The organism is Rubripirellula tenax (assembly GCF_007860125.1).
Classification (GTDB): Bacteria; Planctomycetota; Planctomycetia; order Pirellulales; family Pirellulaceae; genus Rubripirellula; species Rubripirellula tenax.
Map to the genome: position 1 here is coordinate 1 of NZ_SJPW01000013.1, position 47,061 is coordinate 47,061.

At 55.0% G+C, this 47,061-nt stretch carries 39 protein-coding genes and 23 tRNA genes; 55 read left to right on the top strand and 7 right to left on the bottom strand.

Annotated elements, in window-relative coordinates; all coding sequences use genetic code 11:
* The first annotated feature begins 604 nt into the window (after positions 1-604).
* The 3 genes from Poly51_RS29130 to Poly51_RS29140 all read left to right on the top strand — a co-directional run bounded on the left by Poly51_RS29130 (position 605) and on the right by Poly51_RS29140 (position 3,766).
* On the top strand, positions 605-1,009 hold the full coding sequence (locus Poly51_RS29130; RefSeq protein WP_146462488.1) for a hypothetical protein: 405 nt from the start codon (positions 605-607) through the stop codon (positions 1,007-1,009).
* Positions 1,010-1,797: 788 nt separating this feature from the next.
* Entirely contained in the window at positions 1,798-1,935 is a 138-nt protein-coding gene (locus Poly51_RS31520; RefSeq protein ID WP_246114854.1) for a hypothetical protein, read from the top strand.
* Positions 1,936-3,244: 1,309 nt separating this feature from the next.
* A complete protein-coding gene (locus tag Poly51_RS29140; protein WP_146462490.1) occupies positions 3,245-3,766 on the top strand; it encodes a hypothetical protein in 522 nt (173 codons plus the stop codon).
* A 915-nt stretch (positions 3,767-4,681) separates the two neighbouring features.
* Here Poly51_RS29140 and Poly51_RS30840 read toward each other — a convergent pair.
* Positions 4,682-4,819 carry a hypothetical protein gene (locus Poly51_RS30840; RefSeq protein WP_186775900.1) on the bottom strand — a complete coding sequence of 46 codons (138 nt, stop codon included), beginning with the start codon at positions 4,817-4,819 and terminating at the stop codon, positions 4,682-4,684.
* A 174-nt stretch (positions 4,820-4,993) separates the two neighbouring features.
* Here Poly51_RS30840 and Poly51_RS29150 point away from each other — a divergent pair, with 174 nt between their 5' ends.
* From Poly51_RS29150 to Poly51_RS31525, 12 genes are all read left to right on the top strand, one after another.
* Positions 4,994-5,377, top strand: a complete 384-nt coding sequence (locus Poly51_RS29150; RefSeq protein WP_146462492.1) for a hypothetical protein — start codon at positions 4,994-4,996, stop codon at positions 5,375-5,377.
* Between the two features lie 2,050 nt (positions 5,378-7,427).
* Positions 7,428-7,796: a hypothetical protein gene (locus tag Poly51_RS29155; protein WP_146462493.1), complete on the top strand. Its 369-nt coding sequence runs from the start codon at positions 7,428-7,430 to the stop codon at positions 7,794-7,796.
* Positions 7,793-7,987, top strand: a complete 195-nt coding sequence (locus tag Poly51_RS29160; RefSeq protein ID WP_146462494.1) for a DUF2997 domain-containing protein — start codon at positions 7,793-7,795, stop codon at positions 7,985-7,987. The genes Poly51_RS29155 and Poly51_RS29160 overlap by 4 nt, the downstream gene beginning before the upstream one ends.
* 59 nt (positions 7,988-8,046) lie before the next feature.
* The gene (locus tag Poly51_RS29165) at positions 8,047-9,531 is read left to right on the top strand and encodes an AAA family ATPase (protein ID WP_146462495.1); all 1,485 of its coding nucleotides are present in this window, start codon (positions 8,047-8,049) and stop codon (positions 9,529-9,531) included.
* 277 nt (positions 9,532-9,808) lie between these two features.
* Positions 9,809-10,219 carry a membrane or secreted protein gene (locus Poly51_RS29170; RefSeq protein WP_146462496.1) on the top strand — a complete coding sequence of 137 codons (411 nt, stop codon included), beginning with the start codon at positions 9,809-9,811 and terminating at the stop codon, positions 10,217-10,219.
* Between the two features lie 159 nt (positions 10,220-10,378).
* Complete coding sequence (locus tag Poly51_RS29175; RefSeq protein ID WP_246114859.1) at positions 10,379-11,326, top strand: hypothetical protein; 948 nt, start codon at positions 10,379-10,381, stop codon at positions 11,324-11,326.
* Positions 11,323-11,574 carry a hypothetical protein gene (locus Poly51_RS29180; RefSeq protein WP_390621815.1) on the top strand — a complete coding sequence of 84 codons (252 nt, stop codon included), beginning with the start codon at positions 11,323-11,325 and terminating at the stop codon, positions 11,572-11,574. Before Poly51_RS29175 ends, Poly51_RS29180 begins: the two co-directional genes overlap by 4 nt.
* Positions 11,575-11,647: 73 nt before the next feature.
* Positions 11,648-12,094 (top strand): hypothetical protein, encoded by a 447-nt coding sequence (locus Poly51_RS29185; protein WP_146462497.1) that lies wholly within the window; start codon positions 11,648-11,650, stop codon positions 12,092-12,094.
* Positions 12,095-12,699: 605 nt separating this feature from the next.
* Entirely contained in the window at positions 12,700-12,957 is a 258-nt protein-coding gene (locus Poly51_RS29190; RefSeq protein ID WP_146462498.1) for a hypothetical protein, read from the top strand.
* A gap of 4 nt (positions 12,958-12,961) precedes the next feature.
* Positions 12,962-13,192, top strand: coding sequence for a hypothetical protein (locus tag Poly51_RS29195; protein ID WP_146462499.1), 231 nt, complete (start codon positions 12,962-12,964; stop codon positions 13,190-13,192).
* Positions 13,193-13,228: 36 nt separating this feature from the next.
* The gene (locus Poly51_RS29200; protein ID WP_146462500.1) at positions 13,229-13,750 is read left to right on the top strand and encodes a DUF2924 domain-containing protein; all 522 of its coding nucleotides are present in this window, start codon (positions 13,229-13,231) and stop codon (positions 13,748-13,750) included.
* The gene (locus Poly51_RS31525) at positions 13,747-14,931 is read left to right on the top strand and encodes a recombinase family protein (RefSeq protein WP_246114855.1); all 1,185 of its coding nucleotides are present in this window, start codon (positions 13,747-13,749) and stop codon (positions 14,929-14,931) included. The genes Poly51_RS29200 and Poly51_RS31525 overlap by 4 nt, the downstream gene beginning before the upstream one ends.
* A gap of 69 nt (positions 14,932-15,000) precedes the next feature.
* Here Poly51_RS31525 and Poly51_RS29210 read toward each other — a convergent pair whose 3' ends face one another.
* Positions 15,001-15,618 (bottom strand): hypothetical protein, encoded by a 618-nt coding sequence (locus Poly51_RS29210; protein ID WP_146462501.1) that lies wholly within the window; start codon positions 15,616-15,618, stop codon positions 15,001-15,003.
* A 508-nt stretch (positions 15,619-16,126) separates the two neighbouring features.
* Between Poly51_RS29210 and Poly51_RS29215 the strand changes: the two genes are divergently transcribed.
* The 25 genes from Poly51_RS29215 (at position 16,127) to Poly51_RS30870 (ending at position 20,139) form a co-directional block, all read left to right on the top strand.
* Positions 16,127-16,198: transfer RNA gene (locus Poly51_RS29215), tRNA-Phe, on the top strand.
* A 58-nt stretch (positions 16,199-16,256) separates the two neighbouring features.
* Positions 16,257-16,329, top strand: a tRNA-Pro gene (locus Poly51_RS29220).
* A gap of 180 nt (positions 16,330-16,509) precedes the next feature.
* Positions 16,510-16,606 (top strand) — tRNA-Arg (locus tag Poly51_RS30845).
* A gap of 11 nt (positions 16,607-16,617) precedes the next feature.
* Positions 16,618-16,690 (top strand) — tRNA-Ile (locus Poly51_RS29225).
* Between the two features lie 25 nt (positions 16,691-16,715).
* A tRNA-Lys gene (locus Poly51_RS29230) sits at positions 16,716-16,788 on the top strand.
* 146 nt (positions 16,789-16,934) lie between these two features.
* Positions 16,935-17,005, top strand: a tRNA-Gly gene (locus Poly51_RS29235).
* A gap of 8 nt (positions 17,006-17,013) precedes the next feature.
* Positions 17,014-17,085, top strand: a tRNA-Asn gene (locus Poly51_RS29240).
* Positions 17,086-17,107: 22 nt separating this feature from the next.
* Positions 17,108-17,179: transfer RNA gene (locus Poly51_RS29245), tRNA-Gly, on the top strand.
* A 25-nt stretch (positions 17,180-17,204) separates the two neighbouring features.
* A tRNA-Gln gene (locus Poly51_RS29250) sits at positions 17,205-17,275 on the top strand.
* Positions 17,276-17,295: 20 nt separating this feature from the next.
* Positions 17,296-17,370: transfer RNA gene (locus tag Poly51_RS29255), tRNA-Gln, on the top strand.
* Positions 17,371-17,463: 93 nt separating this feature from the next.
* A tRNA-Asp gene (locus tag Poly51_RS30850) sits at positions 17,464-17,536 on the top strand.
* A gap of 104 nt (positions 17,537-17,640) precedes the next feature.
* Positions 17,641-17,715: transfer RNA gene (locus Poly51_RS29260), tRNA-Glu, on the top strand.
* Positions 17,716-17,736: 21 nt separating this feature from the next.
* Positions 17,737-17,820, top strand: a tRNA-Ser gene (locus Poly51_RS30855).
* Positions 17,821-17,943: 123 nt separating this feature from the next.
* Positions 17,944-18,014, top strand: a tRNA-Trp gene (locus Poly51_RS29265).
* Positions 18,015-18,033: 19 nt separating this feature from the next.
* A tRNA-Val gene (locus Poly51_RS29270) sits at positions 18,034-18,105 on the top strand.
* A 50-nt stretch (positions 18,106-18,155) separates the two neighbouring features.
* The gene (locus Poly51_RS29275) at positions 18,156-18,425 is read left to right on the top strand and encodes a hypothetical protein (protein ID WP_246114856.1); all 270 of its coding nucleotides are present in this window, start codon (positions 18,156-18,158) and stop codon (positions 18,423-18,425) included.
* A 224-nt stretch (positions 18,426-18,649) separates the two neighbouring features.
* Positions 18,650-18,720: transfer RNA gene (locus Poly51_RS29280), tRNA-Ala, on the top strand.
* A gap of 12 nt (positions 18,721-18,732) precedes the next feature.
* Positions 18,733-18,804 (top strand) — tRNA-Leu (locus tag Poly51_RS29285).
* A gap of 12 nt (positions 18,805-18,816) precedes the next feature.
* A tRNA-Leu gene (locus Poly51_RS29290) sits at positions 18,817-18,890 on the top strand.
* Positions 18,891-19,114: 224 nt separating this feature from the next.
* Positions 19,115-19,187 (top strand) — tRNA-Val (locus Poly51_RS29295).
* A 202-nt stretch (positions 19,188-19,389) separates the two neighbouring features.
* Positions 19,390-19,461 (top strand) — tRNA-Arg (locus Poly51_RS29300).
* 18 nt (positions 19,462-19,479) lie between these two features.
* A tRNA-Thr gene (locus tag Poly51_RS30860) sits at positions 19,480-19,553 on the top strand.
* A gap of 25 nt (positions 19,554-19,578) precedes the next feature.
* Positions 19,579-19,650, top strand: a tRNA-Arg gene (locus tag Poly51_RS30865).
* 150 nt (positions 19,651-19,800) lie between these two features.
* Positions 19,801-19,992, top strand: coding sequence for an SEC-C metal-binding domain-containing protein (locus Poly51_RS29305; RefSeq protein ID WP_246114857.1), 192 nt, complete (start codon positions 19,801-19,803; stop codon positions 19,990-19,992).
* Between the two features lie 76 nt (positions 19,993-20,068).
* Positions 20,069-20,139 (top strand) — tRNA-Cys (locus tag Poly51_RS30870).
* Between the two features lie 411 nt (positions 20,140-20,550).
* Here the strand turns inward: Poly51_RS30870 and Poly51_RS29310 are convergent.
* The gene (locus Poly51_RS29310; protein ID WP_146462502.1) at positions 20,551-20,799 is read right to left on the bottom strand and encodes a hypothetical protein; all 249 of its coding nucleotides are present in this window, start codon (positions 20,797-20,799) and stop codon (positions 20,551-20,553) included.
* 385 nt (positions 20,800-21,184) lie between these two features.
* Between Poly51_RS29310 and Poly51_RS29315 the strand changes: the two genes are divergently transcribed.
* From Poly51_RS29315 to Poly51_RS29350, 8 genes are all read left to right on the top strand, one after another.
* Positions 21,185-22,384: a DUF1559 domain-containing protein gene (locus Poly51_RS29315; protein WP_146462503.1), complete on the top strand. Its 1,200-nt coding sequence runs from the start codon at positions 21,185-21,187 to the stop codon at positions 22,382-22,384.
* Between the two features lie 150 nt (positions 22,385-22,534).
* Positions 22,535-23,038 (top strand): sigma-70 family RNA polymerase sigma factor, encoded by a 504-nt coding sequence (locus Poly51_RS29320; RefSeq protein WP_246114860.1) that lies wholly within the window; start codon positions 22,535-22,537, stop codon positions 23,036-23,038.
* 1 nt (position 23,039) lies between these two features.
* Complete coding sequence (locus Poly51_RS29325) at positions 23,040-24,368, top strand: FecR domain-containing protein (RefSeq protein WP_146462505.1); 1,329 nt, start codon at positions 23,040-23,042, stop codon at positions 24,366-24,368.
* Positions 24,365-26,506, top strand: a complete 2,142-nt coding sequence (locus Poly51_RS29330) for a sulfatase-like hydrolase/transferase (protein ID WP_246114858.1) — start codon at positions 24,365-24,367, stop codon at positions 26,504-26,506. Before Poly51_RS29325 ends, Poly51_RS29330 begins: the two co-directional genes overlap by 4 nt.
* Complete coding sequence (locus Poly51_RS29335) at positions 26,503-28,986, top strand: virginiamycin B lyase family protein (RefSeq protein WP_146462506.1); 2,484 nt, start codon at positions 26,503-26,505, stop codon at positions 28,984-28,986. The genes Poly51_RS29330 and Poly51_RS29335 overlap by 4 nt, the downstream gene beginning before the upstream one ends.
* Positions 28,987-29,002: 16 nt before the next feature.
* Positions 29,003-31,600, top strand: coding sequence for a DUF1592 domain-containing protein (locus Poly51_RS29340; RefSeq protein WP_146462507.1), 2,598 nt, complete (start codon positions 29,003-29,005; stop codon positions 31,598-31,600).
* A complete protein-coding gene (locus Poly51_RS29345; protein ID WP_146462508.1) occupies positions 31,600-32,862 on the top strand; it encodes a DUF1552 domain-containing protein in 1,263 nt (420 codons plus the stop codon). Before Poly51_RS29340 ends, Poly51_RS29345 begins: the two co-directional genes overlap by 1 nt.
* An 85-nt stretch (positions 32,863-32,947) precedes the next feature.
* Positions 32,948-34,276, top strand: coding sequence for a PQQ-binding-like beta-propeller repeat protein (locus Poly51_RS29350; RefSeq protein ID WP_146462509.1), 1,329 nt, complete (start codon positions 32,948-32,950; stop codon positions 34,274-34,276).
* A 292-nt stretch (positions 34,277-34,568) separates the two neighbouring features.
* On the opposite strand, the gene Poly51_RS31120 is transcribed toward Poly51_RS29350, so the two are convergent.
* The 3 genes from Poly51_RS31120 to Poly51_RS29365 all read right to left on the bottom strand — a co-directional run bounded on the left by Poly51_RS31120 (position 34,569) and on the right by Poly51_RS29365 (position 36,046).
* Positions 34,569-34,907 carry a hypothetical protein gene (locus Poly51_RS31120; RefSeq protein WP_222435952.1) on the bottom strand — a complete coding sequence of 113 codons (339 nt, stop codon included), beginning with the start codon at positions 34,905-34,907 and terminating at the stop codon, positions 34,569-34,571.
* Between the two features lie 15 nt (positions 34,908-34,922).
* Positions 34,923-35,150 carry a hypothetical protein gene (locus Poly51_RS29360; RefSeq protein ID WP_146462511.1) on the bottom strand — a complete coding sequence of 76 codons (228 nt, stop codon included), beginning with the start codon at positions 35,148-35,150 and terminating at the stop codon, positions 34,923-34,925.
* A 335-nt stretch (positions 35,151-35,485) separates the two neighbouring features.
* Positions 35,486-36,046 (bottom strand): AAA family ATPase, encoded by a 561-nt coding sequence (locus tag Poly51_RS29365; RefSeq protein ID WP_186775901.1) that lies wholly within the window; start codon positions 36,044-36,046, stop codon positions 35,486-35,488.
* Positions 36,047-36,217: 171 nt separating this feature from the next.
* Between Poly51_RS29365 and Poly51_RS29370 the strand changes: the two genes are divergently transcribed.
* Complete coding sequence (locus Poly51_RS29370; protein WP_186775902.1) at positions 36,218-37,981, top strand: WD40 repeat domain-containing protein; 1,764 nt, start codon at positions 36,218-36,220, stop codon at positions 37,979-37,981.
* A 403-nt stretch (positions 37,982-38,384) separates the two neighbouring features.
* Positions 38,385-39,104 carry an ankyrin repeat domain-containing protein gene (locus Poly51_RS29375; protein WP_246114861.1) on the top strand — a complete coding sequence of 240 codons (720 nt, stop codon included), beginning with the start codon at positions 38,385-38,387 and terminating at the stop codon, positions 39,102-39,104.
* 130 nt (positions 39,105-39,234) lie between these two features.
* Here Poly51_RS29375 and Poly51_RS29380 read toward each other — a convergent pair whose 3' ends face one another.
* Positions 39,235-39,513, bottom strand: coding sequence for a hypothetical protein (locus tag Poly51_RS29380; protein ID WP_146462514.1), 279 nt, complete (start codon positions 39,511-39,513; stop codon positions 39,235-39,237).
* Between the two features lie 6 nt (positions 39,514-39,519).
* Between Poly51_RS29380 and Poly51_RS29385 the strand changes: the two genes are divergently transcribed.
* From Poly51_RS29385 to Poly51_RS29405, 5 genes are all read left to right on the top strand, one after another.
* Positions 39,520-41,007: a hypothetical protein gene (locus Poly51_RS29385; RefSeq protein ID WP_146462515.1), complete on the top strand. Its 1,488-nt coding sequence runs from the start codon at positions 39,520-39,522 to the stop codon at positions 41,005-41,007.
* A gap of 108 nt (positions 41,008-41,115) precedes the next feature.
* Positions 41,116-44,304, top strand: coding sequence for a S41 family peptidase (locus Poly51_RS29390; protein WP_146462516.1), 3,189 nt, complete (start codon positions 41,116-41,118; stop codon positions 44,302-44,304).
* 48 nt (positions 44,305-44,352) lie between these two features.
* Positions 44,353-45,072 carry a hypothetical protein gene (locus Poly51_RS29395; RefSeq protein WP_146462517.1) on the top strand — a complete coding sequence of 240 codons (720 nt, stop codon included), beginning with the start codon at positions 44,353-44,355 and terminating at the stop codon, positions 45,070-45,072.
* Between the two features lie 153 nt (positions 45,073-45,225).
* Positions 45,226-45,825, top strand: a complete 600-nt coding sequence (locus Poly51_RS29400) for an RNA polymerase sigma factor (RefSeq protein WP_186775903.1) — start codon at positions 45,226-45,228, stop codon at positions 45,823-45,825.
* Positions 45,822-47,061 (top strand): serine/threonine-protein kinase (locus Poly51_RS29405; protein ID WP_146462519.1); only part of this gene is annotated, 1,240 nt, incomplete at its 3' end. The genes Poly51_RS29400 and Poly51_RS29405, both read left to right, overlap by 4 nt.

Consider the following 47,061-nt stretch of genomic DNA (forward strand, 5'->3'; position numbering starts at 1 on the left):
ATCGTTACGTTTCACTCACTCTTCAATAAATGAAGACACGACGAACCATCGATTGCACGGGAGATCGCGGGCTGCCGGTTTGGCAATGGTCAATCTTTCGCGCGATCCCCGTGAATCGTGCCGTTACCCGACTAATGAAATCCGCAATCGAACGAACTTGATGCCGCATCTCCAACCATGACGCCCAAAGCTATCAACTCCTGTCGCGACGGCATTGCCCGCATACTTTCGTCTCTGGAGACGCAAGCTGGGTATCCGTATGACACAGCACGCGAATTACTCTCGGTTGGAGAACTCAAGGTCTGCTGCGAATTTGCTTGCGAGCACATCGCGGATGATAATCTGTTCGTGCCAAGCGACGTATCGAAGCTACTTGTAGAAATCTGCATTCGTCTCGGTGTTGACCCGAACTACTATTTCTATCTTACTGACCACCTTACGACGTTCCCTGACCACACTCCAAAGGGCGGGTAACCATCCCGTGCACCGAAGGACGGCTTGCGCGGTTTCACAAATGGAAAATCAATCGTCCGTCCTCGGTGACGGGTGCCGTTCTGCCATATGGATTCTGAGGACAATGCTCGCTCGTGCTTGCAGACTTTGCTTGACACTTTTGCTGACGGCCTTCACTGGTTGCAGTGGCGACGTCGCGTCCAACGTTCCCTCTAAGGACTTTGCGATTCGCGAGCTGCCTGACGACGCATCCGACATTCACTTTGCCCTCAATCCAGGCATTCGAAACCCAAACTCGTACTTTGAATTTACAACGTCGGAAACGGCGTTCCTTGCATGGGCTGCCCATCAACCAAACGTCGAGCGAGTGGACAAGCCACAATTCATCATCTACCGCTACTCAGACTATCCAGGTGAAACTGATGACCGTGGTTCAATCGTCGTGGACGACGGCTACCTGTTTGAATGGTATAATCCAAATGATGGCGACCATGGTGAACACATCGCGTATGACAGATCAACGGGACGTGCCTACTACTGGTCTCACATCTTCTGACACCCGAAAATTGCAGAACCATGGGATGCAACGGAGCGGCGGTGGCATGGTTTCTGGCGAGATCAATGTTCACTCCCGCCGCCCGCTGATCCCGGTCGTTCCCCGACTGACGTGAGCGTAGCCCCTCGTAGATGACCGTAGCCGAATACACAGCGGAATGTGCTCGATGCCAACGCCGACTGGGGTGGCGCATGGCAGCTGCAATCTCTGCGATGTTCGTTGCGATTGGGGCTGCAAACCTGGTCCGACTTTTCGATCCTGCCCTAGCGGACATCGTTGCACCGATCGTGATGTTCGTCGTCGGATTCCCGGTCATGCTCCTTGGCTTCCACCACGCGGATCGAACCTATCTCAGATTCCCGGATTTGATTTGCCCCCACTGTCAAGGCAACCTCTCCCGCGCAAAACACGTTATCATTGCCACTGGAAACTGTCCGTCGTGTGGTCGTCGCGTGCTATCAGACGATGCGATCGGCAATTGAACGGCCATTTACATCAACTGCAAGAAAGCGGGGAACCATCGGTTGCAACGGAGTGGCGGTGGTGACCGTCTTGGCAATGGTTGAATCATTCGCCGCCACCCGCTGAACCGTAACGTTCGCCGACAAAAGGATAGAACATCCATCGACGATTCTAGCAACGTCCGCCCCGAAGATCTTCTCGACACAGTTTGTGATCGCGAGTCCTTCATCGCCTTTGTTGAAGCGTTGGCAAGTGAGCGAGAGCGAGCACAACAGATTGAGCGGGAACACCCAAATCGCTACATCGTGGATGGGGCATTGGGCTGGATGAATGGCGACATTCAATCCTACTTGTACGCATCGCTCGACTACTTCGCCGAAGGACCGCTGAAAGATCCCCCTGCGACTGAGCCGAGCTGGAAAATGCTTGCCGAATTTCTCTGGTGCGGCAAAATCATCGAGTGAACTGTGGATCAACCTCAACGGGAAACGAAGACTGTCGTCGAATTCTTGATGGAGGTCGTTGCGCCAATCGTTGGTTCCATTACGTTTGCTCTTTTTCTGAAATCGTGGTCGCCGCTCCCCACGTGGGCGTGCTTGCTCATTGCACTTCCAGTCGGCACAATACTTGGGTGGGGACTGATGCTTGCCGTCTTCTGGTCAATTGCATCAATCCTTGGGTCACGACAGCGTGACTGCGGCGAACCAAGCGATGAACCGAAGTCGCGGAGTCGTCGTTTTTGACAATGGAAAATCAATCGCCGCGACTCGGTTATCGCGGCCGTTCCGCCATGAAACCAATGCCCGTCATTGGCAATGCTGGAAGTCCAACGCCTGAGTTGACGCTTGCCTGATGGCGCTGACATTGGTCGTTCGTTGGGCAACACGAGACTTGGACTGACGTGATGCTCGCTCGCTGGGCAAACTGATGATTGGATCACTCCGCCACTGCAAACCGAATTGGCGGCTGATGCCGGACGACGTCAACCGATGCCAGCATTGGCGGCGACCGACAACCAACGCCTGACAAATGGCAAAGTACCAAGTGCCGACTGAAAATCGCAGGACGGATTGACCCACGCCATGCGGAGCTTGGTAACATGAGTCCAACGGCGTCCGTTATTCAACGCGTCGCCAATCGTAAGAGGCGGAACAATACGATGCACCACAGTTTACTCGTTGTTGCGTCATGCCAACCGCAACTCAATACCAAGATCACTCCCACTGCCAACTCAAACGAGATCGTCCGTAAACGGGGTGATCGTCAACGTTCCGCCATGAAACCAATGCCCGTCATTGGCAATGCTGGAAGTCCAACGCCTGAGTTGACGCTTGCCTGATGGCGCTGACATTGGTCGTTCGTTGGGCAACACGAGACTTCGACTAACGTGATGCTCGCTCGCTGGGCAAACTGATGATTGGATCACTCCGCCACTGCAAACCGAATTGGCGGCTGATGCCGGACGACGTCAACCGATGCCAGCATTGGCGGCGACCGACAACCAACGCCTGACAAATGGCAACGTACCAAGTGCCGACTGAAAATCGCAGGACGGATTGACCCACGCCATGCGGAGCTTGGTAACATGAGTCCAACGGCGTCCGTTATTCAACGCGTCGCCAATCGTAAGAGGCGGAACAATACGATGCACCACAGTTTACTCGTTGTTGCGTCATGCCAACCGCAACTCGATACCAAGATCACTCCCACTGCCAACTCAAACGAGATGGTCCGTAAACGCGGTGATCGTCAACGTTCTCCGACTGAACACAAATGCAACTCAATCTGCAAACTGACCGCAAGAAGATTCGACTCTACATCGAGCAACGGATTCGAGACTACCCCGACTATGTCAACGAAGGCCCCGGCGACGACGAGGCACCTATCTCGCTGATTACGGCTGCGTACTATGCGGCGCAATCGGGCTACTTCATTCTGGTTTTCGATACGCGCCCAAACGCGGACCCTGACGGTGAATGGACGATCCATCACGCGGAAACTACGATGCTGAATTTCCCGAAATGGGCAACCGTCTACGATGCGGTAGTTGACGGAAAAACGGCGACGATCCGAACCGAAGACGGTGCGTCGATTGTCGCGAAAAACAATGATATTGATCTTGACTTGATTATCGGGCAAACAATTACACGCGTGGTAGAAGAATTGCGCGCGGAGGGCGCTTTCGATTCGTTGCCACTCGCACCTAGGGCATTCATCGTGGTAGAGGAATTTGATGGAAACTACTTCTGGCCCGATTACAAGAAGCGTAAAACGCTGGGTCGTATCAAGCGATGAAAGCGGAGAACCATGGGTTGCAACGAAGCCGGGCTTGCGCGATTCTACGAAGTGGTGAGTCCATCGTCCCGGCTCGCTGAACCCCGCCGTTATGCCACATGAAGCCTGAAAATACATTTCCATTCGGCATCGACTACGGTTGGATCGCGACTGACGCCAGTGGGCATCTTGCTGTATTTACAAATGCGGGTGAGGGGCCGATTCCCCGCTCCGCAATCATGGGTGACTATGCCTCAACATCTAACGTGGAACGACTCGTCAGAGAGCTTCCAGAGCACTGCGACGCGAAAATGCTCGTTGAAATGCCGATAACCGATTCGTTCGTGGGATTTGGCAAACGAGGGTTATATGCTTATGATTGGGGCGCAGCTTGGGATCGGGAACAGGAGTCTGGGTACGGACTTGTGTGCGTACCTTCAAGTCCGCTGTCAGTAGAAGACCTTAGGTCACCACTTGCGGCATGCGCCTTGGCGACTCTGATGCCAGATACAAAGTTTGGAGGCGACATTTTGGTCAACCCTGTGCGGCACCTTGATTGTGTTGAGCCGTGAGTTAGGCTTTCGCGAGAAGTGGCATAACCAAGCCATGCACCGGAGTGGCGGTGGCCAGCGGACTTGAAATGGAAACTTTAATCCCGCCACCCGGTGATGGCGGTCGTTATCGCACTGAACTAGAACACGCGGTTGTTTTGAACGAACGTTAGCTTCGGTCGCGCGGATTTGAGTTTTTGCTTCTAACCGTAACTTAACTGCTCGACTCAGCTTGATTGATTGACTGGAATGCAATTCCTCCGACACAATTGATTCACTTTGGTCACGTTGATCGTCGCGAAAACAACACTTGGTCCTCGGGGCAATCCGTCACCGACATGGCCGAAGGCTGCACGAACAAATGATCTGGCCGCACAAACAACCGTCACTGCAACCCAATCCGTCGCCAACACAACACATACATTTGCGCCGCGATCGTGTTGATTGCACGCGGCAAGACGGCACGCCATGGGTTCGGCGATTCGCTTGATGCGCGGTCAGCAGCGCGGTAAGATGCGCTCATCGGTGACCGCACGTTGGAGGTCACGTTTTCGCCGCTGCAAATTTGGCGATAACCACGCCATGCACACGGAGCACGGCTTGCGAGGTTTTACAAATGGATGCCAAACTCTCCGTGCCCGGTGATGGCAACCGTTCTGCCACTGAACCATCGTGTCGATTACTTGGCATCTCCCTCATGTTCATCAATCCAATGTGGGATCACGAATCCCAGCGAATCGGCAAACAGAGGTGCACGCCGAACGGATACACGCTTCATGGCATTTCAGATTTGATTGGCTTCATCGCGATCATCTGTCTGTTTGGCATTCCATTCTATCTCGTGTACGCAGGCATTCGCGGTCACTTCACATGGGGCATGCTCTGGCTGCTTGCAGTACCATTCGTAATCGCAATCGTTGGCAACATCATGCACAGCTACTCGTGGCATTTGGCTAAGAAACGACAATTCAAATACGACTACGAAAAATGCGTTTCTACGTGGGTCGACGAATCGGGCAATCAACAGTCCTACAAATACGGTGTCGATGCGGGCAAATCCGATCACTCTGACGTGAAATGAATGTCGGTCAAACGTCACGCGTAATCGTGGCAGAACAATCCAATGCACCCGAGCGGCGAAGTCGGGCGTTTTCAAATGGACAATCTCTCGTCGCCGCCGGGTGATTGGTGACGTTATCGGACTGACTCCTCAGCTGCTCCGCGTGTTTGCTTGCACAAACGAGTGCTGCAACGCTTGGTTTTTGGTGCGTCTTTCGGCTCTTGCGTTAGTTGCTCGCCGATTCAAACGCCTTAATCCTCCGTTGGCGATTGCCACACCCCACGCCGCTCGCAACCCTCGATGTTGCTCGCTGTTGTCGTTTGCTGATCCAACGACGACGTTTTCCATTCTTCGTTTAACGTCTGCAAGCACCGTCGGATGACAATGCACGTTTACTTGCCGACCCGGTTAACGCCCGATTGCTTGCCGCGTGAACCAGCGCCCGCTAAACTGTGGCGGCGTGGCAACCGCTGCCCGATGCTCGAGCAATGCCCGTTCGTAAATGCCGATAACCAACACATGCACCGGAGTGGCGGTGGTCACGTTTCTTTGGAATCACGTCAATCGCCGCCACCCGGTGATGTGAACCGTTCTCTGACCATTGCGATGGCTTCCAGGACGGACCGGGGCTAAACGATGCGCTTGCATTGGCGGCTTCAACACACGAACTTTGTTGAAGCAGAAGGAACTAAACGACGCGCTCGACAGCACGGATTCTCCGATGAAACTTGATTGATGATGCTTTTAATGAACCGCTTCCAGTACGACGGGAGCTAAACGATGCGCTCGGCAAAACAGATTCTCCGATGAAACTTGCTTGATGATGCCTTTTGTAAACCGCTTCCAGTGCAACGGTAGCTAAACGATGCGCTAGCAGATGGACTCGTAAAATCCCAATGTTATCGACTCTAGGTATTTAACCCCGGAAATAGAAGCAGAAATCGGTTATACTCCAAACTTGGGTACACTGGGTTCGTCAGAGAACCATGCGTTCAACCAAAGCCGCCGAGCTTGTCCAACTTACTAAACTGCGTTACCCGGCGGCTTGGTTAACGCTCACGTTATCGGACTGACTCCGCAGATGTTCCGCGTGTTTGCTTGCACAAACGATTGCTGCAACGCTTGGTTTTAGGTGCGTCTTTTGGCTCTTGCGTTAGTTGCTCGCCGATTCAAACGCCTTAATCCTTCGTTGGCGATTTGCAGAGCCCACGCCGCTCGCATTCCTTGATAGTGTTCACTGTTGTCGTTTGCTGAACCAGCGTGAACGTTTTCGATCCTTCGTTTACCGTCTGCTGGGCCCGTTGGATGCAATGCCCGTTTACTTGCCGACCCGATCAACGCCCAATTGCTTGCCGCCCGAACCAATGCCCGTTAAGCTGTGGCGACGTGGTCGTGACTGCCCGGCACTCGATCAACGCCCGTCCATAATACCGATAACCATGCCATCGCTTTACGCTTGCTTGTCAAGCGGCAGTGACGATTGGCGGCAAGCGAGCCGATGTTCAAGGACTCGGTTCAAGAAGCCCGGTGGATGGCTTTGGGATTTGCTTCAGGGGCGCAGCAACGATCGCCGGCACGCCGCGTCCGTTTGACCTCGATGAGGTGCCAGTAATTGCACCGGAGAGAGTGAATCGTTGGGTTTCACTGGATCATTCGAGGCTTTAGATTGGCTTTGGCGTTGTTGGGGCGGTGGTCACGCGTTCTTGAAGTCACGTCAATCGCCTCCACCCGGGTGAACGCCGTGGGGTGATGGCGGGCTGACCGTTTCTAATGGCGACCTAGCTTGACTCTCAGTCGGTCGAGACCTATCTACTGCTATTCGGGTGTAATTCATTGGTGCGTCGCAAGCTGACCGCTCCTTCGCAGCGGCTTCCATTCGCATTTTTTGCGTCCAAACACGTAGCTCAGGAGCCACGGCTGTTTCCAATTGTGTCGCTTGCTCAAGAACACCCTGATGCTTCAGACGGCGTCGCTGGACGGCCTAAATTTCGCACCATCTCGCGCTACATCTACGTGACGGTGGCACTGTAGCCACCGTTGTTACCTTTCTTCCAACTCTTTGGAGACGTTTATGTCGCATGTGGTGCAAATTAAGACTCAGGTTCGGGACGCTGCGGCGGTTCGGGCTGGTTGCTCTCGACTGGGGCTCGATGCGCCGGTTGAGGGCGAAGTGAAGTTGTTCAGTGAGACCGTGAACGGGCTCGCTGTTCGATTGAAAGACTGGCGGTACCCGGTTGTGTTTGATCTCACGACGGGTGAGTCCAAATTCGACAACTACCAGGGCCGATGGGGCCGGCAGGGTCGCTTGGACGAGTTCCTACAGGCCTATGCGGTTGAGAAAACAAAGATCGAAGCTCGCCGCAAAGGCTATTCGGTGGCCGAACATCGTCTTGCCGATGGTTCCATCAAAGTATCGTTGACCGTCGGAGGTGCGTCTTGAAGACCATCGACGTGGTCGTCTCGCCCGTGGGTGCTACTCGCGTCGAGACGAATGGATTCACCGGCGATCAATGCCGGCAAGCCAGTGCGTTCCTGGAACAGGCCCTCGGGCTGGCTCAGAACGAACGACTTAAGGCGGACTTCTACAAAACCGAAGTCCGCGATCAACAACAAGCCCGGCAGTCGTCTTAGCACGCTGACCGGGCTTTTCTTTTGGGTTCACCACACTTTGTCCGAGGAGGACACACACAATGAAACTAATACAACGAATGAACGAACTGATCCGAGCCTGTTTTGCCGGTATCTGGATCCAGTCGCACGAACACCTCGACGCCATCGCCGAACTGTCATCGATGTGCCGTGACGAAGATTGGCGGTTGGCGGTTTGGGACGTCGACCAAGGACTGCGGCACCCCAACGGATCGGCGATCGATGTTGAGGTCGCCGATCCGTTGGCGGCGGTCCGTGCGGTGTCGTCGATGGCAGCGGACGATACGCCGTCGTTGCTGGTGCTGCCCAACTTCCACCGCTTCATCGGTTCGGCCGAGATCGTGCAAGCGATCAGTCGAGCAGTGAACGAAGGCAAACAGCATCGCACGTTTGTCGTGATCCTGAGTCCGGTGATTCAGGTACCGGTGGAACTTGAAAAGCTGTTCATCGTGATCGAGCACCCGATGCCCGACCGCGAACAGCTCTCTCGAATCGCTGCCGGGATCGCAACGGAAACGAACGAGATGCCGACGGGCCGCGAACTGGATGACGTCCTCGATGCAGCAGCGGGACTGTCCCGTTATGAAGCCGAAGGTGCGTTTAGTTTGTCGCTGGTTCGTGATGGTCGTCTGACGCCTGATTCGATCTGGGAACTGAAGACCCAAGCGGTGAAAAAGTCGGGACTGCTGAGCCTGCACCGTGGTGGTCAAAACTTCGGTGCCATCGGCGGCCTTGATACACTCAAAGCGTTCACGCGGCGAGCACTCGTTCATCGCGGCCGATCTGGTATTCAGCCTCGCCCCCGCGGAGTGATGTTGCTGTCACCGCCCGGTTGTGGCAAGAGCGAGTTTTGCAAATGCGTGGGCGTTGAAGTCGGCCGTCCGGTATTGATTCTGGACGTCGGCAGCTTGATGGGTTCGCTCGTCGGTCAGTCCGAAGAGCGGACTCGTCAGGCACTCGCTATCGTTGACGCCATGGCACCCTGTGTGCTTATGATCGATGAAGTCGAGAAGGCGTTTGCGGGTGCCAGCGGCGGCGGCAACGACAGCGGCGTGTCGTCACGGATGTTCGGCACGTTCTTGTCGTGGCTCAATGATCACGACTCGGACGTGTTCGTGGTTTGCACGGCCAACGACGTGGCGAAGTTACCGCCTGAGTTCAGTCGAGCCGAACGATTCGACGGTGTGTTCTTTGTCGATCTGCCGGGCCGGACGCAGAAGGACGAGATCTGGCGTCTGTATGTCGATCGGTTTGGATTGGATGCAAGTGATCCCAAGCCGAGTGACGACCAGTGGACCGGTGCCGAGATCAAGTCGTGTTGCCGATTGGCCTCACTGCTGGATGTCTCGTTGGTTCAGGCTGCTGAGAACGTCGTGCCAGTCGCGGTGACTTCATCCGAGTCGGTCGAACGCTTGCGGCGTTGGGCAGATGGTCGATGTCTGTCAGCTGAACAGCCCGGCGTCTATCGGTCGGCTACCAAAGCGACACGCCGACGCGGTGTGTCGACGAAGCCGTCGATCAACTGACAGCTCTTAAGCGTTGCGAAAGCCACTTGCTTAGGCCTGTGCCTGAGCTTTGGCACGACATGCAATTGCTTCATCGTTATCACCCGCAAGCCCGGTCGCTGTCAAAGCTACCGGGCTCACTTCGTAATAGGAGCAACCTCTTTGACACCTTTACTTTTCGTTTGCTTGACGCTTTCGTTTTCGCTGGCTGTTTCCTCACTGATGGTGTGGCAGTTGCGGCGGCAGCGACGTGGACTGCAAACGCTGATTCAAAAACTTGTACGGAAGGAGTTTCATCGTGACGGCGAAGACGCCCACGCTACTGATCGCGATCGGTAGCCTGATCGTGATCGGTTGTGGCCCAAGCGGCCGAGACCTGAGCGACCAACAGTGGCTCGAAATGCAGAGCGACATGCAGCAAGAACGAGCCGAGGTTGGTCAACAGCGGGACCAACTCGAAACGGATCGTCGCGAGTGGGACCAGCGTGAACGGAGCGATTCCATCTTGGCGGCCGTGATCGCATCAGGCGGTCTGTTGCTGGCGTGCGGACTGCCACTGTTGGTGGTCGCGATTCTGCTCTGGCCGCGTCCATCCGAGTCAAGTAGCGAAGCCGTCTGCGACGTGTTGCTCGAAGAAGTCGTGCTGCATGCGTCGAACTCAGACGCTCCAAGGCTGGAAAGCACCGGCGAGCCACCCGAGATCGCTTGACGTGAATGGCGACGGGTTACATGTGACTCCGGGCAACCGCGAGTCTTTGACAGAACGTTTTGACATTTCCAACGCCCCGCCGGATGTATGCCGGCGGGGCGTTGTTCTTTTACTACACTCACATCGGAAGATTGAACCATGACTCTCGATACATTGACGATGCCAACGCTCTCCGAAGGAACGACGGCGACGACGGAAAACACTTCGGTAGGCCAGCGACTGCAAGATGAAACCACGGCCGTACGACTGAAGATCCATTGGCCTGGCGTTCGCAAGACGCTTAGCCAAGACCAAACCCGACAAGCAGCCGGCACGTTCGATGCTGACATCAAGTCGGTATCAGCCTCGAAGAAGTTACTGGACACGGGACACCCTGCTTTTCGGGCCGCGTCCACGGTTCGCAAACAGGCAGCGGACTACTGGAAGAACCACACGCTGCCGTATGTCGAACCCGGCATGAGGCTGATTCGGCGTCGCGACGTGGCCGCTTTCGATGTGCACATGACAACGGTGCGTGCCGAGTTGGCCGAAGCGGTCGAGCAACTCGAACGCCACTACGACGAGATGATCGACCAGGCACGCGAGCGTCTGGGCGACCTGTTCGATGCGGGCGATTACTCGTCGAACCTTCGCGAACAGTTCGGCATCGAGTGGGACTATCCCAGTTGTGATCCGCCGGAGTACTTGCTGCGGGTCAGTCCGCAGTTGTATTACAGCGAGTGTGCCCGGGTGCAAACTCGGTTCGACGAAGCGGTTCAGTTGGCCGAGCAAGCGTTCGCCGACGAGCTCGGACAATTGGTCAGCCATTTGGCCGAACGATTGAACGGCCAGAACGATGGATCGCCGAAGGTGTTTCGTGATTCGGCGGTGACCAACTTGCTCGAGTTCTTTGAGCGATTTCAGCGACTGAACATCCGCAGCGATGAGGGATTGGATCGATTGGTAGCGGATGCTCGCGGCATCGTTGCCGGCATACAGCCTCAAGACCTGCGAGAACGACCGGGGATCCGCGAGCACATCGCTGGCGAGTTGACGCGGGTAGAAGCCTCGCTGGACGGTTGGATGACGGATCGTCCGCGTCGCAGCATCCTGCGTCGGTCACGGTGACAGCTCTGGACGTCGTCATCAATGCAAGCGGCGACGTGCGGATGATCTATCAGGAGGAGATCGATCCCCATTCGCTAGGCCAACCCACCATTCGCCGCGGTTCCCATGTGGAACCAACGGCGAATGGCAGCTGGACGGCCGATCTGTCGCCCGTCAGCGGACCCGTTCTGGGGCCGTTCAAGACACGATCGTTGGCACTAGCTGCCGAGATCGACTGGCTCCATCAACACTGGCTCTTGCCCAACTGATGAGCTTCCCATACCAATGTGCCGGTGACGTTCACCGGCACGCCCTTACGCCTGAATCCCAAAAGAAAATTCCATGAATATCCCCAAGATCACGGTCGGTCTGCAGCAAAAGATCGGCCAACCGAATTTCGGTAGCATCGGTGCCAGCTGCGTCGTCGAGGTCCAGCTCGACCCGTTCGAATCCGAAGACGGCGAAGCGATCGAGCAGCGGGTGCGTCAAGCATTCGCCCGCTGCCGCCGCAGCATCGACGACGAGCTCCGAATGCTATCGCCGGCGACGGCCAAAGGTCCCGGCTGTGAGGCCGGAAACAAGTCACCGTCACCAGTCAGCCGCCCTCGAGGCCACCGTCCGGCAACCGACAAGCAGATCCGAGCGATACAAACGATCGCTGGAAAGCAGGGCATCATGTTGGCCAGTGAATTACAGGCCCGCTTCCACGTCACGTCACCGGATCAACTGTCGATCAGCCAGGCCAGTGCCCTGATTGATGCCATGAAAGAAACCGAAGCGGCCGTCTAACCGACCCGCCACTCAATCGATCGCAGTGCCCTCACCGGCACTGCGACCTTTTTTAGCCCCCAGCTCTTCAAGTAGGCTTCGAAGTTCTGCCGAATTGAGGTGCTCGCGAACGCAGTCAGCAAACATCGAGGCTGAGGTGGTGGATTTCGTGGTGCTTTTATATTCGGCACCAAAAACCCCCGCAATTCCCGCGTCGGGGAAGTCCTGCCGGGGGAGCTCGTCGTCAAGGTACTAACCTGATGACACCCTAGTTAACGCCCGTATGTCAGAGATGACACGCGGGCGTTTTTTCGTTTCTGGCCGCGTTTTTTGCGGGCATCGCGGATGTCTCTGGCCGCACGGCGATCTCTCCAGTTTGCACCCGTCTCGTGTCAGAGACGTTTGTGAACCGCCGGTTCTCATGCGAGACCCAGCTTTTCGCCGCGGATTCTCTCTGTCTCTCTGATTAACAGAGACAAATGGTTAACAGCCCGTTTTGCTTCGTCATCTCGGACGTGAACCGGGTAGGTATATCTCGGTGAAGCACTTTTTCTTCCGGGGTCTTGGGCTGGGCGATTGATCGCAGGCGGGGACACGGGCACACGTTCTCTTACGGAGGCGGGCCTTTGTCTGCGACGAATTCCATTGTTGAACTGACGGCGGCCGAGCGACGCGCTCGGGTGGCCGCGATTCTGGCCGGCGGGTTGGTCCGGCTCAAACGCCGCGGCGCATTGGCAGTCGGCGAAGCGACCGACGCAAGCGGAGGCGAGACTTCTCTTTCGATCTCGGATGATCCGCTCGCATCGCGGCTTGAGTCTCTTGGCGACATCAGGCTGACTGATCTCGATGGTCAACAAGTCCGAGATCCCCGAGAAGTGAGATGAAATGATGAGTGCTGCGAAAAATTTGGATGAGCGTGTGCTGGAAGAGCAACGAATGAATCGCGTGTCGGAAATTTTGGCCGGCGGTTTGGTTCGGCTGAACCATCGCGGGACGTTGGCGATCCGCGATGGCGATGATGCAAACGCGGGCGAAACTTCTTTGCCAATATCGACCGACTCGCCGGCATCTCGGCTTGAGGCGTCGGCGGAATCAGGGCTGACTGTCCACGACGGTTAACAAGTCCGAGATTCCCGAGAAGGAGGGTTCCAAACGATGTCCTTGAACATCAACAAAGAAGTCCGTGCGATGGAAAAACGATCCGTTCGCGAACTTCGCAAACAGTACGCCGACGTGTTCGGCGAAGGCACGAATGCATCGAACAAGCCTTGGCTGATCAAGCGGATCGCTTGGCGGATGCAGTCGAACATCGAGGGCGACATTTCGCAGCGCGCTCGAGATCGAGCAGGCGAGATTGCCAACGATGCCGACGTTCGGATGACGCCGCCGCCGGAAGGTTCGTCGGCTGGCGCGGCAACCGCGACGTTGAGGCCGGCTCGAAGCGGCGAGCGAACCAAGACGGTGAAGGTCTGCATGCCGGTCGACGATCGTTTGCCACCGCCGGGCACAACGCTGACTCGAAAATACAAGGGTCAGATGTATCAAGTGACGGTCTTGCCGGTCGGGTTTGACTTCGATGGCGAGGTCTACAAATCGCTGACGGCGGTCGCGAAAGCGATCACGGGCCAGCACTGCAATGGATTCACCTTCTTCAAACTCGGGAAGCCACAACAATGAAGCGAAACGAAAACAAGACGATCCGTTGTGCGATCTACACTCGGAAGTCGACCGAAGAAGGGCTTGAGCAAGAATTCAATTCGCTCGACGCCCAACGCGAATCCGGTGAAGCCTACATCGCCAGCCAGATGCACGAAGGTTGGACGTGCGTGCCGACGCGGTACGACGACGGCGGGTACACCGGCGGCAACATGGACCGGCCGGCGTTGAAGCAACTGATGGCGGACATCGAGGCCGGCAAGATCGACTGCGTTGTTGTCTACAAGGTGGACCGGCTCAGTCGATCCTTGCTGGACTTTTCTCGGATGATGGAAAAGTTCGATAACGCCGGCGTGTCGTTCGTGTCGGTGACGCAGCAGTTCAACACGACTTGCAGCATGGGACGGTTGACGCTGAACATCCTGCTTTCGTTCGCACAATTTGAACGCGAGATCATTTCCGAACGGACTCGGGACAAGATCGCGGCTTCACGTCGGAAGGGAAAATGGTCCGGCGGCATGCCGCTGCTTGGCTACGGCGTCGATGCCGACACTTCAAAGTTGGTCGTCGATCCGGACGAGGCGAAACGTGTTCGGGCAATCTTTGACCTCAGTAATTTTCTCGCAAAGCCGAGGGTGGTTGAGGACGACGAGCCTGCCCCGGAGCCGCCTCCCGTCGTCGTTGATCCGGGCGTCCTTCCTGATCGTTTGCTTCGCGTGCCCGGCTTCGTCAACGAGGTCATGGACCATTGCCTCGACACAGCACCGTACCCGAACCCGGTGATGGCGTTCTGCGGAGCGTTGTCGCTGCTGGCCATGCTCGCCGGCCGCCGCGTGCGTGACCCCGGCGACAACCGCACGAACCTCTATCTGCTGCCCGAACCCGTACCTCCAGTGTGGCCCGACGACTATCCGCCCGGCACGCCCGACCCCGGCCCGCGACCGCCCTGGTGGCCCGACGATGCGATCTGGCCGCCGCAACCGGAAACACCGGGCGTCATTGAGGTTCCGCCGTCACCACACATTTGGCCGCGACTGCCGCCCGACCATCCCTACCACGTCCCACCCGGCTACTCCGCGCCCGACAACCTGCCACCCGGTCACCCCGGCGAGTCTTATCCAGGCATGCCCGACTACCCCGTCGTTCACCCCGGCGACTGGGGCGATGACTGGCCGAGCTATCCCGGCTTGTACGACGATTGAAATTCGTAGTCACGCCAACGCTTCAACAAACAAGCCAGCATTAAGCTGGCTTGTTTCGTTTGACATCGCCTATATTCGATGGGCAATTGCACTCGCACCGACATGGTTCTTCACGCGGGTTCCAAAATCCCTGAGATATTCTCTTGAGACTCGGGAGAAATGAACCTTCGCGGCAATGATATCCAGCGTGAAATCGTTCAGCTTGTGGGAAACAAACTCATCCTTCTTGATGCAAACTTTAAGGATTCGCTCTAGGTGCCGAATCGGCAGGTTTCCATGCACGATCAGTACTTTAGGACGGATCGCGTTGAGCAAGTAATCAAACACAACTGTGTCCGCGCGTTGACTTGGTGTCAGATCTCTCTGATCCTTGGAGTAGTGATGAGACATGTTCATCTCCATGCACCTGAGTGGTTGCAGTAATTCACAGAGCTCTTCAATACGATTCCGCGTTGGTGTTCTCTTTCCTTTGTTGAGCCGACGATGCTCGGCAAGCCACCCAACCTTATCACAACCAAGCTTCTTCGCGTCCCAATAGGGCCAGAATGGGGTAAGCGTGCCTGGATTGATCCCAGCCTGCACAACTTCGCAACCTATCGGTGAACCATCGCACATGAACGGGCGACAGGTTGCATCTTCACCTGTAAGTCTTCGGACTTGCCGGTCAATTTCGCGGATTGACGTCATTGGATCTGCTGTCCCTTTCGTTCTCGCTGCAACATGATTCAAAAGACACCGTTCGCCTTTTCAAGTGAGATGAAAGTATAGTCTGCGCCCCACACCGCGGTTTCCCCACACGACGCGGTTAATAAGTACTTCTTGGATTTCTTGACGTTTGGTGAAATAGAGTCACGGTCTCGCGCATCTCCATTTTTGTGAAAGCGAGATTTTACGTGAACCATCGTGACGCGAAAGCGTCTATCTACCTGAACTACAAGTCACATTCACAGACGAGCGAGTAACGAGCTTTCTGATGTTATCAAGAACCGAATCCAGTCGACTCGAACAGATACACGAAGGCAATGCGTTCGGCGGGCAACCGTTGAATACAGATAATGCCCCGGCGTATCCGCGTCTGATGTGACACTCGCTTTCAAAAGCGAACGACTTCTTCATGAAGGCTCGGTGTCACCAAGACATCGAGCCTTTTTTCGTGCCTGCATCGAACGGGCAACTCCAACAACGAACTCAATTTGGGCTGGTAGCTGAGACGGTCTAGCGGCGGTCTGAAGAACCGCAGACGAGGATTCGAGCGCCTCCCGGCCCACTGACAAGGAAGATATGCGCCGACAGCAACGGCTGCGGCGATCGAAGCAAAACAACATCGGATACAGGCGCAGATGGAAGCACGCCTGCTTTGGGAGCAGGAGGGTCTCGGTTCGACTCCGAGGTGTCCGACTTTTTGAAACGACAACATGGTAGTCGAGGGCTGGTCGCCCAAATCCGCCTGATACGCGGGTCGCGCTGAGTTCGATCCTCGGGGCTACCACTTGAAGTAGGTCACAGGTTTCAGGTCACAGGGATCAGGTAAACGAATCATGCAGACACTTTTGAAACGCATAGCCGCGATTGAACATCGGGGCTGTGGTGTAACTGGCAGCATGTCGGGCTTCGGGCACCGACGCAGGACGCGTTGGTCGTCGTGTAGGTGAGAGTTCGATCCTCTCCGGCCCCATCGCTACACATCGGCGTGTAGCTCAGGGGTAAGAGCGGCGTCCTTATAAGGCGACGGTCGCGGGTTCAATTCCCGCCACGCCGACTGAAACGAAACAACGACGACAGATGGGATTGTGGCAGACAAGGTAATGCATCGGACTCTTAATCCGAGCGATGTGAGTTCGATTCTCACCGATCCCACTTGAGAACTTTTGAAACAAGCACTGATGGTCTAACGGCAAGACTCCTCCGTCGCGAGCGGGGTGATGCGGGTTCGATTCCGGCTCGGTGCTCTTGAGACGCTTCGGCGTTATTGATCTTTGACAATTTGGTAGTGATGCATTTTTGCGCCCATGGTGTAGTGGTAACCCATCTGCTTGCCATGCAGGAAATGCGAGTTCGATTCTCGCTGGGCGCTTTGCAAAATCCGGTGTGGCCCAATGGTAAGGCGGCTCCCTGTTAAGGAGACGAGTGATGGTACGAGTCCATCCGCCGGAGCTCTTGTTTTTTCAGTAAACACGTGTCCTTGGCCGATCGGCTAAGGCGTCGGACTTCCAATCCGAGCAGGCGGGTTCGATTCCCGCAGGACACTCTTCCGAGATGCTCACGATGTCACTCGGGTGTCGGCTAACGGTAAGCCAGCTGCCTTTGAAGCAGTGGTATGTAGGTTCGATTCCTTCCGCCCGTGCTGTTGATGAAAGACCAAACGCCGGAGTAGCAGTTGTTGGTCGCTGCACCTCGCTCTGAACGAGGAGTTCATTGGTTCGATTCCAGTCTCCGGTGCTGTGGCCGTCCTGTATTGGTTTCAGGAACTTCGCTGTGAACGAAGTCCATGTCGGTTCAATTCCGATCGGTCACCCTCGCGTGAACATTTTCGGTGGCAATTTCCTCTGGGAAGGAAGCTTGATTGTCTATCAAGTCGTTGCGGGTTCGACTCCCGTTGCCATCGCTTTCAAGCCGCATTCGACTACTGGCTAGGTCGGCTGCTTCTCAGGCAGCAGGAAGGAGATCGAAACTCCTATGCGGTACTCGCTTCGATCGAAGCAACAAAACGGCGTGGTAGATTCTGTTGGCAGAATCGTCTGGTTTTCATCCAGGAGTCCGCGGGTTCGATTCCTGCTCACGTCACTGCGTTCAATAACGCAGTACGGAAGTCACCCGGCCGGATGAGGACACTGTTTTGAAAACAGCTGCGGTAAAAAACCGTTGTGGGTTCGAGTCCCACGGCTTCCGCTTGTTTGATGAAATCTTGGGAGCGTTTCCACACGGGAGACTGTAAATCTTCTGCCTTTAATTGTGTGGTAGTCGGCGAGAGGTGCGATTCCTTGCGTTCCCACTTGTTTTGAAAACTTTCACACGTCTCTGGTGTAACGGTAGCACTGCTGATTCCAAACCAGTTAGTCAGGGTTCAAATCCTTGGGGACGTGCTCTTCGGATCGACAACATGGTCCTGTGGTCCAACGGCGACGACACCTGTTTTACACGCAGGACACGATGGTTCGATTCCATCCGGGACTACTGCTGGCGTCACGGTGACGCTGGCCCGCACCTAACGAAGGAGAACGACGATGTCCAGAAATGTGAAGTACGTGCAATGTGCGATGAGACGCAACATCGTCGGCGGATCCGTGCGAACGACATCGTACATCCCTCAAGAGTTTGCGAAAGTCGGCCGCGTGCTGAGGCTAAAAGACGACAACGTCGGCTGGGTCGATGGCTGGGTGGTCGAGTGCGTCGGTGACGCGATCGTCGAAGGCGACCAAATTCCTGACTCGCACAAGGCGATTAAGAACCATCGCAAGTCGACCGGCGACAGTACTCCGCGACTGCATGCATAACACGTTGGCAGCCAAGGGAAGGACGCGGTCGGTCGCGTCCTTCCCAACGGCACCAGCGATCAACGCCTAGATACGCCAACCGGCCGAGCGGCTCGCCTTTAATCCGAGTGTTTGCAGGTTCGACTCCTGCTCTGGGCACTAGCAGAAGTTTGAAGAGTGAAGTTTGAAACATCCGACGCGAACCATTTTCACCATTAACCCTTCACTCCTCTAACTTCATTCATGGGGCGCTCGTCCAACGGGAAGACGTCTGTTTTGCACGCAGAAAATCGGGGTTCGATTCCCCGGTGCTCCACTTTTCACAATCGCTGAGGTAGGCCAACGGCGAGCCGCTTGTCTTAGGAACAAGTGCTTGCGGGTTCGACTCCCGCCCTCAGTACTGATTCAACATGCTGTGGTACGCAAACCGGCAAAGCGGCGAATTTCAAACGTTCGTGTTTGAGGGTTCGACTCCCTCCCGCAGTATTTGACGAGTCTTGAGTCGCGAGGACAAGCTCAGGACTCATCGCTCAAGACTCACATCTCCAACGATGCGGGTGAGCCAGGCTCAGCCGGGCCTCATAAGCCTGGACCGTCGGGTGCGACCCCCGAACCCGCTACTGAAATAGCTGTTAGCAAATGGCGTTTAGCTGTTAGCCCAGACTGAAGAAGCTAATCGCTAAACGCCAATAGCTAATCGCTTCTTCAACGATCGCGTGGTCCAGCGGCGAAGACGGCTGCGTGACAAGCAGGAGGCCGATGGTTCGATTCCATCCGTGATGTGCTTTTCAATGATGGTCTGTAAGTGTTGCGGCAGCACGCGTCTGTGGTATGGACGAAGACCGGGTTCAATTCCCGGACGGACCTCTCGCAATTCTCGTTTACGGAAGGCAGCCGGATACGGTTTGCCGGGCCGCACCGCTAACGCGTGCCACCTTCGGGTGATGTGGGTTCGACTCCCTCGCCTTCCGCTTGTTAACGAAACGGCTCGATGGTGAAACGGACATCATCTCTGGCTTCTAACCAGAAGTTCCGGGTTCGATTCCTGGTCGGGCTACTGATGCGAACAAAGCCAGCCGACGTGGCTCGATGTAGAAAGGCAACGCTCTTGTAAAGCGACCCATGCTGGTGCGAACCCAGTCGTCGGCTCTTGTGACTAGGTAGTCAACCAAATGACTCGCGGGTGTGCTGGACAGCATGGCAGTCTTCGAAACTGTCGGACCAGGTTCGATTCCTGGGCGGGTTACTCAAAATGTTCTCGGAGTGTGCCGGACTAGCACGCGACTTTGCGAAGGTCGTAGACCAGGTTCGATTCCTGGCGAGAGCACTTGTTGTTGAAGATCGAAACCTCAAACACGGAGCAGACCGATGCGATACGAACACGACGACGAGCGATATGACGAAGCCCACTGCTTTCGAGCCGATGAGTAAACGCCGCCGCGGCTACCCGTCCGAAACGAAAGTCAAACACGGAGTCCGAATCATCCAAGGCAAGCTGCTCGAGGAAAAGCTCGGTCGCAACGACCTATGCCCATGCGGCAGCGGTCAGCGGTTCAAACGTTGTTGCCTGCGATCGGGCCGTCTGTGATGGCGTCAATCGCGACGACTACTTTTAGAGACGATGACTGAACGACACACGCTCGCGGCAATCCCGCGAGCAACAAAACGCTGGAGCCAGATGGCTAGGCGGCCGGCTGCAACCCGGTTCAAGTGGGTTCGACTCCCACCAGCGTTTCTGACAGATCGACTGCAGACTCGGATTACATCTTGAAAATGTGAAACATCTGAGTTGTCCCTTCGTCGATCCGTCTTCAACCAAATCACGGCGACTGCCGGTTCGGACTACATGGTGAGAGCGCGTCGCGATGCGACGAGGTCGCGGGTTCAAGTCCCGCCAGCGGACAAATGTTCGCGAGTAGCTCAGTAAACAACGTCTGACCAAATCTTCGTCGCCAACCGTTCACGATTGACTGCCTGATTGGACTACATCACCTCGACTGTCGTGGGTTCGAGTCCCACCGAAGCGAACCTCGCGTTCGCTTCGTAGCTCAGTTGGTAGAGCATCGAATTTGTCTGATCGACCCACTTCGTCAATCGCGTTTTCCCTCGCGGACTCGCCAACGCAGTTCGGTGGACACGTACGCCGTCACGGCGCGCCTGTATCCGACTGTTGGCGAAGCGTGTATTCGGCGCGCGCCTTAAGCAGATTCAGCTCGTCGACCTGTTCCAGCAGAGCATCGAGTTCGGCAACTTCATCTTGGGAGAGTTCACCCTCAGAGTTGCGTCGAAGCAGTTCGTCGAGTCTTGATTGGGACCGTGGGGCAAGCATTGAACTTGCAAGCGCTTCCAAGCCGGACGTGCTGACGGTTGGCAATATCTTCGACTCGTTTGACATCACTCGCTCCGAATAAGACGCATATCCAACGTAGAAACAGGATAGCAGTTTGTGCTAACTCGGCTCTACCGCGAAAATCGGGTGTCCCAAACCGTGCAAAAAGCGGTGTTTTCGTCCATCTTCGCTAACCGTTTTGCCCGCCGTCCTGCAGGCAAATTTTGAGGCTTGGTCCAAATACTCCGGCATCAACCTCCAGGTAAAGTGATTGCTCTGTGGACTTACCACCGACCGGGCTCAGTTTACCGAAATCCGTGAACGCTATTTGCAACCAGAAACATGCTGATTGTCCGACATCAAGAAATTTCGTCGATTTTTGGTAATCGCGGGATCAACGGTAGTTACTAGGCAAACGGTTTGTTTCCCGCTCGCACAGCGACTTTCAAATATGTCTGCTCCGAATCCTCGACGCGCTCTCACATTGATTGAGTTGCTGGTTGTGATTGCGATTATCGGCGTTTTGGTTGGCATCCTTCTGCCAGCAGTGCAAGCGGCACGGGAAGCCGCTCGGCGGATGAGCTGCAGCAATAATTTTAAGCAGATTGGAGTTGCGATCCACAATTATCACGCAGCCTACAATAAACTTCCAATGCAGATTGGCGGTACTTTTCATCCACGAGACAACGCGACCTATGCCGGAGCCAATCGGAATCGTGCTACCAATCAGTTCAATCTTGGTTTCCTGGTTGGACTGACTCCCTATCTCGAGCAGCAATCGCTTTGGGAGCAGATCAGCAACCCCTATGCGTTTGATGTCGATGGCGAAACCGTGATTTCACCGGCGTGGCCTGCGATGGGGCCGGAGCCTTCCGAACCAACCTATGGGCCATGGAGCAGAGAGATTCCAACGCTTCGGTGCCCAAGTGATCCGGGGACCGGTTTGCCTTCGCTTGGACGCACGAACTACGCCGCTTGCTATGGCGACAGTACTGATTGGGTCGAAACGGGATACTGGCGGTGGGATGGTGGCTCCAGTGGTTGGATCTCAGACGTGTTACAGGCAACGAGAGCCAACGGGTCCTGTCGTGGTGTTTTTGTCCCGCGAAAATTCACGGCCTTTAAAGATGTCCAAGATGGCCTTTCCAACACGATTGCCTGCGGAGAAATCGCTACCGATCTGGGGGATCGCGATGTGCGAACGACACCGCACTTGTTCACAGGCTGGGGACCGGTCGGCGTCCATAGCAACCCACGGGTCTGCCAGCCCGATCGCGATCCCAATCGCCCTCGGTTTTGGAGTGTGGGTTTTACGAACATTGGAGCTCCCGAGAATCGGCGAGGTTATAGTTGGGCCAATGGCGGTCCGCTTTATTCAGGATTCAACACGACTTTGCCGCCTAACAACGAGATTTGCTTGGGGGCAGATCATTCTTCAGGCGGTCACGCACCGGCGAGTAGTCGGCACGCGGGTGGCGTTCATGTTCTGATGACCGATGGCGCTGTCAAGTTTGTTAGCGAATCGATCGAAGCCGGCGATGACACTGCACCCGTAGTTACTTCCGCTAATGCGGGACGGCCAAGCCCGTATGGACTTTGGGGATCGCTTGGAACACGCGCATCGCACGAAGTGATCAAGGAGGAGTTTTAGCCGCAACCCGCTGCGTCAAACTCACGTGCGTAGCGAAACTCGTCAAGAGTTTCGACCGCCAGGGGAATCGCCGAAAGCCTTGACAACTTTCTTTACGGGTCAGCTATCTGACGTTCCATGGAAAACAAGGATCAACAATACGATCGTTTTATGTCGCTCTTTGTGGGCACTGAGCGAGCGATTAGAGGGTACGTACGTTCGTTGCTTCCGTCGAGTCAGGACGTCGATGATCTGATGCAGAATATTGGTCTGGCGTGCTGGCACAAGTTCAATGAATTTGACCTGGAGGGATCGAGCCAAGATTTTGTCCGGTGGTGTTGTGTAATCTCTCGGTTCGAAGTGTTGCGGTTTCGACGCTCACGGGCCAGAGATCGATTGGTTTTGAGTGAAGAGGTGATCACATTGCTTGCTGTCGAGGCAGAAGATCGGTTGCAGCGGAGTGAGACGGAACGACAAGCACTGAAGCATTGTCTACAAAAGTTAAACGAGCCTGAACGACGCCTGCTGCTGAGCATTCACACGCGAGGCGATTCGATCTCGCGAATCGCTGCGGAATCGAACGTAAAAGCCCGTCAACTCTACAGCAAATTGAACGCACTCAGAGACTTAGTTGCCGATTGCGTACGCGCGTCGATGGCTCAAGGGGAAGCATAAAATGAATCGCTCGATTGAATCGCTGGCTCGTGCCTATCAAGACCAGACTCTCAGTGAGGACGACGTAAGAGAGTTGGATCAACTTCTCAAGACGAACGCTGGGGCTCGTGAAATCTTCCTGCGCGAAACTAATCTGATTGCCACGCTCGAAGATATTGCATGTGATGAAGTAGCCGAGTTGCCAACGGTTACCATGCTTTCACTGCCGAGGCAGCTACATGATGAAACGTCTCAGGCGAGCCCTCTACGATGGACGATGGCCGCCGGTTGGTTCGTGGCGACTGCGGCCGTAGTACTGTTGATGGCGAGCCTTTACTCGATTTCGAATCCAGTAGACAAAGCGATCGCGACGATCGTCGGTCTCAGCGGACCTTCGCAATGGACAGGTGATGGCGGGCAAGTCCGAAGCGATCTCACGATCGGAATGCAGTTGCCGGGCGGAACGATTGATGGCCTGTCACCAGAGTCTTGGTTTGCCCTGGAGTTCACCGACGGCTCGACAGTCAGAACGTCTGGGAATTCAATGCTTGCCTACTCAGAGGTTAGACAGAAGGTGCTTCATCTGAAGTCGGGCAACCTGTCGGCAGATGTCGCGCCGCAACCGGATGGCCGTCCGATGCTGATCCATACTCGATCTGCCGTTCTCGAAGTCATTGGAACAAGCTTTGACGTCGATGCCGATCTCGCTTCGACGGCGCTGAATGTCACCGAGGGAATGGTGCGCGTCAAGCGACTCAGTGACGGCCGTCAGGTCGAGGTGCCCGCGCAGCACCAGGTTGTCGCCGCAGCGGACCACGATTTGAGCGTCAATCAAATATCGCGCGTTGCCTACCAATGGCGCAGTCGACTCGAAGAGGGAGCGAGTCGTACGTTTGGTCGCTGGCTTCCTGCCATGGGTGATGCGGGGCCGCTGCTGCATTGCATTCCCTACATGACCAAGGATGGGCGAACGATCTACACGTCCTCGTTTCAAGTCACGGCAGCCGAAGGCGCACCCATCATGACCAGCGATCGGTCGATCGTCTCAGTGAGGGGCCGTCTTGATCGCGCCACTGACCTTTACGTTGGCATGTCACTGAAAACGGAAGACGGCACCTTTGCCGGCAGATTCCAGGTTGTATTGCCGAGTGAACAATTCCAAGGGCAAGAAGTGTTTGAGATCAGTTTGCCCCTCGAGGATTTCACGCTCGACCCGTCACTGGCCTCGATGAAACGGGAGTTTGCCAAGTCAGCGAGTGATTTGGTTGTCGATACCGTTTGGTGTCATACGCTCTATGTACCGGTCGGGTTAGCGGTCGCCACCATTGAACTGGCGGAGCGGGCTGAATGATCGGAAAAACCTACTCTCGTAGCGAAACTCGTCAAGACTTTCGGCAATCAAACTTGCGTCCGACCGCGCCGAAACTCTTGACGAGTTTCGCTACGCTGTGTGTGTTGCTCGCTTCAAATATCTCGCTCGCCGAATCGCGTCTTCCAAACGTTGTTGTGCTGCTCTCGGACGACCTTGGGTGGAAAGATATCAGTTGCTTTGGCGGGCCCGTCCGGACGCCAACGTTGGATCGACTGGCCAGCGAAGGAATGCGATTTACCGACTTTTACTCGGGAGCAGCTGTCTGTTCGCCTTCACGAGCCGTCTTGCTCACGGGGCGAACAAATCTTCGCTGTGGTATCTATAGCTGGATCAACGACAACGACCAACGGATCCATCTTCCCAAAAGCGAGGTGACGATAGCGGAGTTGCTGAAGGCTGAAGGTTATGCGACGGCTCATTTCGGTAAGTGGCATTTAGGGATGCCGACGGCGAAGTATCCGGATAAGCCGACTCCATCGGATCACGGCTTTGATTATTGGTTTGCGACGGCCAACAATGCGGGACCAAGCCATCGGAACCCAAAGAACTTCATTCGCGACGGTAAGAAGGTGGGAGAGCTCGAGGGCTACTCTTGTGATCTGGTTGTCACCGAAGCCGCGGGTTGGCTCGACCGCCGTTCTAACAAGGAAGTGCCGTTCTTTCTGAATGTGTGGTTTCATGAACCTCACGCGCCGCTCGCCGCACCAGACGACCTCGTCCAGCAATACGGAGAAGAATCCGACCCGGCGGCAGTTTACTCGGCGACGGTTGCGAATACCGATCGGGCGATCAAACGGTTGCTCGAAAAGCTTCACGACGTCGAGGAGCCCGATAATACCATTATTATTTATGCCTCCGATAATGGCAGCTACCGAAGTGACCGTGTCGGAGATCTTCGAGGGATCAAGGGTTCCAACTACGAAGGCGGAATTCGAGTTCCTGGGGTTTTTCATTGGCCGGGTCACATCGCGGCCGGGGCCGTGACGAGTGAACCGGCAGGACTGGTTGATCTCGTCCCAACTGTCTGTGGATTGATTGGTATCCAGCCGCCACAGGTACATCTCGACGGAACCGATCTGTCTGATCTGTTGACCGGAAAATCCGAAAAAGTTGCGAGAGATCAGCCGTTGTTCTGGGGTGAGCCACTTGGCGGTCCGCCGTTTGCAATTCGTGACGGACGCTACTCGATGGTTGCCTATCGCGAGGGTGAAGTTCCCAAAGATCAGCAGGCGATTGCTTCCATCAAAGCGAGGATTGAAGCGACGCTGCGGACCAAGGGGATTTTCGAGACGGAAACACGGGGAAGCTCATTCGAAGCAAAGCTTTTCGAAGGGTTTTCTGATCGGGAAGTAGAAACGCTCCGTGGACAGTTCATCCAATTGAATCAATTTCATGAGTCCTGGATTCCGGCAATCAAGCAATCCAAACTAACAAGGTTCGAGCTCTACGACTTGGTGGAGGATCCTTCGCAGAAGCGGGAGTTGTCAGTTCGCTTGCCCCAAGTTCACTACCGCCTCAAATCGAAAATTCAGCAATTGGCTTCCGATGCTTTGCAGGAAGCGTTCGATTGGTCGTCGAGCGAAGCGGCACCGGGGGAAGGGGAGCAGTCCAAGGCTCACATTCATCGCCTCGAATCCTTATTTCGCTCACCTTTTGACGCATTTCTGTATGTCAATCGGATTCCGGCCAAGACCGAGTCGGGTGAAACTCATGGCGACTTGGCCGGCCGCATTTTGGGTCGGCTGGCAAACCAAGAAGGAAGGATTCTGATCAAGCTTCCGCCGAGAATGAATCGCCTGGCATACGAGGGATTCAAGATCGCATTGGAAAGCGACACAGCTCTTCATTCCGGACGCTGCTTTTCCTGTCATCACCTACCCGATCTTGGTGATCTGGTGGCGAACCCGCCAATTCCTTCCCTGCGCAATCGTTCGATATCGCCCGATCAGTTGCGAGAAGTGATGAGCAGTGATGCTCATCGTGAGATTCGGCTCGACGACGAAGACTTGCAACGTTTGCACGCCCTGTTGCAGACACTGACCGATGTTCCGGATGAGAACTTCCGGGATTTGATACTCAAGGCCACTGTACTGGATACCTCCGGAGATTCTGAATGATTCGCTTGAACCCTTTGCTATTGCTAATGTTGATCACCGGCTGGGGCGGTGCCTGTTCACTCAGCTCACTCGCCGCCGATGTCACGGGGCATTCGATTCGTGGCCGTGTCGTCGATGTATCGAACGATGGTGTTGAAGGCGTGATGGTATCTGCGATCGACGACGAACAGCGAAAATGGACGTCCGTCTTCACTCAAAAAGACGGCTCGTTTGCAATTTCCGGATTGAGGAAGGTCGAACATAACATCCGCGCTCGGCTGATGGGGCTTTCCGACGAGTGGTTCAGCGGTATCGTCGCCGGCACGGAAGATATGGTGATTCAAACGCGGCCGGCAGTCGGAAAAGAATTGGAATTACAGCGTCCGGCCAGCAGCGCCATGAGCATGCTTGCCTTTGACGACCCGCGTGACAAATTGAATTTCAAAATGATGTGTGCCTACTGTCACCAAGTTGGAACAGTCGGCTTTCGCACTCCGGAAGAGCCTGTCGATTGGGAAACGATGCTGCGGCGAATGGATGGGTTTGGGGGGCTGTACCCACATACCCAGTCAACCATCATCGGGCGGCTGATGGCGACCTACAAAGACAACGCCGTTGAGAAGTGGCCAACCTTTGTTCCGCCGCCTGCTCCAACGGGACTTGCGGCTGCCGCAACGATCACGATGTGGGAGATGGATGAACCGCTGCAGGGTTCTTTTCATGATTTGGAAGTTGGTCGCGATGGGCGAGTTTATGCGGTCAACATCAGCAGGCACCGGATGATCGCCTTGGATCCAGATACTGGAGAGCAAACGCCGTACGAGTTTCCACCACGAACCTACGCGCCGCATTCGATCGAAACCGCAAACGATGGCAGCCTCTGGACCACCATGTGCGCGAGCGGCCAGATGGTTCGCTTCGACATCGAGACACATGACTTTGAGGTCTATAGCAGTGCCGAGGCTCCCAAAAAACGTGGCGACTATCCTCATACGCTACGAATCAATCCCAAGGACCCCGAAGGCTTGATTTGGTACACCGATGCGGGTTCCAATTCTTGCTTTTCAATCCATCCCACGACACACGTGGTCAAGGAATACAAGCTGCTTGATGCCGGCCAGGCAATCGGCGCGGGCCGCGGTGAGTCGCGGGGGATTACACCCTACGGTTTGGATTTCTCGCCCGTCGACGGCATGATTTGGTATTCCAAATTGAATGGAAATCGAATCGGCAGAATCGACCCCAAGGCGGAGGATGGTGCGATCAAGGAATGGAATCCTCCATTTCGCGGTCCTCGACGTTTGCACGTTGCGCCCGATGGGATGGTTTGGGTTCCCGGATTTGGTTCGGGTGTATTTGGCAAGTTTGATCCGAATACCGAAGTATGGACTGTGTATGAATTACCCGACGCAGAGAACCAAATACCTTATGCGCTGAACGTTGACAAAGAAGGCATCGTTTGGATTTGCGGTACCGGAAATGACACGATTAATCGTTTTGATCCGAAAACAGAAACGCTAGTCGAGTTCCGATTGCCGACGCGAGTTTCCTACACACGCGAAATCGAGTTCGACGACGAGGGGAATATCTGGACCAGCACCTCGGGGCCTGCGACGCATATGGAACGTGGTGTCGGTGCAGTGATCCGAATCTCGCTGCCGAAATCATTGCCTGAAGACGGCGGGATCCAACTTGCCGGCAAAACGTACGAGCGCAACCACGACGTCGGCAATCTGGCAACGGCTCCAGAGACGAAAAGGCAACCCGACAATTCGGCACTGCTCATGAAAATTGCCGGAATGGAACTGCCCAAACCTTACGTACCGAAGCAACATCAGCAGTACGTCGATACGATGTTGGCGAGCATGTCGGAACACCGACGTGGTCGAGCCAATCGGTTGTGGAATGAGTTTCGACAAGCGAATCCGGACAAAATGAACGATGGAAGAATATTCATACGAATTATCGACTACGTGGCCAACGAGACGATTGCTCCAATGTCCGATCGGCGTTTCATCACGAAGTGGCAATTTCACAACTTCGGATCGGCCCCAGATCAAGTGAGCGGTCGATCGCCCGAAAATGGCAAACTCGTCTTTGAGCAAGCAGCCTGTAGTCGCTGTCACACGATCGCCGGACAGGGTTCCAAATACGGCCCAGACCTAACCGACGTCACTAAGCGATTCCAAGGAAGCAAGCTGCTAAAACAAATTGTCGCTCCCTCCAGCGAGATCCACAAAGAGTTCCAGACACAGATGATCTTGGTGGACGACGGGCGACTGTTGACGGGAGTGGTGATTGAAGAAAACGAGGATCAGCTTCGTTTGCTGCCTAACCTGCTCAAACCCGATAAAATGGAAGCGATTGCCAAATCATCGATCGAGCAGCGCCGGGTAGCCGACGTCTCGAGCATGCCTGAAGGGCTGCTGGACACATTCACGATCGAAGAGATATTTGACCTGCTCGCATTCCTGCAATCTCGGCATGAGACAGGCGAATGACACTGGTGGCTAACCAATGAGAGTATCGATACCACATTGTGCATCCGTCAATGTCGGAGCTGCGATCGCGCTCGTGCTTTTTATGCCGGGATTCAACTCTGCGAATGATCTGAGCCGCGGGTTGAACTCCTTCATCCAAGAATCGTGTCTCAGTTGCCATGACTCGAATACCGAAACCCGTCTCGACTTCACTTCGCTTGGCTACGACCTGGAAAACGATCAGGTTTTTCGAAAATGGGTTCACATTTTTGATCGCGTTGAGCGCGGAGAAATGCCGCCGGTAACGGAGGCTGCGCCGAGTGAAGAATCTCGTTCAGCCGCGCTGTCGCTACTCGAAACCGAACTCACACGTGTCAATCGTAGATCGCAACAGACACTCGGACGAGTTCCCTCACGTCGACTCAGTCGTCAGGAATACGAACATACGCTTCATGATTTACTTGGCATTGGTGGCAACTTGGCGAAGCATCTGCCGCCGGAGAACGAATCGGGAGCGTTTGATGTGATCGCGGCGACTCAGGAGATGTCGAGTGTTCACGTACGAAGTCTACTGATGGCAGCGGACCTTGCATTGGACGAGGCGATTCAGTTGGGACGGAAGCCACCGATGGCGGAACGGGAAATCGATTATTTCAATTCTCCCTATATTCAAATGTGGGTCGATCGGCCAGTTCGCCAAGGCGGTGGGACGATTTTCAAAACGGATCACGACGTCGTCACTTTTCGAGGTGAGAACTTCGTCTTTCGTTCTGACACGAACGGATTTCGGCCGCCGGTGGCGGGCCAGTATCGCGTTGCGATAACGGCTGCAGCACATCAACCACGGTCTTCCATCACGGTAAGTCTCAAACGCCAGAATGACCAACAGGGCGAGAGCGAGTTGCTTGAGGCATGGGATCTTGCGGGATCGGACTATCGAGAAGTGGAAACAATCACCTACTTGCGTCCAGACGATTCCATTTACGTCAGCGCTGACGAATTGGAGCCTGCACTCGACGGCGGCGTTATCTACAACTCACAACCGGCGAATACCTACGGTGGCGAGGGGGTCAAGATCCGACGCGTCACCGTCGAAGGTCCGTTGGAAAAAAGTTGGCCGCCGGAGCGCACACGAAAGTTGTTTTCCGGAGTTGAGTGGCAGGCCCGTAGCGAAAGTCGTCAAGACTTTCCAAACAACCGCAAAAACGACAAGGGAACGACCGAAAGTCTTGACGACTTTCGCTACTACGATCCAGTGCTCACGCGACCGCCGATCGAGCATGTCCGAGCGGTTGTCGCGGAGTTGGCTCCGAGGGCATTTCGCCGGAAGGTAAGCGACCAGGAGATCGATGCACTGGTATCGCTTGCCAAGCCCAGCCTTGACGAGGGCCGTGATTTCGTTGATTCGGTTCGGATCCCTCTTCGAGCCATCTTGGTTTCGCCCCAGTTGCTTTTCCTTGATAATCAAACAAAACGTAGCGAAAGTCGTCAAGACTTTCGGCCAACCTCCTCACACACCGAGCCCGCCGAAACTCTTGACGAGTTTCGCTACGAGAACGCGAAGAAAATCACGGACGATGCCCTTGCTAGCCGTCTTTCCTATTTCCTATGGCGAAGTCTTCCTGATGAAGAATTAGCCAAGCTCGCTACCGAAGGTCAGTTGTCGGATTCAATAACGCTGACTGCCCAAGTCGATCGAATGCTGGATGATCCAAAAGGTGACCGATTTGTGGACGAGTTCCTTGATCAATGGTTAGAGCTTGACCGTATCGACGTGACGACTCCCGATGCCTATTTGTATCCCGAGTACGACGACGTTTTACGGCGAGCCATGTTGGCGGAAACGCGTGAGTTTTTCGCACATCTGATCGATGAAAATCGAAGCGTCGAAAACTTGATCGACTCAGACTTCACGTTTCTCAATCGCCGCCTCGCGGAACACTATGGCATCATTGGTGTGGAAAGCGAGACGATGCGAAAGGTCAAGCTTGATCCGACGAGCGTTCGCGGCGGTATTCTGACGCACGCTTCGATTGCCAAAGTGACCGCAAACGGAACCGTCACGACACCGGTTAAACGCGGCAATTTTGTTTTGACCAATCTTCTAGGTCTTCCTCCCAATCCTCCTCCGCCAAGCGTCGGTTCGATTGAACCAGACACGCGTGGCGCAACGACCATTCGCGAGACACTTGAGAAACATCAAAAGCTCGAAGCTTGTGCCGTCTGTCATCAACGGATTGATCCGCCCGGGTTTGCACTGGAGTGCCTTGATCCAGTGGGGGGATTTCGAGATCGCTACCGCAATAGCAAAGGCGTCAAGCGAGAGATCAGCGCCGGGCTTCGATTCCTACACAAGGACTACGAACTAGGACTTCCGGTGGATACGTCAGGTGTTACAGCGGATGGCTTTGAGTTCGACGACCTTCGTGAGTACAAGCATCAGTTGCAAAAATCGACCGAACAGGTTGCCCGTAACGTTCTGTCGAAGCTCATTGCATTTTCGACTGGTGCAGAAATAGAGTTTGCCGACCGCGAAGAGATCGAACGAATCCTGCAGGAGACACGCGAGGATGGATATCCACTCCGAAGTCTCATTCATCAATTGGTCGCAAGCCACATTTTTAGGAACCGATAATGCACACTCCCCTCTCTCGCCGCGCTGCACTCAAGGCATCTGGAATCGCGATCGCACTTCCGCTGCTCGACTCAATGAATCGCGCGGTCGGTCGTGAAGTTGTATTACCGCCCAAACGAATGGTCACCATTTGCAACACGCTGGGATTGCATCCACCGTCATTGTTTCCAAAAACGCCGGGCAGCGATTACGACAGCACCGAGTACCTCGATTTGCTAAAAGATCATCGCAACGACTTCACGCTTTTCGCCGGCCTATCGCATCCCGACCAAAACGGAAAGCAACCGCATGACACGGAAATGACCTGGTTGACGGCGGCTCGCAATCCTGGTTTGGGTGGCTTTAAGAATTCCATTTCGGTTGACCAGTATGCTGCCGCGAATCTTGGTTATGCGACCCGATTCCCGTCGATTTCTCTGAGTAGCAATACGCAGAAAAGCCAGTCTTACACAAGCAACGGTGTGATGATTCCGGCTCAGGACAGGCCATCGACTGTGTTCGCGAAGTTGTTCCTTGACGGCAGCCCCGAGGAGGTGCGCCGCAGTCGCCAGAGTTTGGCAGACGGACGCAGCATTCTCGATAGTGTCGCCGAGCAGACCCGAGCACTCAATCGACAAACAAGTGCGAGCGATCGGCGACAGTTGGACGAATACTTTGATTCCATCCGCGCGGCGGAAGCTGACTTACTGGAAGCCGATGCATGGCTCGATCGGCCGAAACCTGAGGTCGATGAAAATCCACCGCAGGATATCTCGGATGCGGCGGACCTGATCGGCCGAGCGCGAACGTTGATGAATCTCGTTCCACTGTGTCTGCAAACCGACTCGTCGCGGATTATCACCGTCGTCATCCAGGATCACTTGGTGGTTCCCAAGATCGATGGTGTCACGGCGGAGCATCACAACTTGTCGCACCACGGGCAAGACCTGGAGAAAATCAAACAGCTCAAAATTATCGAAACCGAAATCCTCAAGTGCTTTGCCGATTTCTTATCACGGATGACGCGAGCTTCTGAAGCGGATGGTCGATTACTGGATCAAACTTCGGTGCTGTTTGGGAGCAATCTTGGCAACGCCAACGCACACAACCCCAGCAATCTGCCCATTATCCTTGCTGGCGGTGGATACCGTCATGGACGATACGTGGCCTATGACAAATTGAACAACACGCCTTTGTGCAATCTGTTTGTCAACGTTCTAAACAACATTGGAATCGAGACAGACACATTTGGCACCAGTACGGGAACACTAGAAATCCCGTAGCGAAAGTCGTCAAGACTTTCGGCCGACCCAACCCGCAATCAACCGAAACTCTTGACGAGTTTCGCAACGTCACCTGATACCAAACATGAAAAACGAATCCGCCCTGAACGCATGCCTTCTACTGCTTCTCTTCCAGGTATTCGCCTTCGGTGATTCCTTCGCGGACAACTGGCCTCAGTGGCGAGGCCCCGATGCCACGGGTGTTTCTCGGATCGCCAATCCGCCGGTTGAGTGGAGTGAAGACAAGAACATTAAGTGGAAGGTTGCGATCGAGGGTCGAGGAACTTCAACGCCGATCATTTGGAACGAGAAGGTCTTTATCTTGACGGCAATCAACACCGGGGTGAAAGACCCATCCATTCCCGACCCAGAGGACCAGCCCAAGACAAACTTCTTCGACATCAAGCTTCCCAACGCCCAGCACGCTTTTATCGTGGTGTGCCTCGACCGGAATACCGGGAAAGAATTGTGGCGTCAAGTTGCCGCGACAAAGATCCCCCACGAGGGAGCGCACAACGACAACGATTTTGCGTCGTCGTCACCGACAACCGATGGCCAGCGTTTGTATTGCTGGTTCGGATCGGCCGGGATGTTTTGCTATGACCTTGATGGCAGGAAGCTTTGGGAGAGAGATCTGGGCGAAGCCAAGGTTGGTTCCAGTCTTGGTGAAGGCTGCTCACCCGTATTGCATGACGGTAAGCTGGTGATCGTTCGCGATCATGCTGGCCAAAGCACCATCGAGGTGCTTGATGCGACAACTGGCAACACACTTTGGAAGCGAGAGCGAGATGAAGGCAACGCTTGGGCGACACCGCGCGTGATCCAGCATAGCGGCAAAACGCAAGTCATTACCGCGGCATCCGGCGCGGTTCGCAGCTACGACCTCGAGTCAGGCGAGATCATTTGGCAATGCAGCGGTCTGACTGGAAATGTGATTCCATGCCCTGTGGTGGACGGCGACTACGTGATCTGCATGAGCGGCTATGAAGGCTATGCCGCGATGGCGATTCCGCTGACTGAGACCGGCGATACTTCCGCCAGCGAAAAGATTCTCTGGAAACAGGATCGTGGTACGCCCTACATCCCATCACCGTTACTTTACGATGGGTTGCTCTACTACAACCAATCCAACCAGTCGATCTTAACTTGCCTTGATTCAAAAACAGGTGAAGTTGTCTTCGGCCCCGAACGGCTCGGCCAACTCTCAAACATTTACGCGTCTCCAGTCGGCGCCGCCGGTCGCGTGTACATCGTCGGCCGCAATGGAACGACCATGGTGCTTGATCGCTCCCCACAGTGCAAGGTGCTCGCGACCAACGAACTCGATGAGCGTTTCGACGCCTCACCCGCCTTGGCCGGCAAGCAGCTGTTTCTCCGCGGCGCAACCTATTTGTATTGCATAGAGAAAAACTGAATGAGTGTTGCTAAAGACAGTTCGCTTGTCCGGATGCTAACCCGTGGGGGCAAAAACCTCGAATGAACATTTCGGCCGTTGAAAATCGTGTTCGCATGGGTAGATGGGGAGCGACTCTCGGTCGAGTTTGAGTACATCGCAACGCCTCAGCTCTCGCGCGAGCGGGCTTATTTGTTCGGCAACGTCGCGAACATGCTAGCCGTCATTGCAACACATTGCCGCTCAATCACTTGCGGAGATGTTAGCGTAGAAGCGGCTACCACCCGAGCGGTTTGAGGGAGGTTCGGTTTGCTCAGGCAGCGTGCCGGTACGACAGCAGGTGGCCGCCGAGTTGCAAATCACAGACGACGTTGTCTTTGCTGAACTTGATCGGCACCGTGACCGCGTCGTCGCGAATCGGCGGTAGATGATCGCGGGATGAATGGCCGCGGCGTTGGTTGTACCAGCTTTGCGTGGTGCGAAGAATTCCGTTGAACACCCATTCGCCGCAGCTCTTGCAAGATCTTCTTGTAGCCAAAACCGGTTTCTTTGCGGATCCCAAGGATGGTCTCGCGAACGTCTTCAACAACCTTCGGCCGCCCCCACCCTTCTTCGCAGACTTCTTCGCGGGCGCCGGTGTGTCATCTTCCATCTTCCGAACCCAGCGTCAGAACGTCGAATACGAGACGATGGTCATCACATCCTTGATCTTCCCGCCCAGCTTCTTGCCGTGTTTGACCAGCGTGTTTCTTTCACGATTGTCCAGCGTGACGCGACCAGGTAACTTCGAGCGTAGGATCTCGTCCTCCGCCTTCAGGTAGCGAATCTGCTGGGCCAGTTCCTGCCGCGTCAGCGAAGCTAGCAGTGTCAAAAGCGGGTGGACAATGTTCGCCATCGTGCGACCAAAAGCCTCGCAAATCCGAGGACAATCGGAGTGGCAGAGTATTTGTACCCCGCCGAAGCGACGAGCCTACCGGCGGATCCGATTCCCGCAATCCAATCTAGCCCTCCGCCACGTAACTTCGCCGGCTTCGGCACCGCCAAGACCCGACAACCGTCACGTCTTTTCACGCAGCGAGTGTCGGCGATCCATGTCTCACTTCGTGCTAATCCGTTAACGCCACGAACAAACAGCGAACGGGTTAACACATGCTGTTAACCGAGCCAGCATCTAAACGCCCAAGCGTTGGGACCGAATAGACCAACCGAAGAATCAGTTTCGCCCGCAAGTCACGCTGTGACAAAGGTTTGCTCAATTCCACGAAACAGAGAATCGGCAGAAACTGAGTTGTGTACAGGGAGGTTTGTGGCGTGGTGTCGGCATGGCCGCAACCCTCGGGCTCGGTCAAACACTTGGTGCCACATTTGTTCGGGCGTGTAGTACTGATGACTCAGGCTTTGAACGTACAAACTCGACACCGAAAGCTCCTTGACCAACGCGCGAACGCAGTGCGTCTTGCCGTTTCCGGGCGGTCCAATCAGCAAAGCACCGCGACGCCAAGAAATCCCTAGGCGATTGTACCGATCCTCGGATTGCAAGAATGCGTTGAAGTCGTCGCGGATGGTCGCCTTCAAATCATCCGCCAGAACGAGGTCCTCAAATGAAGCTGACTGCGTGGCATTGTAGAGAGCCTCGCTGCGGTTCCATCGCCCACCTGAGAACACCAGGATCGCGTTGCCGGGAGCATGCGTCTTACGACTGACATCCAGGATGAACTCCTCGGCAATCTCAATGGACTCGGCAATGACCCAGTCGCGGTTGTCGCCGCCACAGCTATTCTCCCATTCCAAGTGAACGATCGAGAGGCGATGGTTTTTCCAGTTGACGGACCAAGTCGCTTGATCCTACGACGTGTAGAGTTGATCAAATTCCTCACCGCCCCAGTAGCGATACGATCCCGGACGAGGCGTCTTGTCGGGACTGAGTTCACAGAGATTCATTCTCGAAAACTGTTCCACCGATTGATCGTTGGCGGAGCAAGTCAAACGGTTTCCATTCTCGATGCCAAAACACTGCAAACGATTCAAACGCTGCACGGGCATGACGAAGCGGTGTGCTCCGTGCATTTCCGCGCTGACCGCTTGCAAGCGGTTTCCTGTGATCGCGGCGGTAGCGTGAAAGTTTGGAGTCTTGAGACCGAACAAGGCATGGCGGAACTACCGAGTGAGACCGAGCAAATCGCTGACGCTTGCTTTAGCCCCTCAGGCGATTGGCTTGCATGCGCCGAGGGAGTGTTCTGGGGACGTGAAAATCCAGGCGTGCTTGAGGTTTGGAATACGCATACCGGTCAGAGGAGTAAATTGGCGGCGCACACTGCCGGCGTTTTTGGTGTGGCGTTTCTTCCCGGTAAAAAGCAACTAGTCTCAGTCGGTGCGGATGGAGCAGCGATCGTTTGGGATTTGGAAAAAAAGGCACCTGTGAAAACGTTCGACGCGGAAACGCCGTTGCGATCGGTGAGCGTGTCAAACGATGGACAATGGATGGTAACGGGTGGGGAACAAGGACAGGTGATACTTTGGAACTTACACAGTGGCAGTAGGGAACAGGTATTTACATTAAGAAATCGCTGGACCGAATCAGTAGCGATTTCAGCGAATGGTTTGCTTGTGACCGGAGCTGATGGCTTGCATTGCAAGGTATGGAAGCGAACCAGCGGTGAAGTGCTCTTGCATGTGGAGCATCCAGACCTACGAGCGGTCGTTTTCAATCATGCCGGCACAGAACTGGCCATCGGAACTGCACGAAATGTCCAGATTTACGACACCTATGGTTGGGAAAAGCTTACTGACATGATCGCTCATCGTGGACCGATCGTAGGACTGGCCTTTGGCCCCGATGATGGAACTCTGGCCAGTCGAGCAGAAGATGGAACCGTCAAGCTTTGGGATTTGGCCACCATGCAGTCGATGCTAACCCTCAACGCCAACTCCCGCAGCCATCATCGTAACGCTCCGGTGTTCAGTCCGTCCGGTGATCTCATATTTGCCGATCATCCTCAGGATAGTGGCGCCGTGAGACTGTGGAGCACGCGCGGCCCGATCGTGCCGCCAAAAGTGGTCGACGGTGATGGAATGGTTCGCCGCATCAGCGAATCATTTTCGATCTACCAGCAATGGAGCGAAGCTTACTTAAGGTATGAAAGAGTACTCACTGTCGATCCTAAACATCCGGGAGCACGAATCGACGCTGCCTACGTTGCCTATATGCTTGGCGACGCAGAAAAATACAACCACCAGGCAACAGCAGCTTTTGCGCTTGCGCGTGAGTTGCCTGAAACGGAAGTACGACAACGTGGCCGTTTGGTACGTGTCGCTTGTCTCATGCCTGGTGCCGTCGATGATCTCGATGAAGCCATTAAAATCTCTACGGACGCATGGCAACAATACAAGACGATTTACGACGGACTTGCCTTGCTGTTTGCCCTAATGCGTGCGGAACGAAATGAAGAGCTGCTGGAACGCTCAGGAGAAGTGGAAAAGGTTGCACATCCGAAATTTGGTCCAGATATCAGTATCGTTTCCCATTTCAAATCCATAGCGATGTTTCGCTTGGGGAACATGGACGAAGCGAACGAAATGCTTGCGAAGGGAAATGAGGCTTTCACTCGAGGAATGCCCCGCATTGGAACTGGAAATAAAATCCCCACAGGTTACTTCGATTGGTTCGTTGCCGCGATCGCAGCCAAAAAGGAAGCGAATCAAGTTGCTTCAGAACTCCCTCATTGACAGTCTGCAGTCTCTATCGAGACGTTCTGCTTGGAAACTTGGAAGACGTTTTCATTGGCAGACACTCGCGAAATCACTTTGAATCGTCGCCGCTGTTTTCGAGACGTCATAGCACAGAGCGCATCGTAGAAAAACATTAATCTCACAATTCCGGAGTTTCCGAACTATTTGGTACTATTTGGTGCAAGTGACGCGATTCAATGTTGACCTTAGCCGCCCGTGTCAAACATGTATCAAAGACGATCTCCAAGCTAGTGGCTCATACCGATCACGTGGACGATTGCATGAAACAACGCGCCAGCGGTGCTGCGCCGTTCGAAGCACACATGAGCAACGAGGGTGCGAGCGAGTTATCCGAGGAAAGTTCCGCTTCCAATTCTCGCTCCGAGGCTTGCTGCTTTTAATGCCGCTGACTGCGATCGGCATCATTGGCTTTCAAGTGGCAACAGGCCCAAGTCTCGATCGACGGCTACTCCGAGCGTTGAAGGCAGACCGAACCCTGGCAACTAAGTTTTACCTCCTCTTGGGAGCCGATCCCGATGAAGGACATGGAGTTTCAAGCTACGATGGCAATGCATTGCATTGGGCAGCGTTCCGAGGAGACGACCTCGATGTCAAGAATTTGCTTGAGGCTGGAGCCACCGTGAACTGTTATGAGAAAGACGGATTTACACCAATCGTCTATGCGGCCAACAAGGGGCATTGGGAAATCGTCAAGATGCTCGTCGACACGGGTGCGGACCACCGCCAGACGGGAGCCGATGGCCAACGAGTTGTCGACTATGCGATGGAAGCTGGGCGACAAGATATCGTCAAACTGCTGACCAGCGAATCGTTTCCATCGAACTATTGGACCGTCGAAACGCGGGTTACCGCGCTGGATACGGGCGACGATGGCCTGCCGTGCAATCGTCTCTGGCAAGTTTATCGAACAGACCTTGGAAGTCCCGACAATCGCTGGGCCTATTCTGCTGGAGTGAGACGCTTTACCTCGATGAAAGAAACCGACGCAGAAGGAAATGATCAAACGATACGCGGTGTTACGTCGATCCGGATTGCGGACGACCAGAACTGGATCGAAGTCACCTTTGTCGACGGGACAGTGACACGCATGCCATTGTAAGTCGCTAAGCGATGTATGATAATTCGTTTTCGTCGTGCGTAGTGCCTATGTACAGTTGGGCACGCGCTGTAACCGGGAGGCAATTTGTCTTTCGCCAAGAACCGAAAGCCCTCCGGTTAACACCCCGCTGTTAACCGACCGTTCCGAATTTCGCGAGCGTCCCATCCGCAAAAGCGATTGACCGAGCCCAACCGATTTGCTGCAATCCCTTTGAAAACAATGCGTTAGCGGGTTTCCCAAACCGAGACTCTTTCCGGAGAGCGTTGGGTTCGGGGAGGATATTCCATCCCCTGACCGGGAAGCCGTATCCAGAGAACCGACTGTCCATCTTTCGCGAACCAAGAACCGGCGTCGGTGGATCTTTGGTGTGACGACCGTTGCTGCTGCGACGCTGGTATTGCTGATTCATTTCAGCATGACATCCGTTAGCTTGGCCGATGTCGCTCAAGCGGTCAGCCGAAAGCCGTGGATTCACATGACGCTGCGTGGAACGGCCAAAGGGACTGCGGAACGTGAAGAGGAAGTTTGGTACTCGCCGATTCGCAACGTGTCGGCAACTCGGCACAACGAATGGACGAAATTCAGTGACCATACTCTCAGGGTCTTCTATTCCTACGAAGCTACCGAACGCGTGTTGTACCGGGTTCCGGAATTCGACAAAGGGCAACAGAGCCGACTAGCTGATTTCGTCGAAGCCTTTTCCTTGCTGCTAGCGAATGGTTCGGCACCGGACGACCCGCTAGCGAAACTGGAATTCCTGGGAGAGCGTCGTGATGGCTTAACGGTCGAGAATCAAAAAACGCAAAAGGTCACAGAGACTGGTCGCGAATGGCTGGACTACACACTGACGCTAATAATTCAGGGCATGGAGCAGCCGATCAAGGTCTTGTTTCGAGTCGATCCGATTTCAAAGCTGCCGCACCTTGGTCGCGCCACCGGACAGCAAAACGGCCAATCGTTTTCGATGGAGGCTACATTCGATTATCCGGAAACAGGGCCTGAGGACATCTACGCGATGGGCGTTCCTCGAGATGCGAAATTGGTTGATCGAGTTCCGAAGGATGATTTGGCCAGATTGATTGCGGGCGTCGCAGCAGGACGTGTGCGGTTCGACGACTTTCGCGCCGTGGTTGTACATACTCATGGAAAGGGGCCTTCGTGGAGAAACCACCAGGTCGAGGTCGTTCACCGCAAAGGAAATCGCATCCGTCGTGACTTTGGGTTCTTTGAGGTAGACCCAGTCGAACCGCCGCAAGATGCTGACATGAGAAAATGGTGGACCGGGCGCGCGAAAGAAGCCCAGTACCAACCAGCCAGTATTGCGATTGCCGGAGTCGAACGGATGTTCGATGTGCGGACGATCAATCAGCCCGATGGAAGCCAGCGTCGGGAAGCGGTTGCTGGACGACCCCTGGGAACAGGGATTGATGCTGAGCAATGGATACCTTCCTTCTATACGCTCACGCCAGACTACGCAGGTCGTCCTCCGCTGGGCGTCCCGAGCCAGAACAAGGAGGCGATCATCGAGCCCGATCGAGGTGATGGCCCAGAAGGGACCGTGTTGCTGCGAGTTGCTACCAGTGGTCGCTCGGACTCTGCGTCGAATCCAGCGGACAACAAAAAGCGTGCGTTGCCTGGAGGATGGCGATTCTGGATTGACCCGGATCGTGAACACTTGGTGATGCGGTGGGACATGCACGGAATGTCTCATATAGTCGAGTCTGTCGCCCAATCGCCCAAAGGTCGCTGGTATCCAACTCGCGTGCGTCGTACATCTTCACGTCCCAAAGCCGGGGATGACATCACAGAATTCTACGTTGAGTTCGATGTGGAGATTCCTGACGCATTGTTTGATCTGGAAAAGCCATTGCCGGTGGAAGAGCTGTTTCCGAAGTCAAAATAGGCGGCAGGCTCGAACGGCTTAAGGAAATTTCAAAATAGGGCGCACCATCAATCGCTCGACAGGCTCCGAATAGTTTGACATACGGCAAATTTTAAGAGGGAAATTCAGATGACATCAAACACACCCATTCTGGCACTTCGGTTTGCCTTCTTGCTGGCCGTTGCCGTGTTTCTGGTTGTCAGCAAAAATGCGGTGTTTGCTCAGCAGCGATATCAGGCGATGTCGCTGAGCTTGCTGACCGAACTGCCAGAGCGGGACGGGGTTGCATCGCAAACTGCTTCGCAGCAGAAACCAAGTAGAGGCGAGTTGAAGCTCGCGGACGAAGCAAGGATCTCGCCGCCGTTTGCCTTCAATCGTGACGACAAATACGCGGCTCCCGATTTCGAGGCATTCTTTCCAGATGATCCAGAGGGAGGAAAACAGCTCGATGCGTTATTCAGCGGCTTGTTGGGTGGACATCACAAGCCGGAAGACGTTTTGGCCGCGATTCGCCAGGGACTCCGGCACACTCAGGTTTATCACAGCCAGGTGTTGGCTCAGGTCGGTGGATTCGTATGGGGCGTCAAACAGCAAAACCCGCAAGCGATCGAGTTGTTGTACCACGCTTCGGACGTTCGCGGGCCAGTGTCAAACGAAGGGATGTATTACGGGCTGACGGTACTGAAAAAACATCCGCTGAATGTCGTCCGAACGCTCGTCAATAATTACGAGCAATATGGTGGCCAGATGCAACGCCGGATCGGCTGTGGGCTGGAGACGTATGGTGGTTCATCGCAGTTTTCTGAAAAACTGGATCAGTTGCTTGAGCAATCGAATAAGCTCGGTGACAACGCTGTGATCGCCGCGTTGGAATTGCACGAAAAAGCCGTAGGTAAGCGATCACCCAGAATCGGCTCGCTTGCCAATCGCGGAAGGTTTGTCGTCGCGTTTACGCACCAAGACGTGCAGGGCGATCAGGAATTGCGTGAGCATCTGGAACGCTGTGTTGAGGCGAAGATGATCCTGTCCTTCGTAACGCGAATCGACCACGGAAAACACGTGGGTGTTTGCCTGCTGCAAGGCATCGGTGCGCGAGATCGAATGATCGAAAAGCTGGACGCCGATCCACGGACAGAGCTCACATTCAACGAGACCTTTTCTCCCATGGTGTTGAAAGTTCGGCAGCTCCGCGATTTAGCAGAGTTTCTGCCCAATGGCCTGCCCAGCGGAGCCAAGCCGCCTTATGCGCCACCGCCAGCGAGTGAGTCCTTCGCGTACAACGCAACCGACGGCTATCGGCCACCAGACTACGAGAACTTCTTCCCCAACGATGAAGCGGCAGGCCGACGACTCGAAGAGCTGTACAAAAACCGAGAGACCACCGAACTGACAGCACGACAACAACTTGAGATCTTCCGCGACGGACTCAAGACAGCCAACAATGGTGCCAGGATGTGTGGATGGGTGGCGTCAATTGCTGGCTGGCCGGAGGACCCGTTAGCGAAAGAGATTTTCTATCACGCCGCCGACCCGAAATCTCCTGACATGCTCAGGCGTTTCGCTGTCGACGCTGGCTTGAGCGGCAATTGGAATATGCCGCCAAACGTTCTGCGATTGTTCGCGGAACTTATCGTAACTGCTCCCCAGGACCCACGATACGCGAACAACCGAAGCAGTGAAATCGCTGGAGTACTGAAGACAGACCATCAGAAACTGGCCGTCGCAGCGCATCTCGACAAAGCTCTTGAACAGCACGAGAACTACCTGCCCGACAAACTCGCCCGGCTTACAGCAGCCTACGAGCAATTGACGCAGCGCAAGCCATCGAGCTACGAAGCGTATGCCGACAAAGGCGACTTCTTCGTCGCGTTCTCGCACAACTCCAACGACTTGCCGGCTGCGGTTTCTGAGTTTTGTGATGAGTTCTTTACGGGCAAGCCGTACTTTGTGCGATCCGTTGTCGGCACAGTCGGGAAGATGCGGTCGACTGCGTTCGCGATCGTGAGCGGGCATCGTGGTATGACGCAGTGCGTGGAAGACTTGTTAAAGAACAAGCAGCTTTCAATCGTGTTTGCTGGACCGTTAACATTGCTCGACGCCTCACCTGAGTGGAAGGCGACTATCCAGGGTGAGACTGCCACAACCTGGACTCCCGAGGAATATGCCGATGCGTTTGGACATCTCTATCGAACGCTGGGCAGCGAATATGCGCACTTTGACGTCAAGCAGATCGACTGGATAGCCGTTGGTAAGGAACTGCTACCTCGCAGCAAAATGTTGAAATCAGGCGAGGAGTTTTGTCTGCGTTGCCAGGAATTGGTTGCCAGGCTTGAGGACAGTCACGCCTACCTAATGCCGGGCAAACTGCAACCGACGTCTGCTCCAGTGCCGCTCTTTGATCCCGGCTTCGCCTGTCTGTTGGACGCCGATGGACGCCCCATTGTGTATCACGTCGATCGTCAATCTTCAGCAGATCAAGTGGGGCTGAAAGTCGGCAGCGTGGTAACGCATGTGGGCGAAATTGAGGCTGGCGAGCTGTTGGAACAAATCACAAAACAGACCAAACGCTACTCAGGTTACTCCAGCGATCGATACTTGAAATACCACGCCGCCCAGTGGATTGGCCGGCAGCGGGAGAAGGGTGCGCCGGTAAGACTGCGTGTTATAACCCCCGGCGGTGACGAAGCTGAACTGCGCATGGTTGCAGACCAAGGTGTCCGGTACCTGCCACGCTTGCCCGTTCCGATCGATGACATCCAAGATTCCGCCAGCGTGGCTTGGAAGCGACTCGATGAGGAAACCGGATATATCTACGTTCGTCGGATTCGCAATGACCTGATCGCTCAACTCGACGGGGCAGTCAAGGAGTTGAGCGATTGCGAAGGGTTGGTCATCGATGTGCGAGGAAACAGTGGTGGCGGATTTGATGCAGCACGATCGTTCCGCAACTTCGATCTGACGGATACGGCTGAACCTGATCGCCGCCGGTTTTCGGGGCCGATCGCTGTTTTGATCGACTCGCGATGCATCAGCGCCGGCGAAGGCTGGGCAAGTTGGTTTCGAGCGAACGGCCGCGCCAAGTTCTTCGGCACCACCACGGCAGGCGCCTCGTCTCGAAAGAAAACCATTGACGTTCTCGGCGGCGCGTACCGCGTGATCTACAGCGTCAAACCCTATCGCGGTTTCCTTGACCGTCCCATCGAACGGCTAGGCATCGAACCCGATGTCGTTGTGCATCACACGGCGGAGTCGATCTCACAAAGTAAAGATCAAGTTCTCATGGCGGCCCGTCGGTATCTTGCAAAAGAAAAAGAATAGTTCCCTTCGCGATTTGTGACCTACACGAAAGAATGGTGTAAACACGGCATGAGAATCGCTCAACGACTCACACCGACGCTGCTCTATTGGCTACTCGTTTGCGTGGCCTTTGGACTTGGTTTGGCCGTTCCCGCAATTCTCCAGTGGACGGGAATGCAGCAAAGTCGGACGCCGCCGCTCGTTCCTGCAACTGCCATCGCTTTCGTCATCGCAGGTCTGGCGGTTTGCCTCTCGCTCACCTACCTACCGATCCAACAAAGCGAACTCGATGCCGAACCAAGTCGACCGATTCGTTTTGACTTGCGCACGTCGCTATTAATGACGATGGTAGCGGCCATCATCATCGCCGCCCTCGTCAAATTCACGACCGTGGTGAGCGGTGTGCTGTTCGTTTCCGCGTTGATCTACACAATTCGAGTCGCCGTGCGAGATTCTCGCTTTCGCTTGCCAATCGGCGTTCTGTTTGGCTGCATGTATCTTCCATATGCATGGCTCGTTGGGCACATGGAGCTTGGTCGGTTGTGGATCGCATTGCTGTGGATGCCCAGCGCGATGCCAACGCTACTCCCCGCAGGATTTATCTCGCACTTGTTGGGGCAGCGAATGCCGGAGGCCTTCTGGCTAGCAATTTTGCTGACAACCACCGAGCTGCTCGTCGGGACATGGATCATCCGGCTGGGTCCCAAATGCACGATCACGTTTCTCGTCTTTGTCTTGCTCACTGCACTGTTCAGTTCGTTCGCGTTTCGCTGCGCGGTGCTGGCGTAGAAACGGAAAGGCAAAATAGCCTCGAGTTGGCAAGGAGTTTTGGCGAAACTCCGGTGGGCGAGCCGAGCTGTGCAGATGTCTTACCTGACAGTTTCAGAAGTTTTCTGACAGAATGCTGCTGGGGATGTGTTAGTCCCTGTAGGAGACCATTTTGTGAGCGAATTCCCTGAAACACGTGACAGCCTGCTGGTGCAGGTTCGAGACCCCGGAAATCGGGATGCGTGGGAGCGGTTCGCCTCAATTTATCGGCCCGTCATCGTGCGAATCGCTGTGTCGCGCGGATTGCAACACGCGGACGCGCAGGATTTGTCACAGCAGGTGTTGATGGCGGTCGCGGGAGCTGTCGGCGATTGGGAAAAACGTGACGAATCGACGAAGTTTCGTCATTGGCTCAGCCGCGTCACGAAGAATGCGATTCTGAATGCCCTGTTGCGGACGCCCAGAGATCAAGCCGCAGGTGGGTCGTCTGTTGAGAATCTCTTGCAGGAAATCGTTGATCCCGATGGAGCCACGACGGCGCTGATTGAAACCGAATACCGCCGCGAACTCTACCAGCGAGCCGCGAACACCGTACGCGTTGAATTTCGCCCCGAATCATGGCAAGCATTTGAAATGTCGGTTTCGGGCAACGTGTCGATCGAAGAAGTCGCCAAAGCGTTTGGCAAAAGCATCGGCGCAATCTATACCGCTCGCAGCCGAATCATGTTTCGACTCAGCGAAGTGATTTCAGAACTTGAGGAACAGAATCAATGACCAACACACAATCACTGTGCATCACGCCCGACTATTTCCTCGCGTTCCTACGCGGGCGGCTCAGTGATCGTGAAGACAGCGAATTGCAATGTCACTTGGATACGTGCGAGTCGTGTCGACTGCGATTGGAGACCACAGCCGCCGACGCGCCTGCTTGGAAAGAAGCTGAGCGATTCTTGGGAGCAACTTCCGAGCGACATTCCGATGACGATTTGTCGGTTGATAGCGTGAGTCGGACGTCACTACAGATCGAACAAGTACTCCAGTCGCTCGGCCCCACCGACGACCCACAATCGCTCGGTCGCATTGGCGGCTATGAAGTCACGGGGGTGATTGGCGCGGGCGGGATGGGCGTGGTGCTGAAAGCTCATGAGCGGGCGCTCGATCGCATTGTGGCCATCAAAGTGATGGCTCCCCATCTCGCCAGCAGCGGGTCGGCTCGCAAGCGGTTTGCTCGGGAAGCCAAAGCGGCCGCAGCGGTCATCCACCCCAATGTGATCGCCATTCACGGCGTATCGAACGAAGGTTCCCTTCCGTATCTGGTGATGCCATTCGTGGGCGGCGATTCGTTGCAAAAGCGACTGGATCATGATGGTCCACTAACGACGACCGAAGTGTTGCGAGTCGGCAGTCAGATCGCCGCTGGTCTGGCAGCAGCCCACGGCCAAGGTCTCGTTCACCGTGACATCAAACCCGCCAACATCTTGTTGGACAACGGGGTCGAACGTGTCTCAATCACTGATTTTGGACTCGCCCGCGCCGTCGACGACGCAGCGATGACTCGCACCGGTGTCATTGCTGGCACCCCGCAGTTCATGTCCCCCGAACAATCGCGAGGCGAATCCATCGACCACCGCAGCGATCTATTCAGCCTTGGCAGCGTGCTGTACGCATTGTGTACCGGACGCGCTCCCTTCCGAGCGGAAACAAGTTACGGAGTCCTGCGCCGCATCACCGATGACGAGCCAAAACCGATTCGTGAAATCAACGCTGACATTCCCGAGTGGTTGTGCGCGATCATTAGCAAACTGATGTCAAAGCTGGCCGAAGACCGCCACGCATCAGCGGACGAAGTCGCCGAACTACTCGAAGACTGCCTCGCCCACGTTCAGCAACCAACGACCGTTCCTTTGCCGAAAGCGATGGAGATGAATTCGATGCAAAATCGCATGAACTTAGTTCCGAGCCAAAACAAGCCTGCGTTTCTTTCAGTGGGCCTGGCGTTGGCAATTATCC

Coding starts and splice junctions, on each gene's coding strand:
- Poly51_RS31520 (WP_246114854.1), top strand. CDS start 1,798: ATGAATGGCGACATTCAATCCTACTTGTACGCATCGCTCGACTACTTC.
- Poly51_RS29140 (WP_146462490.1), top strand. CDS start 3,245: ATGCAACTCAATCTGCAAACTGACCGCAAGAAGATTCGACTCTACATC.
- Poly51_RS30840 (WP_186775900.1), bottom strand. CDS start 4,819: ATGAGCGCATCTTACCGCGCTGCTGACCGCGCATCAAGCGAATCGCCG.
- Poly51_RS29150 (WP_146462492.1), top strand. CDS start 4,994: ATGTTCATCAATCCAATGTGGGATCACGAATCCCAGCGAATCGGCAAA.
- Poly51_RS29155 (WP_146462493.1), top strand. CDS start 7,428: ATGTCGCATGTGGTGCAAATTAAGACTCAGGTTCGGGACGCTGCGGCG.
- Poly51_RS29165 (WP_146462495.1), top strand. CDS start 8,047: ATGAAACTAATACAACGAATGAACGAACTGATCCGAGCCTGTTTTGCC.
- Poly51_RS29175 (WP_246114859.1), top strand. CDS start 10,379: ATGCCAACGCTCTCCGAAGGAACGACGGCGACGACGGAAAACACTTCG.
- Poly51_RS29185 (WP_146462497.1), top strand. CDS start 11,648: ATGAATATCCCCAAGATCACGGTCGGTCTGCAGCAAAAGATCGGCCAA.
- Poly51_RS29195 (WP_146462499.1), top strand. CDS start 12,962: ATGAGTGCTGCGAAAAATTTGGATGAGCGTGTGCTGGAAGAGCAACGA.
- Poly51_RS29200 (WP_146462500.1), top strand. CDS start 13,229: ATGTCCTTGAACATCAACAAAGAAGTCCGTGCGATGGAAAAACGATCC.
- Poly51_RS31525 (WP_246114855.1), top strand. CDS start 13,747: ATGAAGCGAAACGAAAACAAGACGATCCGTTGTGCGATCTACACTCGG.
- Poly51_RS29210 (WP_146462501.1), bottom strand. CDS start 15,618: ATGACGTCAATCCGCGAAATTGACCGGCAAGTCCGAAGACTTACAGGT.
- Poly51_RS29275 (WP_246114856.1), top strand. CDS start 18,156: ATGTCCAGAAATGTGAAGTACGTGCAATGTGCGATGAGACGCAACATC.
- Poly51_RS29305 (WP_246114857.1), top strand. CDS start 19,801: ATGACGAAGCCCACTGCTTTCGAGCCGATGAGTAAACGCCGCCGCGGC.
- Poly51_RS29310 (WP_146462502.1), bottom strand. CDS start 20,799: ATGTCAAACGAGTCGAAGATATTGCCAACCGTCAGCACGTCCGGCTTG.
- Poly51_RS29315 (WP_146462503.1), top strand. CDS start 21,185: ATGTCTGCTCCGAATCCTCGACGCGCTCTCACATTGATTGAGTTGCTG.
- Poly51_RS29320 (WP_246114860.1), top strand. CDS start 22,535: ATGTCGCTCTTTGTGGGCACTGAGCGAGCGATTAGAGGGTACGTACGT.
- Poly51_RS29325 (WP_146462505.1), top strand. CDS start 23,040: ATGAATCGCTCGATTGAATCGCTGGCTCGTGCCTATCAAGACCAGACT.
- Poly51_RS29330 (WP_246114858.1), top strand. CDS start 24,365: ATGATCGGAAAAACCTACTCTCGTAGCGAAACTCGTCAAGACTTTCGG.
- Poly51_RS29335 (WP_146462506.1), top strand. CDS start 26,503: ATGATTCGCTTGAACCCTTTGCTATTGCTAATGTTGATCACCGGCTGG.
- Poly51_RS29340 (WP_146462507.1), top strand. CDS start 29,003: ATGAGAGTATCGATACCACATTGTGCATCCGTCAATGTCGGAGCTGCG.
- Poly51_RS29345 (WP_146462508.1), top strand. CDS start 31,600: ATGCACACTCCCCTCTCTCGCCGCGCTGCACTCAAGGCATCTGGAATC.
- Poly51_RS29350 (WP_146462509.1), top strand. CDS start 32,948: ATGAAAAACGAATCCGCCCTGAACGCATGCCTTCTACTGCTTCTCTTC.
- Poly51_RS31120 (WP_222435952.1), bottom strand. CDS start 34,907: ATGGAAGATGACACACCGGCGCCCGCGAAGAAGTCTGCGAAGAAGGGT.
- Poly51_RS29360 (WP_146462511.1), bottom strand. CDS start 35,150: ATGGCGAACATTGTCCACCCGCTTTTGACACTGCTAGCTTCGCTGACG.
- Poly51_RS29375 (WP_246114861.1), top strand. CDS start 38,385: ATGCCGCTGACTGCGATCGGCATCATTGGCTTTCAAGTGGCAACAGGC.
- Poly51_RS29380 (WP_146462514.1), bottom strand. CDS start 39,513: ATGAATCAGCAATACCAGCGTCGCAGCAGCAACGGTCGTCACACCAAA.
- Poly51_RS29385 (WP_146462515.1), top strand. CDS start 39,520: ATGACATCCGTTAGCTTGGCCGATGTCGCTCAAGCGGTCAGCCGAAAG.
- Poly51_RS29390 (WP_146462516.1), top strand. CDS start 41,116: ATGACATCAAACACACCCATTCTGGCACTTCGGTTTGCCTTCTTGCTG.
- Poly51_RS29395 (WP_146462517.1), top strand. CDS start 44,353: ATGAGAATCGCTCAACGACTCACACCGACGCTGCTCTATTGGCTACTC.